The 57,384-nt window shown below is 48.4% G+C and carries 57 protein-coding genes and 1 tRNA gene (2 of these 58 running past the window's edge); 21 read left to right on the forward strand and 37 right to left on the reverse strand.

Annotated elements, in window-relative coordinates:
* A protein-coding gene (gene ftsZ / locus D082_RS14915; protein ID WP_028948325.1) for a cell division protein FtsZ crosses the window boundary here: on the reverse strand, nt 1-334 show its beginning. The gene continues 959 nt to the left of window position 1, outside the view; 334 of the gene's 1,293 nt are visible here — the first part of the coding sequence; the start codon lies at nt 332-334; the stop codon falls past the left edge of the window.
* A 249-nt stretch (nt 335-583) separates the two neighbouring features.
* Nucleotides 584-1,378: a cell division protein FtsQ/DivIB gene (locus tag D082_RS14920; protein WP_238546750.1), complete on the reverse strand. Its 795-nt coding sequence runs from the start codon at nt 1,376-1,378 to the stop codon at nt 584-586.
* A gap of 129 nt (nt 1,379-1,507) precedes the next feature.
* Between D082_RS14920 and ctpC the strand changes: the two genes are divergently transcribed.
* A complete protein-coding gene (ctpC, locus tag D082_RS14925; RefSeq protein ID WP_028948323.1) occupies nt 1,508-2,779 on the forward strand; it encodes a carboxyl-terminal processing protease CtpC in 1,272 nt (423 codons plus the stop codon).
* A gap of 41 nt (nt 2,780-2,820) precedes the next feature.
* Nucleotides 2,821-3,507, forward strand: coding sequence for a Uma2 family endonuclease (locus D082_RS14930; RefSeq protein WP_028948322.1), 687 nt, complete (start codon nt 2,821-2,823; stop codon nt 3,505-3,507).
* Nucleotides 3,508-3,606: 99 nt separating this feature from the next.
* On the opposite strand, the gene rsmH is transcribed toward D082_RS14930, so the two are convergent.
* A complete protein-coding gene (gene rsmH / locus D082_RS14935) occupies nt 3,607-4,509 on the reverse strand; it encodes a 16S rRNA (cytosine(1402)-N(4))-methyltransferase RsmH (RefSeq protein WP_051738951.1) in 903 nt (300 codons plus the stop codon).
* A 147-nt stretch (nt 4,510-4,656) separates the two neighbouring features.
* On the opposite strand from rsmH, the gene D082_RS14940 reads away from it, so the two are divergent.
* From D082_RS14940 to D082_RS14950, 3 genes are all read left to right on the forward strand, one after another.
* On the forward strand, nt 4,657-5,133 hold the full coding sequence (locus D082_RS14940; protein WP_028948320.1) for a DUF4168 domain-containing protein: 477 nt from the start codon (nt 4,657-4,659) through the stop codon (nt 5,131-5,133).
* A 51-nt stretch (nt 5,134-5,184) separates the two neighbouring features.
* Nucleotides 5,185-5,613, forward strand: a complete 429-nt coding sequence (gene ureE / locus D082_RS14945) for an urease accessory protein UreE (RefSeq protein ID WP_028948319.1) — start codon at nt 5,185-5,187, stop codon at nt 5,611-5,613.
* Between the two features lie 582 nt (nt 5,614-6,195).
* Nucleotides 6,196-7,149, forward strand: coding sequence for a PRC-barrel domain-containing protein (locus D082_RS14950; RefSeq protein WP_028948318.1), 954 nt, complete (start codon nt 6,196-6,198; stop codon nt 7,147-7,149).
* A 27-nt stretch (nt 7,150-7,176) separates the two neighbouring features.
* Here D082_RS14950 and radC read toward each other — a convergent pair whose 3' ends face one another.
* Together radC and D082_RS14960 are read right to left on the reverse strand one after the other, a co-directional pair.
* The gene (radC, locus tag D082_RS14955; protein WP_028948317.1) at nt 7,177-7,908 is read right to left on the reverse strand and encodes a DNA repair protein RadC; all 732 of its coding nucleotides are present in this window, start codon (nt 7,906-7,908) and stop codon (nt 7,177-7,179) included.
* Nucleotides 7,898-8,710 carry a rhodanese-related sulfurtransferase gene (locus D082_RS14960; protein ID WP_038531100.1) on the reverse strand — a complete coding sequence of 271 codons (813 nt, stop codon included), beginning with the start codon at nt 8,708-8,710 and terminating at the stop codon, nt 7,898-7,900. Before D082_RS14960 ends, radC begins: the two co-directional genes overlap by 11 nt.
* Before the next feature lie 91 nt (nt 8,711-8,801).
* On the opposite strand from D082_RS14960, the gene D082_RS14965 reads away from it, so the two are divergent.
* Nucleotides 8,802-8,874: transfer RNA gene (locus D082_RS14965), tRNA-Ala, on the forward strand.
* Here D082_RS14965 and urtD read toward each other — a convergent pair.
* The 5 genes from urtD to D082_RS14985 form a co-directional block, all read right to left on the reverse strand.
* Nucleotides 8,865-9,986 carry an urea ABC transporter ATP-binding protein UrtD gene (gene urtD / locus D082_RS17875; protein WP_028948316.1) on the reverse strand — a complete coding sequence of 374 codons (1,122 nt, stop codon included), beginning with the start codon at nt 9,984-9,986 and terminating at the stop codon, nt 8,865-8,867. The genes D082_RS14965 and urtD overlap by 10 nt on opposite strands.
* Before the next feature lie 192 nt (nt 9,987-10,178).
* Complete coding sequence (locus D082_RS14970) at nt 10,179-10,883, reverse strand: DUF4340 domain-containing protein (protein ID WP_238546751.1); 705 nt, start codon at nt 10,881-10,883, stop codon at nt 10,179-10,181.
* A 10-nt stretch (nt 10,884-10,893) separates the two neighbouring features.
* Entirely contained in the window at nt 10,894-11,247 is a 354-nt protein-coding gene (locus D082_RS14975) for a hypothetical protein (protein WP_238546752.1), read from the reverse strand.
* 94 nt (nt 11,248-11,341) lie between these two features.
* Nucleotides 11,342-12,226 carry an ABC transporter permease gene (locus tag D082_RS14980; protein ID WP_028948314.1) on the reverse strand — a complete coding sequence of 295 codons (885 nt, stop codon included), beginning with the start codon at nt 12,224-12,226 and terminating at the stop codon, nt 11,342-11,344.
* Nucleotides 12,227-12,381: 155 nt separating this feature from the next.
* Nucleotides 12,382-13,407, reverse strand: coding sequence for an ABC transporter ATP-binding protein (locus D082_RS14985; protein ID WP_028948313.1), 1,026 nt, complete (start codon nt 13,405-13,407; stop codon nt 12,382-12,384).
* 85 nt (nt 13,408-13,492) lie between these two features.
* On the opposite strand from D082_RS14985, the gene D082_RS14990 reads away from it, so the two are divergent.
* Nucleotides 13,493-14,104: a DUF4126 domain-containing protein gene (locus tag D082_RS14990; RefSeq protein ID WP_028948312.1), complete on the forward strand. Its 612-nt coding sequence runs from the start codon at nt 13,493-13,495 to the stop codon at nt 14,102-14,104.
* A 33-nt stretch (nt 14,105-14,137) separates the two neighbouring features.
* On the opposite strand, the gene purF is transcribed toward D082_RS14990, so the two are convergent.
* Nucleotides 14,138-15,625 (reverse strand): amidophosphoribosyltransferase, encoded by a 1,488-nt coding sequence (gene purF, locus D082_RS14995; protein WP_028948311.1) that lies wholly within the window; start codon nt 15,623-15,625, stop codon nt 14,138-14,140.
* A 242-nt stretch (nt 15,626-15,867) separates the two neighbouring features.
* On the opposite strand from purF, the gene D082_RS15000 reads away from it, so the two are divergent.
* The 8 genes from D082_RS15000 to D082_RS15035 all read left to right on the forward strand — a co-directional run bounded on the left by D082_RS15000 (nt 15,868) and on the right by D082_RS15035 (nt 22,549).
* On the forward strand, nt 15,868-15,963 hold the full coding sequence (locus D082_RS15000; protein ID WP_010873362.1) for a photosystem II reaction center protein T: 96 nt from the start codon (nt 15,868-15,870) through the stop codon (nt 15,961-15,963).
* Between the two features lie 167 nt (nt 15,964-16,130).
* Nucleotides 16,131-16,616, forward strand: coding sequence for a transcriptional regulator NrdR (gene nrdR, locus D082_RS15005; protein WP_028948310.1), 486 nt, complete (start codon nt 16,131-16,133; stop codon nt 16,614-16,616).
* Between the two features lie 267 nt (nt 16,617-16,883).
* Nucleotides 16,884-17,537, forward strand: coding sequence for an L-threonylcarbamoyladenylate synthase (locus D082_RS15010; RefSeq protein ID WP_028948309.1), 654 nt, complete (start codon nt 16,884-16,886; stop codon nt 17,535-17,537).
* 225 nt (nt 17,538-17,762) lie between these two features.
* Nucleotides 17,763-18,524, forward strand: coding sequence for a nucleotidyltransferase family protein (locus D082_RS15015; protein WP_028948308.1), 762 nt, complete (start codon nt 17,763-17,765; stop codon nt 18,522-18,524).
* 59 nt (nt 18,525-18,583) lie between these two features.
* On the forward strand, nt 18,584-19,828 hold the full coding sequence (gene ctpA, locus D082_RS15020) for a carboxyl-terminal processing protease CtpA (RefSeq protein WP_028948307.1): 1,245 nt from the start codon (nt 18,584-18,586) through the stop codon (nt 19,826-19,828).
* Between the two features lie 316 nt (nt 19,829-20,144).
* Nucleotides 20,145-21,557, forward strand: a complete 1,413-nt coding sequence (locus D082_RS15025; RefSeq protein ID WP_028948306.1) for a form I ribulose bisphosphate carboxylase large subunit — start codon at nt 20,145-20,147, stop codon at nt 21,555-21,557.
* 207 nt (nt 21,558-21,764) lie between these two features.
* Entirely contained in the window at nt 21,765-22,175 is a 411-nt protein-coding gene (locus tag D082_RS15030) for a chaperonin family protein RbcX (RefSeq protein ID WP_028948305.1), read from the forward strand.
* Between the two features lie 32 nt (nt 22,176-22,207).
* On the forward strand, nt 22,208-22,549 hold the full coding sequence (locus D082_RS15035) for a ribulose bisphosphate carboxylase small subunit (RefSeq protein WP_010873420.1): 342 nt from the start codon (nt 22,208-22,210) through the stop codon (nt 22,547-22,549).
* A gap of 19 nt (nt 22,550-22,568) precedes the next feature.
* On the opposite strand, the gene D082_RS18645 is transcribed toward D082_RS15035, so the two are convergent.
* The 13 genes from D082_RS18645 to ndhC form a co-directional block, all read right to left on the reverse strand.
* Nucleotides 22,569-22,742, reverse strand: a complete 174-nt coding sequence (locus D082_RS18645) for a hypothetical protein (protein ID WP_158506523.1) — start codon at nt 22,740-22,742, stop codon at nt 22,569-22,571.
* 342 nt (nt 22,743-23,084) lie between these two features.
* Nucleotides 23,085-23,645 carry a hypothetical protein gene (locus D082_RS15040; protein ID WP_028948304.1) on the reverse strand — a complete coding sequence of 187 codons (561 nt, stop codon included), beginning with the start codon at nt 23,643-23,645 and terminating at the stop codon, nt 23,085-23,087.
* Entirely contained in the window at nt 23,638-24,492 is an 855-nt protein-coding gene (locus D082_RS15045) for a hypothetical protein (RefSeq protein WP_158506524.1), read from the reverse strand. Before D082_RS15045 ends, D082_RS15040 begins: the two co-directional genes overlap by 8 nt.
* Nucleotides 24,493-24,948: 456 nt before the next feature.
* Nucleotides 24,949-26,583 (reverse strand): MFS transporter, encoded by a 1,635-nt coding sequence (locus D082_RS15050; RefSeq protein ID WP_028948302.1) that lies wholly within the window; start codon nt 26,581-26,583, stop codon nt 24,949-24,951.
* Between the two features lie 25 nt (nt 26,584-26,608).
* Nucleotides 26,609-26,749 (reverse strand): hypothetical protein, encoded by a 141-nt coding sequence (locus tag D082_RS18775; protein WP_020862346.1) that lies wholly within the window; start codon nt 26,747-26,749, stop codon nt 26,609-26,611.
* Between the two features lie 79 nt (nt 26,750-26,828).
* Nucleotides 26,829-26,951 (reverse strand): hypothetical protein, encoded by a 123-nt coding sequence (locus tag D082_RS19340; protein WP_255356932.1) that lies wholly within the window; start codon nt 26,949-26,951, stop codon nt 26,829-26,831.
* A 50-nt stretch (nt 26,952-27,001) separates the two neighbouring features.
* Nucleotides 27,002-27,553 (reverse strand): hypothetical protein, encoded by a 552-nt coding sequence (locus D082_RS15060; RefSeq protein WP_028948301.1) that lies wholly within the window; start codon nt 27,551-27,553, stop codon nt 27,002-27,004.
* Between the two features lie 75 nt (nt 27,554-27,628).
* On the reverse strand, nt 27,629-28,441 hold the full coding sequence (locus tag D082_RS15065; protein ID WP_028948300.1) for a DUF2232 domain-containing protein: 813 nt from the start codon (nt 28,439-28,441) through the stop codon (nt 27,629-27,631).
* Nucleotides 28,442-28,577: 136 nt separating this feature from the next.
* Nucleotides 28,578-29,276 (reverse strand): Crp/Fnr family transcriptional regulator, encoded by a 699-nt coding sequence (locus D082_RS15070; protein WP_028948299.1) that lies wholly within the window; start codon nt 29,274-29,276, stop codon nt 28,578-28,580.
* 168 nt (nt 29,277-29,444) lie between these two features.
* Nucleotides 29,445-29,942: a YqhA family protein gene (locus D082_RS17430; RefSeq protein ID WP_028948298.1), complete on the reverse strand. Its 498-nt coding sequence runs from the start codon at nt 29,940-29,942 to the stop codon at nt 29,445-29,447.
* Nucleotides 29,943-30,100: 158 nt separating this feature from the next.
* Entirely contained in the window at nt 30,101-30,640 is a 540-nt protein-coding gene (locus D082_RS15080) for an NAD(P)H-quinone oxidoreductase subunit J (RefSeq protein WP_028948297.1), read from the reverse strand.
* Nucleotides 30,633-31,379, reverse strand: coding sequence for a photosynthetic/respiratory NAD(P)H-quinone oxidoreductase subunit K (ndhK, locus tag D082_RS15085; protein WP_028948296.1), 747 nt, complete (start codon nt 31,377-31,379; stop codon nt 30,633-30,635). The genes D082_RS15080 and ndhK overlap by 8 nt, the downstream gene beginning before the upstream one ends.
* 92 nt (nt 31,380-31,471) lie before the next feature.
* The gene (gene ndhC / locus D082_RS15090; protein WP_028948295.1) at nt 31,472-31,834 is read right to left on the reverse strand and encodes a photosynthetic/respiratory NAD(P)H-quinone oxidoreductase subunit C; all 363 of its coding nucleotides are present in this window, start codon (nt 31,832-31,834) and stop codon (nt 31,472-31,474) included.
* Between the two features lie 295 nt (nt 31,835-32,129).
* Here ndhC and thrC point away from each other — a divergent pair, with 295 nt between their 5' ends.
* Nucleotides 32,130-33,278, forward strand: a complete 1,149-nt coding sequence (thrC, locus tag D082_RS15095) for a threonine synthase (protein ID WP_051738897.1) — start codon at nt 32,130-32,132, stop codon at nt 33,276-33,278.
* Between the two features lie 85 nt (nt 33,279-33,363).
* On the opposite strand, the gene tilS is transcribed toward thrC, so the two are convergent.
* The gene (gene tilS, locus D082_RS15100) at nt 33,364-34,365 is read right to left on the reverse strand and encodes a tRNA lysidine(34) synthetase TilS (RefSeq protein ID WP_028948293.1); all 1,002 of its coding nucleotides are present in this window, start codon (nt 34,363-34,365) and stop codon (nt 33,364-33,366) included.
* A gap of 49 nt (nt 34,366-34,414) precedes the next feature.
* On the opposite strand from tilS, the gene D082_RS15105 reads away from it, so the two are divergent.
* Nucleotides 34,415-35,167 carry an FkbM family methyltransferase gene (locus D082_RS15105; protein WP_028948292.1) on the forward strand — a complete coding sequence of 251 codons (753 nt, stop codon included), beginning with the start codon at nt 34,415-34,417 and terminating at the stop codon, nt 35,165-35,167.
* Between the two features lie 17 nt (nt 35,168-35,184).
* The gene (locus D082_RS15110; RefSeq protein ID WP_028948291.1) at nt 35,185-36,009 is read left to right on the forward strand and encodes an FkbM family methyltransferase; all 825 of its coding nucleotides are present in this window, start codon (nt 35,185-35,187) and stop codon (nt 36,007-36,009) included.
* An 8-nt stretch (nt 36,010-36,017) separates the two neighbouring features.
* Here D082_RS15110 and D082_RS15115 read toward each other — a convergent pair whose 3' ends face one another.
* From D082_RS15115 to D082_RS15165, 11 genes are all read right to left on the reverse strand, one after another.
* Nucleotides 36,018-38,375, reverse strand: coding sequence for a type IV pilus secretin PilQ (locus D082_RS15115; protein WP_238546753.1), 2,358 nt, complete (start codon nt 38,373-38,375; stop codon nt 36,018-36,020).
* Between the two features lie 96 nt (nt 38,376-38,471).
* The gene (locus tag D082_RS15120; RefSeq protein WP_028948289.1) at nt 38,472-39,314 is read right to left on the reverse strand and encodes a hypothetical protein; all 843 of its coding nucleotides are present in this window, start codon (nt 39,312-39,314) and stop codon (nt 38,472-38,474) included.
* Between the two features lie 51 nt (nt 39,315-39,365).
* The gene (locus D082_RS15125) at nt 39,366-40,214 is read right to left on the reverse strand and encodes a PilN domain-containing protein (RefSeq protein ID WP_028948288.1); all 849 of its coding nucleotides are present in this window, start codon (nt 40,212-40,214) and stop codon (nt 39,366-39,368) included.
* A gap of 114 nt (nt 40,215-40,328) precedes the next feature.
* Nucleotides 40,329-41,432: a type IV pilus biogenesis protein PilM gene (pilM, locus tag D082_RS15130; RefSeq protein WP_028948287.1), complete on the reverse strand. Its 1,104-nt coding sequence runs from the start codon at nt 41,430-41,432 to the stop codon at nt 40,329-40,331.
* Between the two features lie 198 nt (nt 41,433-41,630).
* A complete protein-coding gene (locus D082_RS15135) occupies nt 41,631-42,071 on the reverse strand; it encodes a hypothetical protein (protein ID WP_028948286.1) in 441 nt (146 codons plus the stop codon).
* Between the two features lie 28 nt (nt 42,072-42,099).
* Nucleotides 42,100-42,864, reverse strand: coding sequence for an iron uptake porin (locus D082_RS15140; RefSeq protein ID WP_028948285.1), 765 nt, complete (start codon nt 42,862-42,864; stop codon nt 42,100-42,102).
* A gap of 265 nt (nt 42,865-43,129) precedes the next feature.
* Complete coding sequence (locus D082_RS15145; protein WP_028948284.1) at nt 43,130-43,870, reverse strand: WecB/TagA/CpsF family glycosyltransferase; 741 nt, start codon at nt 43,868-43,870, stop codon at nt 43,130-43,132.
* 194 nt (nt 43,871-44,064) lie between these two features.
* Nucleotides 44,065-45,651, reverse strand: coding sequence for a TolC family protein (locus D082_RS15150; protein WP_028948283.1), 1,587 nt, complete (start codon nt 45,649-45,651; stop codon nt 44,065-44,067).
* Between the two features lie 98 nt (nt 45,652-45,749).
* Complete coding sequence (gene ggt, locus D082_RS15155; protein WP_028948282.1) at nt 45,750-47,318, reverse strand: gamma-glutamyltransferase; 1,569 nt, start codon at nt 47,316-47,318, stop codon at nt 45,750-45,752.
* 25 nt (nt 47,319-47,343) lie between these two features.
* Nucleotides 47,344-48,525, reverse strand: a complete 1,182-nt coding sequence (locus D082_RS15160; RefSeq protein ID WP_081857677.1) for an FtsW/RodA/SpoVE family cell cycle protein — start codon at nt 48,523-48,525, stop codon at nt 47,344-47,346.
* Between the two features lie 4 nt (nt 48,526-48,529).
* Entirely contained in the window at nt 48,530-49,087 is a 558-nt protein-coding gene (locus D082_RS15165; RefSeq protein ID WP_028948280.1) for a DUF2808 domain-containing protein, read from the reverse strand.
* A 137-nt stretch (nt 49,088-49,224) separates the two neighbouring features.
* Here D082_RS15165 and D082_RS15170 point away from each other — a divergent pair, with 137 nt between their 5' ends.
* Nucleotides 49,225-51,072, forward strand: coding sequence for a carbamoyltransferase (locus tag D082_RS15170; protein ID WP_028948279.1), 1,848 nt, complete (start codon nt 49,225-49,227; stop codon nt 51,070-51,072).
* 97 nt (nt 51,073-51,169) lie between these two features.
* On the opposite strand, the gene rpoC1 is transcribed toward D082_RS15170, so the two are convergent.
* Nucleotides 51,170-53,050, reverse strand: a complete 1,881-nt coding sequence (rpoC1, locus tag D082_RS15175; RefSeq protein ID WP_028948278.1) for a DNA-directed RNA polymerase subunit gamma — start codon at nt 53,048-53,050, stop codon at nt 51,170-51,172.
* Between the two features lie 333 nt (nt 53,051-53,383).
* Here rpoC1 and D082_RS15180 point away from each other — a divergent pair, with 333 nt between their 5' ends.
* Entirely contained in the window at nt 53,384-56,416 is a 3,033-nt protein-coding gene (locus D082_RS15180) for a peptidase domain-containing ABC transporter (protein WP_028948277.1), read from the forward strand.
* A 152-nt stretch (nt 56,417-56,568) separates the two neighbouring features.
* Nucleotides 56,569-57,384 carry the 5' end (the start) of an HlyD family efflux transporter periplasmic adaptor subunit gene (locus D082_RS15185; RefSeq protein WP_028948276.1) on the forward strand. 930 nt of this gene lie beyond the right edge of the window, so 816 of the gene's 1,746 nt are visible here — the first part of the coding sequence; it begins with the start codon at nt 56,569-56,571; its stop codon lies off the right edge, out of view.

Consider the following 57,384-nt stretch of genomic DNA (forward strand, 5'->3'; position numbering starts at 1 on the left):
CTGGGGCTGTTGTATTGGTTAACGCCTGGGAATCTGTATTAATGGCCCAAAAATCAATGCCCGTCACCCCACTGGCAATCATACGGTTGACAGCGTTGCAACCGCCTCCCCCAACACCGATGACTTTGATTTTGGCAATGTTACTAGGCACAATCTGATCCCTTTTTAGGTTTGGACTAGGGCTGGCAAAAGTGGGCGCCTCCACCACAGCCTCCAACGGGTCATTATCAACGATGGAGGACGAAAATAAATCATCTAACCCCTCCGTTCCGTCATTGAGATCACTACCGGTAAAACCTATGCTGTTTAGGGGTAAATCATTATTGAGCGTCATTGCAGGGGGGAAGTATTAGGGGATCAAAATGGGGAAGTCGTAAAGCAAAAGAGTAACAACAGGGAGAACAAAGCTTCTGGGAGAGAAGGGTATTGAGGCCCTTTGGTGACGAAAGAGATTCCCTCCCCCAAGCGCAAATCCCAGCGGTCTATCGTCCCTACACTAGGCATATTGAGCAAATTTGTCAATGTGAATGCAAGCTTTTTTACCCTACCCATGGCGAATCCATGAAAGTGGAGGGTAAGAATATTAAGGTTTGCTGACGGTTACCTTTTCCTCAGCAACTTGGGGGCGTAGTCGAATGCTGGGACTGTCGGCATTGGTGAGGTCAATAAACAGTAAACGTTCTTTGGGTACCCGACTGGGCAAATTCTGCATTTTTTCCAACACTTGCAGTTTCCGTTCAAATTGGGAGAGGTCGGAACCAAGAAAAACCAAACCCAAATCCGTTGTCAAACTAATGTTAGTAGGATTATTGCCATTAATAATGCGGATGTTGACGGGGGATTGTTGGATTCGGACCTGGTGGGTTTGCCAAAAGCTACGGTATTGGGAGCCATAGCCCAGAAATTGCGGAGTTTGGGGCAGGGCATTCCGTACCTGCTGACTATAAAGGGTGGCTGGAATGTAGTTACCATTTCCGTCTAAATAGCCTAAACCTTGGTCCGCCACGGCGATCGCCACTGGTTGTCGTTCCTGCACCGCCACATTTACTTGGGCTGGCAATAATTGTCGGGTCACTTCCACTTTCAACAGGGCTGGATTTTTGGCCAGTTCATCCCCCAAAGCTTGGGTGGAGAGTTGCCAAATTGCCTGGGGATATTCCAAGTCTAAATCTTCGTATAACGTTTCCCTAGAAACTAATTTATTGCCCAAAAACTCCACTTGGCGATTGGAGCGAATAGACCATTCCGGCCAACTCATCATCCACACCATGCCCCCCGTCAAACCGCAGACACAGACAAATTGCCAGCAGGAGCGTAGGCGCTTCCAACGCCTCTGCCACATCAGTTGTTCCCGGCGATCTTTCAGGGAGTCAGACACAACTAAATCCGTCATGGGAGTTCAATAACCATCATCTCTGAAATGTTATAACCTAGGAATCAAGGACTCTAAGCACCGCCCTAGGGTTTATTTTCTTAATCAATCTTCACCAACTGTCCGGTAAATCCCATGTTTAAACAAAAACGCAGTCTGATTTTGGGAACTACAGCTCTGTTATTAACAACGGTGGCGGTGACTGGGGTTGGGTTGCGACTTGCCCGCTCCCAGGGCTACTTACAGGATAATCCCAAGGAGTTGGTGGACGAAGTTTGGCAGATTGTCAACCGCACCTATGTAGATGGTACTTTCAACGGTGAGGATTGGGTAGCGGTTCGTCAGGACTATCTCAAGCGGGATTACAGCAACCAGGAAGAAGCCTACGCTGCCATCCGGGAAATGCTGGAGAAGTTGAATGACCCCTACACCCGCTTCATGTCCCCTGATGAATTTCAATCTATGCGTATTGATACCTCTGGGGAACTAACTGGGGTGGGCATTCAAATCACCCAAGACCAAGATACGAAGAAGATCGTTGTGGTGGCCCCCATTGAAGATACCCCCGCCTACAATGCTGGCATCCTTTCCAAAGATGTAATCACTAAAATTGACGGCAAATCCACCGATGGTATGGAAGTGGATGACGCAGTGAAGTTGATTCGGGGTAAGCCAGGCACCGATGTAGTGCTCACCATTGAGCGGGAAGGCCAGGCGATCGAATATCCTTTGACTCGGACTTTAATTGAAATCCATCCGGTGCGGGCCCAAGTCGAAGATATTAACGGGGCCAGGGTTGGTTATATCCGTCTAAATCAGTTCAGTGCCCAGGCTTCGGAAGAAATGCGCCAAGCAGTGCAGAAGTTAGAAAAAGAGAATGTGGTGGGCTACATTTTTGATCTCCGCTCTAACCCCGGTGGCCTACTTTATTCCAGTGTGGATATTGCCCGTATTTGGTTGGATGAAGGGGGCATTGTTTCCACCGTCGATCGCCGGGGAGAAGTGGAGCAACAAAGTGCGAACAAACGGCAGTTGAGTAACCGTCCCCTGGTGGTGTTGGTGGATGGTGGTTCCGCCAGTGCCAGTGAAATTGTTTCTGGAGCTTTACAGGATAATCAACGGGCGGTCATTGTGGGCACTAAAACCTTTGGTAAGGGATTAGTACAATCAGTGCGGGAACTGGGGGATGGTTCGGGGATGGCGGTGACGATCGCCAAATATCTGACCCCCAATGGTCGGGACATTAATAAACATGGCATTGACCCCGATGTGGAAGTGGAGCTCACCGACGCTCAGCGGAAGGAACTACAGCAAAATCGGGAAAAAGTAGGCACCCTTGAAGACCCCCAATTTGCCAAAGCCTATGAAGTGCTGATGCAACAGGTGAACAAAACCGCTTCCAAGTAGGTTCAACAACAAGCCCGTGAACTTCCATTTGGCAAAAGTCTATGGTCCAAACTCCCCTGCCTTCCCTTGATTTTCCTGATTTATATCCGGAATCTGACGGTAAACCCATGGCCGACAATACCCTGCAGTACCACTGGATTGTTCGTTTAGTGACTAATCTCAAACACCTATTTCAGGGAAAAGCAGTCTTTGTGGCTGGAGATTTACTCTGGTATCCCGAACAGGTGACAGCTCCCCCCGCTCCCTGTCAGGCTCCCGATGCCATGGTAATTATGGGACGACCTGATGGGGAACGACGCAGTTATAAGCAATGGGAGGAGGACAATATTGCCCCCCAAGTGGTGTTTGAAATTCTTTCTGAGAGCAACAGTGCTAGGGAAATGCTCCACAAACAAATGTTTTATCGGCGGTATGGAGTGTTGGAAATGTTCTTCTACGATCCAGAATCCCACGACTTTTGGGGTCAAGTGCGTTCCCATGCAGATGCAGAATTTGAAACTATTATCCCCCTCAACTTTCCCTGGACTTCGCCAATCTTAGGAGTTCGCTTTGAAATGTTTGCCGATGGCTTGAAACTATTTTTTCCCAATGGAGAGCCATTTAAAGATCCGGAAACCCTTTTTGAGGAAAGGGATAGAGCTCAACAAGCACTGGATCAAGCGGAGCAAGAACGGGACCGGGCCTTTGCCAAATTGCGGGAATTGGGCATTGATCCCTCTACGCTGTGAGGGAATAATTAACCAGTGTTTAAACCCTGATTGTTTCGTGGTTAGTCAAACAGGCCGTGGAGAAGATTGAGGATTTTAGTTCGACTTTCTCCAGATTACCTAGATTTTTTCAGCCCAACGTAATTTGGCGGAGCGGGCCCGGGGATTTTCCCTTTGTTCTTCTTCCCCGGCAATAATGGGCTTTTTCGTTAGCACCCGCAGATTGTCCGCTTCCCGAAAACGATGTTTGACAATGCGGTCTTCCAAGCTGTGGAAACTTATGATGCCTAACTTGCCACCGGTTTTTAACCATTTAGGGGCCTGGGCAATGAATTTTTCTAGGGAACCTAATTCATCGTTCACTGCAATGCGTAAACCTTGGAAAGTTCTGGTGGCAGGGTGGATGCGGCCATGGCGATATTTCCCCGGCACCCAACAGGCGATCGCCTCGGCCAAATCTGTGGTGGTTTGAAAGGGACGTTGTTCGACAATTTGGCGAGCAATGCGGCGGGAAAGCCGTTCTTCGCCGTATTCATAAAAAATGCGGGCTAAATCTTTTTCTGACCAGTGGTTAATAATTTCAGCGGCGGTGAGCTCTTGGCTCTGGTCCATCCGCATATCCAAGGGAGCAGTGTGGCGAAAGCTAAAGCCCCGATCGCCTTGGTCAAGCTGGGGAGAACTAACACCCAAATCCGCCATAATGCCGTCAAATTGCTCCGGCTGACCGGGAAAATCAGCAAAGTTACCATGCCAGGTATTAATGATTATTCCCCGATTGTTGGTAACTAGCGGTTCTACGCGTTGCATTGCGGCGGCGATCGCCTGGGCATCCCGGTCGATCATAGTGAGAGAAAGGGGAATACCTAATTTCAGCAATCTTTCGCTGTGGCCCCCAGCTCCCACGGTGGCATCAAGGTAATGGCCGCCAGGCTTTGACTCCAATCCCTCCACCAAGGCCGTGGGCAAAACGCTAATGTGATGAAAGTCTGCCATCGCTGTTTGTTCTAAGTTCGTTCCTTCCATGGATTTGGCTCCCATCTACGTCCCCACAAGATCCCGCTTTCCCAGGGTACCAGCCCCCACGGAACTTATCCCCGGCAAAGTAATTCAAACAGAAAATGCAAACCATCAGGATTTTGTCATCCTATTCACCCGAAAGCGACTAGGCGCATGGTTATTAGCTCACGTCCCTTAAGCGGCTTGAACGGTGTTCTGAGTCGACTTTTTATTGCCAATACTCTCGCCTTCCTCGGTTTATTTGGGGGAATGGTGCCGGAGGTGAGTTGGCACCCCACGGCCCTTGTCTTTCGCTGGTCGGCCTATTCCCAGGAATTTTCCCCCGAGAGCATCAATCACTATGCTAAAGCGGTGTTAGCCATTGAAGTAGAACGGAAAAAAGCATTTGAGGAAATTCAAACCCTCATTGGCCGGGTTCCCCCCCAACTTACCTGCACCAATCGGGACAGTATCCGCAAGTTACCCCGCAACGCCCAGGCGATCGCCGTTAATTTTTGCAATCGTTCCAAACAAATTGCCGAAGAAAGTGGCCTAAAACCAGGGGAATTTAATCGCATTACCGAAGCCGCCAGGAACAATGCTAACCTCAAAACCCAAATCCAGCGGGCCATCATTAATTTACGCCGCTAGTACTCGATAAATTTTCACCCAAACCCCTGATTTAAAATTCTTTGAACCTCTATGGTGATTTTTGATCATCGCCTAGAAACAACCTCTGAAACTGCGACTTGGCAATTACCCCTCACCGCTGAGGAACGTTCCCGCACCCGTTATCGTTTTGATAAACCTGGCTTTCCGTCCCTATTTATCCAATTGCCCAGGGGAACTTTTTTATGCCCAGGGGATTACCTGGGCTCTCCCACAGGGGAAACCCTAGCTATCCTTGCCGCAGAAGAATCCTTGTTCCACGTCACCAGTGGCGATCGCCTAACCCTGTTGCAAGCCGCCTACCATTTGGGCAATCGCCATGTGCCATTGGAAATCAACTTGGATTATTTGCGATTGGCACCGGATCCAGTCCTAGGGGAGATGCTCCGGGGTCTAGGGCTAACGGTGACGGAAATAACTGCACCTTTTTTTCCAGAACGGGGGGCATTCCACAGCCATTAGGATGGTTTTTTGCCCTTAAATAGACATTCCTAGCAACTTTGCCCAAGAAAATCAAGCCATTCGCTACAATGTTTCAATCAGAAAAATGAGTTTAACGCCCCGTCCTTTAGGGCGGCTTTGCATTAACATTGAAATACCAAGCACGAAAACCAAGTGTTTGGTATCGCACCTCGAAAACTAGGCTTAGGGGGTTCTTGCCAGAAAGGCTTGGTAAGGTAAAAAGTCTAAGCACCAAGTACCAAAAGCATTTTGCTGAAACCGTACCGTGGGACACACGGGATCGGGCCTCTGAAATGGGGCGAAAGTCTGTGGACTCTGTGTAAGGCAGTACATGGTTTTTGACTGTGGTATGCGGCGGTGAATGAAGCAGAAACTTAAATCGTGAGGTTTAGGAATTCCCTGGCTTTGGCCGGGGGAGGATGTCAAGAAGTAAAGTAAACTGACTGGCAACAACTTTGCGTTGGCCGTTCCCGACTCTGTTCCCAATGCTTTCTGTAACGTAATTAATCAAAATTAATCAAACCCCAATCCTCCCAATCTCAGTTTTAACTCCCCTCTGACCACGGCGATCGCCAAACCAAAATGACAATTGATAACATCCGTCTTAGAAACGAATTTATTAACACCGAAGTTATTACCCGCAGTAGTGGTAAAAAACTTGGGGTAGTCAAAGAAGTGCTAGTCGATGTCGATCAGCGAGAAATTGTCGCCCTGGGACTAAGGGACAACTTTTTATCTTTAACGGGGATGCCCCAATACCTTTATCTCAACAGCATTGTCCAAACTGGGGATGTGGTACTGGTGGAAAACGACGATGTGTTTGAACTCGTGGAAGTGGACCTCTATTCTCCCCTGGTTAATAGTGAAGTGGTTACGGAGACAGGGGAGCCCCTAGGCCGGGTAAGGGATTTTCAATTTGACCTCGCCACTGGCAAAGTTTCCTCTATTATCATTGCTTCCCTGGGATTACCCCAAATTCCCGAACAGTTAATTAGCACCTATGAGCTTTCCATTGACGAAGTGGTAAGCAGTGGCCCCAACCGTTTGATCGTGTTTGAAGGGGCAGAGGAAAGATTAAATCAACTTAGTGTGGGCTTACTGGAGCGTCTTGGTATTGGTCGTCCCTCCTGGGAACGTGTGGAGGAAGACTTATATTATCCCCCCACTACCCGCCCCGAAAATCAGCTAGGCAGTGGCATTCCTGTCCGTCCACCGGTGCAAGTACGTCAACCGGAACCAGTGTTGGAAGAGCGCTGGCATGAAGATGATTGGCAAGATACTCGCCCTGCGCCGCCCCCCCGTCGGGAAGTGGCCCCCTTACGCTACCCAGAGCCGGAATATGAAGATGATTATGAAGTGGATAATTGGGGGGAAGCGTCTTCCCGTTCTTCCGCCCCAGAGCCGGAATACGACTATGAAGATGAAGTGGCTGGTGATGTGTGGGATGACGATGAAGCCCCCAGCCCCTACAATCCTCCCCGGGTGAATATTCCCGAAACCCGTCGGGAAAAAATGCCTGAGTATTACGAAGAATAGCCCCAATTTCTAGCAACAAATCAGGGCTCATACTCCTTGGGGGAAACGCTCCCACAGGTTGGTACATTGCCTTAGGCTTTGGTGGTGGCCATGGCCTAGGATGAGATGGTCCAATACCGGGATTTGTAAGTATTGAGCTCCCTGGAGCAGCAATTCGGTCAGCTGGATATCTTCCGGACTAGGGTCTAGTCCACCGGAGGGATGGTTATGGGCCACAATTAACCGGGTAGCCCCTTGTTTGATCACTTCCCGAAAAATTTCCCTGGGATGGATTAGGGTTTCCGTGGCCGTACCAATGGTAATTACCTTAGTGGCCAACAAACGATTTTTCACATCCAACATGGCAATGGCAAAATGCTCTTGGATCTGCCACATTAAGTCTTGCCCCAGGGCGATCGCCGCCGCTTCGGGACTATCAAGCACCATTTTTTCCAGGGGACGACTTTGGAAGACTCGTTTGCCCAATTCCACTGCTGCTAAAACTGTTGTGGCCTTAGCGGGACCAATGCCGGGAAAGGCAATCAATTCCTGGGGATGGATATTACGCAACACATCCATGGGGTCCTGACGATTCTGTCCTAACTGTTGCAAAATATATTGCCCCAAACCCACCGCCGACAGCTTTCCTTTACCCTGGCCCGTAGCTAATAGAATGGCGATCAACTCTGCATTGCCAAGATGTTTAGCTCCGTATTTCAGTAACTTTTCCCTAGGTCGTTCATCTTCCGGTAGGTCGGCAATTCTCAGGCTATAGGTCATGGTTTTCCTTTACCTTGAAACCACATTGGGGACAATGGCGATCTTCAACGCCCAGGGGATAGCCACAGCCTTCGCAAAGGTCATGGGAACCCACAGCTAATCCTTCCTGCACCGCCACCCGTTCATCAAACACAAAACATTCCCCCTGCCACAAACTTTCCTCCGGGGTGATCGTTTCTAGGTAATGCAAAATTCCTCCCTGGAGATGATAAACCTCAGTAAATCCTTCCTCCAATAGGTAAGCCGTCGCCTTTTCACAGCGGATACCCCCGGTGCAAAACATGGCTACTTTTTTATCCTTTTGCCCTTCCAGATTATTTTTCACGTAGTCGGGAAACTGCCGAAATCTCTTCGTCCGGGGATTAATTGCCCCTTGAAATGTGCCGATCGCCACTTCGTAATCATTGCGGGTATCGATCACCATCACATCGGGGTCCTGGAGCAATTGATTCCACTGCTGGGGCAGCACATAGGTTCCCACTTGTTTTTCCGGGGTTATCTGGGGCCGGCCCAGGCTGACAATTTCCAGTTTAATTTTCACCTTCATCCGCTGGAAGGGCATAATTTCTGCCCAAGAGTGCCGTTGGGGCAACGTTGCCAACCCCAAATCCCCTGCAATGGTCTTCACCAGTTTCTCAATATCGTTGGATTCTCCGGCGATCGTGGCATTGACTCCTTCCTCTGCCAACAGAATAGTTCCCTTCAGTCCCAGGCGATCGCAGAACTCCTGCCAACGGCTTTGCTTTTCCTGCAAATCATCGAGTCGGGTGAAGTGGTAAAAAGTTGTTACCTGGTGAGCCATAGGAAAGCAGAAAAATCCTTGCTTGTTGTGAACTTCTATGGCTATAATAGCTGAGGTTTGTTGCCAAACGGCGTAACCTGCGCCAACCCAAGGGGGTTTAGCTCAGTTGGTAGAGCGCCTGCTTTGCAAGCAGGATGTCAGCGGTTCGAGTCCGCTAATCTCCATTTTCATCGACACTAATGGCTGTGATGGGCAGATTTAAACCCCTCAGTAATTCTTGGTAAGCCTGCCACTCCCAAAATGGTTCCGGCTCTTGGCGGTGCACTGCCACAATTTCTTGACTCAGGCGCAATACTAATTCACGCTCTTCTTGTTTAGGAATTTCTTCGCTCAAATTGGCAAAGTCCACCTCAACTCCTTGTAACAGATAATCCTGCAACTCCTGCCGCAAATGTTGGGGATCGGATCCTGTGTTCTCAAATACTCGGCTGAGGTTATCCAAAATAATGGCCATTTCCGTTTCCGAAATTTTGCCATCAGCGGCGGCCACGGCGGCCACAGTGCGAAGAATTTTAAGTTGCTGCGGCGAAAGGCTAGGAGTTTCCCCTAGGTAGACTTCGATGACCTTGGGATCATTCTGAATTTGATCCATATTGCCTTCACATAACACTGAACCCTGATGGAGCACTGTTACCTTGCGGGCAATTTGGCGCACAAACTCCATATCATGTTCAATCACAATAATGGAATGGCTTTCCGCCAAGGCTAACAGTAAATCCCCCACATTTTCTGTTTCCTCATCGGTTAACCCTGCCACCGGCTCGTCCACTAGCAATAAAGTGGGGGACTGGGCCACTAGCATGCCAATTTCTAAACGTTGTTTTTCTCCGTGGGAAAGTAGGGCTGCAGCTAGATGGGCTTTGGGAGTTAGGCCGATGGTTTCCAACAACCCCCCTACACTCCTTCTTTCGGCACCGGTTGGTTGTCCCATCAAAGTACCCCAAACGGATTTTTTTCGATTTACCGCTAGGTCTAAATTTTCGGCCACCGTCAGATTGAGGTAGACCCTGGGGGTCTGAAATTTACGCCCCACCCCCAGACGGGCAATGCGATATTCCGGAATTTTGCGAATGTCCTTGCCCTGGAATAAGACCCGGCCTTCCGTCGGTTGGACTTTGCCAGTGATTACATCTAAAAAAGTGGTTTTCCCTGCGCCATTGGGGCCAATAATTACCCGTAATTCCCCCGGATTCATGGAAAAAGTTAGGTGGTTAAGGGCCCGGAAGCCATCAAAGCTTACCGTCAGGTCTTGAATCTCTAAAATTTTGCTGCTCATGGGCAATGGGTAAAACCTAGGGTTTGGGCCAGGGCAAAACTGGGGTTAATATTCTCGTCTGTCAATTCAAACAAGGGACGGGGCCAAAAACTGTTTACCAGGAACGAAATTTTTGCTGTCTCCATAATCTTGTCTACATCCATCACCATCATCTATCCAAATTCTTGCTAGGCAGGAATGGCGATAACATCATTATCTTTCTGGAGGTGTTTGCAGCATTTCGTCTCCGGAGCCATTGTTATCTAGATTTCCTTCTGCCGTATTATCGGTGGTCGAATTTTGTTCATTGGATCTGAAATTAACCTGTTGCCAATCCTCTGGCGATCGCCGAGTTAATTCTTCTAAGGAGCGGGGCACTAAACTAATCCGTTGGTTTTCTGGGGGAATATCTAGGTTTTCCACCGGATCGATTAAGGCGTAGAGGTAATTTCCTTGAAAATCTGGGTTGCCCAGTTTAAGGCGGTGGGTTTTACCGTTAACCAATTGAATCATTAATTCTGTAGCCACAGATTCAAGGCCGTATTCCGCTAGCTGCGCAGTGGCAACTTCAAAGTCCCGGTTATTCTGACTGCCAAGGATAACACTCAACAAAAAATCTACCCCTGGGCCACTTACGGGCACTGGTTCCGGATTATCCATCAACCAGGCAGAGTCACCACTACTATCTTTGCCTTGCCGATAGAGTCTGACAGTTGTTGGGGTCGGTTCAAACTGAGTAATGGTGACGGATTGCACCAAATCAGCACTGAAATCAAAATGGCGGTTTGCAGAGGGACTTTGGACAGCGGTCGTTTCATCTTCAGGATTGCGACCTATTTCCCAGGCCATCACCCCCAACCCCAAGGCCAAAGCCACCGCCCAAAGTAGCCAAGTTACCCGCTTCAGTTTCAGGGTCATGGGTTAATGCCTAAGGAGCACCGGGCTCGGGGGCGATCGCCGGGTTGGCCTGTTGCTGTTGCATTTCCATGAGCCGTTGCTGTTGGAGTTGCTTGAACTGATCCGCCGCTTTGTTAATATTTCTTTGGGTATCCTCGGCAAAATCGGCCCCATTGCGACTGCGACTCAAATTAGCATTGTGAATCAACGACATGGGATCGAACCCCCCCCCCAAACCCTGCTTACTGGGATCAACGTTGTTGGAAACAAAGGGATCTTCCCCAGGGGTAGTGCCAGTGGATTGGCCCTGAACTGGGGCCAAGCTGAATAGGCCGGTGGCGAGGGCACTGAGGGCTAAACAGCGGGTTATTTGGGCTGTCTTCATGGTCATCAGGCTCCAAGTGTTTAATTGGTCTAAAACTTTACAACTCAATGTCGCCGGGGTGTGGAAGTTGGGCTAATGTTCTCAACAGCCAAAATCACAAAAAGCGACGTTTAAGCAAAGGTTGAATTAATAACAATACTAAACCATCAAACAGAACTAGTGCCCCCAGAACCTGGGCAAAATTCAAACTGAACCAAGGAGCATTTAAGACCGCACTCCCTAAACTCCAGTCACCATTGAGGTAAATGTAACGGATTGGTTCGATGGCATAGGTCAAAGGGTTCAAGCTAGCCACCACCTGTAACCAATGGGCCATAAAGTCCAAAGGAGCAAGGGCTGTACTGGCGAAGAGTAAAGGCAAATTGGTGACAAAAATGACCGCAATTAGCTCAATGTGCCCCGGCAAAGCAAAGGCTAAACCCAAGCTCAGGGCCGTTACCCCCAACACAATTAGAAAAACGATTAGGGCAATCATCCCCAAACCAAAGCCATTGGGTAAACCTGCCCCCAGCAGAGCACTGGCCCCCACAATCACCGCTGCTTGGATCAAACTTAAGCTGATGATATACACCGTGGAAGCCGCCACAATGGAGTAACGGGAAGCCAATGGAGCCACCAATAAACGGTTTAAAAAACCAAATTCCCGGTCAAACATCACCGGCAAGCCAGCATTCAGTGCTCCGGAAAAGGCAGTGAAGACAATGATCCCGGGCGCTAAAAACTGGGCATAGTTAAGGTCATTACCGAATAGACCCTGGGGTGCATTGATGAATAAAGCTCCAAATAAAACTAACCACATAAATGGTTGGATGATGCCAGCTACCAAAGTCGTGGGCCGCCGTTGCAGTTGAATAAATAAACGTTTAGTTAGGGCACTGGTTTCCTGGAAAAACTCCCCCAGTAGGCTAGGGGGATTAGGAGGGGCGGCTTGGGGCGCTAGGAGGGAAATAATTTTGGGTGGGGTAAGGGTTTGACTCATAAAAATTTGGGTTTGACGACAGTTGAATTAACTTGGTACAAACTGGGGCACGATCCGCTTTTGGATAGATTTTAGGAAAAATTTCCTGATATATCTTTCAGGGTAATGGCGATCGCCATTGACAAAGTCCCATGGAGGTTTGGGATAAATCGGAATTAACCCGTTTTCATGGCTTGTTTTTTTTCTGCTTTTAGATCCCGTTGGGCGGCGGCGGCCAGTTCTGCGTCCATCAGGGTTTTGCCCGTGGCGGCGAGGTACACATCATCTAAACTGGGGCGGGATTGGGCCAGGCTAAAAATCGGCAAGCCATTGTCCAGTAAAGCTTTTTCAATCTGACTGAGGGGATTGCTCTGGGGCGTTACCACCAGGTTAAGGGAATTACCCTGGGCTTGGTTGACAATTATCTCCTGAACGAAGGGGAGAGAACGCAAAATTCGGTCGGCTTTTGCCGCTTCCTGATCTTCAGTAAATTCCCGAATTCTCAGGGTTACCCGGTCTCCCCCAACCCGGTCTTTGAGTTCCGTCGGAGTGCCCGCCGCAATTACTATGCCCTGGTCAATAATCGCTAGGCGATCGGCCAAAGCATCAATTTCCTCCAGGTAATGGCTAGTGATGACCACAGTGGTGCCCGCCTCCCTCAGTTGCCGTAAAAATTCCCAGAGGATAAAGCGACTTTCGACGTCCAGCCCCACGGAAGGTTCATCCAATACCAACACCGCCGGTTGATGCAGTAAGCCCGCTGCTAAGTCTAAACGTTTGCGTAGCCCCCCCGAATAAGTTCCTGTTTTCTGATCTGCATAGGTCGCTAAACCGAGAATATCCAACAGTTGATCAATGCGTTTTTGACTATTAGTGCTATCAAGGTGGTAGAGGGAAGCTTGCAATTGCAACAATTCTCGACCTGTTAAGATCTTATCTATGGCTACTTCCTGGGCTACATAACCTAAACGACGGCGGGCCTGGCGGGGATCAGTTAATACGTTTACGCCATCGACCCAAAGTTCTCCTTTGTCCGGTTGGGCTAAGGTACATAGACAGCGGATAGTGGTGGTCTTCCCTGCGCCGTTGGGGCCCAGTAGTGCAAATATTTCTCCCTTAGGCACTGTAAAGGAAATATCTTTCACCGCAGGGATAGCACCGTAATTTTTTTGGAGTTGTTTGACTTGAACAGCAAAGCCCATAAGCTAACTCCTTCCTGTTTAATCTGCAATCTTTCTTAACATTATCCCCGATGTGGTCGGTTTTGCCTTCCCGCTTTGAACTTTGATGAGTACCTTGCTTGGAATTCTTGCTATTTTATCGGCGGCGGCGGCGGCGGGGATGCGTATTGCTCTACCACTATTGATCGTTGGTCTGATCCAAGGTCAGCTTTGGTCGGAAGTCCCCCTGCTCTGGCGAGTTAACCCCCAAGTGGTGGTGGCGGTGTTGACTAGTTGGTCCTTATTTGAACTGTTTGGCTCAAAAAAACTCTTGGGCCAGAGGGTATTGCAAATTGTGCAACTATTTTTCACTCCCCTGGTGGGGGCCATGATGGCCATAACGGTGGCCAAATTATTGACCGCAGAACTGGAGGTAGATTTTAAATTTCCCCCCCTCTGGGCTGTGGCGGCGATCGGTGCCCTGTTTGCCCTCGTCATACGCCTAGTGGCGATCGGTTGGTTTTTTCGTTTGCGGGGCCTACCCTTTTGGGTAACGGTTCTAGAGGATTTATTTTCCGTTGCCTTGGTACTCTTTGCCCTTAAGGCCCCAAAAAATGGGGGATTAATTGCTATTTTGCTTTTGTGGATTGCGGTGCGTAGTTCCACTGCCTGGAGAACTTGGTTTTTAGAAAACCGTGGCTCGGCAAAAGCACCAAAGTCAAAAAATCGTCAGCAATGAGTTTTGGCAAGTTTAAAACCTAATACCCAACGGTCAAGCCTTAACATTTTCCAGCATTAGCTTAGAGCGCTTAACAGCATCGGGCACTGTGATGGGGTATTGTCCATTGAAACAGGCGGAGCAAAAATGGGTTACGTTTTCGCCGGTACATAACAGCATTCCCTCTTGGGAAAGGTAAGCCAGGGAATCCACCTCGATCTGCTCAGCAATTTCCGCTATGGTTAGTCGGGCTGCAATCAACTGCTCTTGATTGTCCGTATCAATGCCGTAGAAACAGGGATGGGTAACCGGCGGTGAAGAAATACGCATATGTACTTCTGTGGCCCCAGCTTCCCGTAAAGCCCGAACAATTTTGCGACTGGTGGTACCCCGCACAATGGAATCATCGACAATGATGATCCGTTTACCCGTCAGTACGTCCCGGAGGGGATTGAGTTTCATGCGAATGCCGTGTTCTCGCATATGTTGGGTGGGTTGGATAAAGGTGCGACCCACGTAACGGTTTTTTATCAATCCCTCTGCATAGGGAATACCCGAAGCTTGGGAAAAACCGATCGCCGCTGGAATGCCCGAATCGGGTACCCCCATAACCAAGTCAGCATCAACGGCGGATTCTTTGGCTAAGTGCTTACCGATACGCATACGGTAGGTGTAGAGACTTTCATCGTTAACCACGCTGTCTGGACGGGAGAAATAAATCATCTCGAAGACACAGAGTTTACGCTCAGCACTTTCTGCCAATGGATGGGAAACCAAACCTGATTCGGTGATGTGCACCAATTCCCCTGCCTCCACTGTCCGCACATAGGTAGCGCCGATAATGTCTAGGGCGCAGGTTTCCGATGCCAACACGTAGCGGGGAATTTCTTCTTCTAATACTCCAATTACTAGAGGGCGAATGCCATGGGGGTCCCTTACGCCGATGATTCCTTCCGGTGTGCCAATAACTAGACTATAGGCTCCGGCACAAAGAGTCAGGGCCGCAATGGTGGCCTCTACCCAATCCTTACCCCCATCCACTTCGTTGGCGATCGCCACAGCAATCATTTCTGAGTCGGTGGTGGTAACAAAATCTCCACAGCCTCTTTCTATCAAAGCTTCCCTTAACTGATTTGTGTTGACCAGATTGCCATTGTGGGCCAAGGCTAGGGGTCCTAAACGGGTGGGAAGTACGGCCGGCTGGGCATTGACCCGATGGCTAGAACCGGTGGTGGAATAACGGGTGTGGCCCACAGCCAGACCACCCACCATTTCATTCAGCGTAGATTCCTGGAAAACCTGGGAAACTAGCCCCATATCCTTATGGCAATGAACCGTTTTGCCCGCAAAAGTGGCAATTCCCGCAGACTCCTGACCCCGGTGTTGTAGAGCGTAAAGCCCAAAATAGGTCAACTTAGCCACCGCCTCTTCGGGAGCATAGATGCCAAATACCCCGCAGGCTTCTTCTGGCTTATCGGCATGGTGCTCAGACAAAGGTTGACCATCGGTCAACTCAGTCAACTCATTGGAGAGAGGAAACATGGCGGCAATCTTCCTGGATCGGAGTGGGGAAAAACTGTGACAGAGACTAAGATCCTAGACTATGGGAATTGGGGGATTCCCGCCAGACAGTCAAAGGCAATCACCGATGGGGTTGACTTTCTTAATCAATCGTTAACTCATACTAGCAAAGAAGCAGTGTCTAGATTGCAGTCTAGTTGTCAGGGGGCGGGGGAATGTATAGATTAGACTGTAAGAATAAATTTTTAGGAATTTTTGAGATTATGGAAAGTGTTGCCTACATTCTGGTGCTGACCATGGCCCTGGCGGTTCTCTTCTTTGCGATCGCCTTCCGGGAACCCCCCCGCATTGAGAAATAGATTGGCCGGAGGACCGCGGGTCAAGCTCGAAAGGAATTCAGTTTGGGTCGGGCTCCTCCCTTAAAAATTCAGTTTCTATTTTTAGTTTCAACTGTGGGCTAGCTTGACTTTGACGCAGCATCATTGTATGCGTTAGGTTGGGCTAAGCTCATTTTTTTGTAGCCACCATGCAATGTCCTCACTGTCAGCACCACAATAGTCGAGTTCTCGAATCCCGTTCTAGCGAAGGTGGCCAGAGTATCCGCCGGCGGCGGGAATGTTTAGAGTGTAAGCACCGTTTCACCACCTACGAGCGCTTGGAGTTACTGCCCGTCACTGTCATTAAGCAGGATGGAGAACGTCAGGCCTTTGATCGTTCCAAATTGTTGCAGGGAATGGTGCGGGCCTGTGAAAAAACCGATATTAACTTCCAACGCCTGGAACATATTGTCGAAGAGATTGAAGCCAATTTACAACAACAGCCCAAGCGGGAAATTCACAGTGAGGCGATCGGACAGATGGTCTTGCAATACCTGCGCCAAGAAAGTGAAGTGGCATATATCCGCTTTGCCTCTGTGTACGGACGCTTCCAAGGAATTGCTGATTTTGTCGATACCCTGGAGCAACTGCAACGGGAACAACATTCTGGGCGCCAATATCTCACCATATCCTAAACAACGATTGATCAGAGGAAACTCAGAGGAAATGGGGTTAAACCGGTTTTTATTTCTAGCCAAATAAATCGCTTAAATCATTGCAAATTTGCGATTGATAAGTTTACATAATTGCAATTAAAACTATTTTAAAAAGTTTCCCAAGCCTTGCTCCCAGCCTGGATTACGTAAAAAATCAACCGTTTAGAAGCGTTTTTATACCTAGGAATTAGATTGAGTGAACTAAAAATCTCTGTTAACCTGGAGTCAGTTTCAAGGGAAAACTCAATGGTTACACTAGACAAAACTGCGACAAAAATTACCAAATTAAACTCCCAAGCAATTCCTATAATTCAAGCGGTATTAGAACAGGATGCAATGGTGTTGCTAGGATTAGCTACCACCTATGTGTTGGTGGTCAATGGTGCTAGTCCAAAGGCGGTGGCTAGGCTAAGGGATTTCAAACAATTCGACAAAGATCAACCCCTAGGCATTCTCACTAGAAGCGATCGGGCCATGGATGTGGCTAGGATTTCCCCCTCTGCAAAAAAACTGATGGGCCTTTTTCCTTTGCCCATCACCCTAATTGTTGAAGCCCTCCCCCACTTAGACCGGGGCATTACCCAGGGTTTCCGTAATCTTTTTATCGCCTGTCCCGATGCCTTTGTGTACGATTTGGTGGGGAGTGTGCCTTTCCCTTTGGTGTGTGCAACGGCCAAGGTAGGGGGAGAGCCGGTAACTAGCTTTGCAGCAGCTAGCCATTATTTTGAGGGACAAGTGCCTCTGATTGGTGATGGTGGTCGATGCCGTTACGCTCGGCGAGGAACTCTGATCGACTGCACTTTGCCGTTGCCGACCATTATGAACTTTGGCCCCATTTCCTTTGATGATCTACGGCCCCTCATACCAGAAATTATTCTGCCTTCCCATTTAATGAAATAATTTTTCCTTGCGCTGCTGGCGTGTCTGGGGTTCGGTGAATGGGTCAGACGCTTTTGTGGGACGTGAAATATTTTACCGAGAATCGCCCCGAATCCTTTGGCCTTAGCCATGGAAAATATGTTAGGACCCTAGTTTAGATAGAATTGTTGAGCTTACAAGGAATTGAATAGACAATCTGTTTTGGGCATTTTGCTTCGATTACCCTAGTCTCACTTTTTCAACTGTATGGTCCTCTCCCCCGCAGACGTTACCGTGGTCATCCTAGCCGGGGGCTTTGGCACCCGCATTAAACAACAGTTACCGGATCTGCCCAAACCCCTAGCTCCGGTGGCGGGTCGACCTTTTTTAGACTGGCAACTACGTTATCTACAACAGCAAGGTTTTCGGCGATCGTTGGTTTCAACGGGTTATTTGGCCGAAAAGATTGCTACCTATGCGGAGAAGGCTGCCATTCCTGGGATGGCGATCGCCTGTGTGGCGGAAACAGTACCGTTGGGAACGGCGGGGGGATTTCTCAATGCGGTTAATAATGATGGTTTTGACCAACCCACTCCGGCTTGGCTAGTGCTTAACGGTGACTCGTTAATTGTGACGGATTATCGAGTCCTACTGGCAGAATTAGGGGATAATAGCGTTGATGGGGTGATTTTAGGCGTTAATGTACCTGATACTTCCCGTTTTGGCTCCCTGAAGATTAATGACCGGGGAGAATTGGAACAGTTTGCCGAAAAACAGGCCGGAGCTGGCGTTATTAATAGTGGGGTTTATCTCCTTGGCGATCGCCTGTTGGCCCAATTTCCCCCCCAACGGCCCTTAAGTTTTGAGTACGACGTGTTTCCCACTTTGTTAAATCAGGGAGCAAAAATTAAAGTCCATGCGGTGGATGCACCATTTTTAGACATTGGCACCCCGGAAACGTTGGCCCAGGGGGGGGAATTTATCCAATCCCTCGGTAAGCTGAACCGAATTCAAGACCTAGACAAATAGCTTAAAATGAGAAACTAACTAAGTTTTGTAAATTTTGGCTTACGGGGGCGATCGTCACGATGGGTAAAAGGAAACGGCGGTTTTGGGCTTTAGCTTTTTCTTTGCTGATGGGAATTGTGATTTATCTGGGCAATACTCCGTCAGCCCTGGCTTTCACCGAGGAACAAAAGCTACTGTTACAATCCTGGCGTTTGGTCAATCAATCCTATCTAGATGAAACTTTTAACGACCAAAATTGGTGGCTGTTGCGGGAAAAATACATCAAACGTCCTCTGCGGGACCGGGAAGAAACCTACACGGCGATCGAGGAAATGCTCGCCACTTTGGATGAACCCTTTACCCGTTTACTACGGCCAGAACAGTACGGCAATTTGCGGGTAACTACTACGGGGGAATTATCCGGAGTCGGTCTGCAGATTAATATCAACCCAGAAACGGAACAGTTAGAAATTATGGCCCCTTTAGCTGGTTCCCCAGCGGAAGCGGCCGGTCTGCACCCCCATGACCAGATTTTGGCGATCGACGGTGTAGATACCCAAACCCTGAGCTTGGACGAAGCGGCGGCCCGGATGCGGGGCCCTAAAGATACCCAGGTTTCCCTAGAAATTTTGCCTGTGGGCACCGAAACTCCCCAACAATTGACCCTCACTCGCCAGTTAATTTCCCTCAGCCCAGTGGTGGCCCAGTTGGACAATTCCCGTCCTGGTAAATCGGTGGGTTATATCCGCCTGAGTCAATTTAGTGCCAATGCCTACGAAGAGGTGGCCCACGCTTTGGGACAACTAGAAAGCCAGGGGGCCAATGGCTACATTCTAGATTTACGCAATAACCCCGGCGGTTTGCTCCAGGCAGGCATTGACATTGCTCGGCTCTGGTTACCGGAAAGCACCATTGTTTACACCGTTAATCGGCAGGGTACCCAAGAAAGTTTTAGTGCTAATGGAGAGGCCATAACCGATCGCCCGTTGGTGGTGTTGGTGAACCAGGGCACCGCCAGTGCCAGCGAAATCCTGGCCGGAGCTTTGCAGGATAATCACCGGGCTACTTTGGTAGGGGAAAAAACCTTTGGCAAAGGCCTAATTCAATCCCTGTTTGAACTGTCCGATGGGGCCGGCATTGCCGTCACGGTGGCTAAGTATGAAACCCCAGAACACCACGACATCCATAAACTGGGCATTATGCCCGACCAAGTGGTGGAACAACCCCTGATTAGTTTTGCCGAAATTACTTCCAGCGCTGATTTGCAATACCAAGCCGCTCTGGATCTACTCACCGGAGGGGTGGCGATCGCCCATAAATCTTGACCAAATCCAATCCTGGTGGCGGATCACAAGCCCAACTAATCACCCCACAAACAAAACATCAGTAATTCTAATCAGAAAGTCCAAAAATTGTAATTTAAAAAACAGTCAATGGAGAGCATTGCCATAAGTAAAGGCATCCCCTGCGTGATAAGATTACCTTCAGAAAACAGATAGTTGCTGGGTTATCGCAGATTTTTCTCGCAACCAAATAACTGTAAATAATAACTGTCTCTGGGGCGACGGTAGGCTTTATATTGCCAAATTTCGCCCGTGGGAGAAAGCTAGGCTATTCAATGTTTATGGAGGACTGACCTAGATGGTACAAGCCAAAGCAGGGTTTAAGGCAGGGGTACAAGATTATCGCCTGACCTACTATACCCCCGACTACACCCCCAAAGATACCGACCTGCTCGCCTGCTTCCGCATGACTCCCCAACCGGGTGTTCCTGCGGAAGAAGCCGCCGCTGCGGTGGCCGCTGAGTCTTCCACCGGTACCTGGACCACCGTTTGGACCGACAACCTGACCGATTTGGACCGCTATAAAGGTCGTTGTTATGACCTGGAAGCTGTTCCCAATGAAGATAACCAATATTTTGCTTTTATTGCCTATCCTCTAGATTTATTTGAAGAAGGTTCCGTCACCAACGTTTTAACCTCCTTGGTGGGTAACGTATTTGGCTTTAAAGCTCTGCGGGCTCTCCGTTTAGAAGATATTCGTTTTCCCGTTGCCTTAATTAAAACCTTCCAAGGCCCTCCCCACGGTATTACCGTTGAGCGGGATAAATTAAATAAGTACGGTCGTCCTCTACTAGGTTGTACCATCAAACCCAAACTTGGTCTGTCCGCCAAGAACTATGGTCGCGCTGTTTACGAGTGTCTCCGGGGTGGTTTGGACTTCACCAAAGACGACGAAAACATCAACTCCCAGCCCTTCATGCGTTGGCGCGATCGCTTCCTCTTCGTTCAAGAGGCGATCGAAAAAGCCCAGGCTGAGACCAACGAAATGAAGGGTCACTACCTGAACGTCACCGCTGGCACCTGCGAAGAAATGATGAAACGGGCCGAATTCGCCAAGGAAATTGGCACCCCCATCATCATGCATGACTTCTTCACCGGTGGTTTCACCGCCAACACCACCCTAGCTCGTTGGTGTCGGGACAACGGTGTTCTGCTCCACATTCACCGGGCAATGCACGCCGTAGTCGACCGTCAGAAAAACCACGGGATTCACTTCCGGGTTCTGGCCAAGTGTCTGCGTCTATCCGGTGGCGACCACCTCCACTCCGGTACCGTAGTCGGTAAATTGGAAGGGGAACGGGGCATCACCATGGGCTTCGTTGACCTGATGCGGGAAGACTATGTTGAGGAAGATCGCTCCCGGGGTATTTTCTTCACCCAAGACTATGCCTCCATGCCCGGCACCATGCCCGTAGCCTCCGGTGGTATCCACGTATGGCACATGCCAGCGTTGGTGGAAATTTTCGGTGATGATTCTTGCCTACAGTTTGGTGGTGGTACCCTCGGTCACCCCTGGGGTAATGCCCCCGGCGCAACCGCTAACCGTGTGGCTTTGGAAGCTTGTGTTCAAGCTCGGAACGAAGGTCGTAACCTGGCTCGGGAAGGTAATGACGTTATCCGGGAAGCCTGCCGTTGGTCCCCTGAATTGGCCGCCGCCTGTGAACTCTGGAAAGAAATCAAGTTCGAGTTCGAGGCCATGGATACCCTCTAAACCGGTGCTTGGGTTGTCGTAGTTGTGCTTGTCCGTTAAGGATGAACAGTTCTTTAGGGTTGAGTCTGTTAACTAATTAGCCATTAACAGCGGCTTAACTAACAGTTAGCCATTAACAATTCCCAAAAAATTGTTAATCAGCTAAAACCCACTGCTGACTGATGTTCAACTTCGACAGCAATTTACCAATTACCGGGTAGAGTGTTCATGCAAACTAAGCACATAGCTCAGGCAACGGTGAAAGTACTGCAAAGTTATCTCACCTACCAAGCCGTTCTCAGGATCCAGAGTGAACTCAGGGAAACCAACCCTCCCCAGGCCATTTGGTTAAACCAATATTTAGCCAGTCACAGTATCCAAAATGGAGAAACGTTTTTGACGGAACTCCTGGATGAAAATAAGGAACTGGTGCTCAGGATCCTAGCGGTTAGGGAAGACATTGCCGAATCGGTGTTAGATTTTTTGCCCGGTATGACCCGGAGTAGTTTAGCGGAATCTAACATTGCCCACCGCCGCCATTTGCTTGAACGCCTGACCCGCACTGTAACCGAAGTCAATAATTGCCCTTCGGAAACCTCCAACGGGGAATCAGACAGTAAAGATTCTCCCCCGTCCTAACGTAGTCATCAGCAAGGAAAACTTTTAAATCGATGAAAACTTTACCCAAAGAGCGCCGCTACGAAACCCTTTCTTACCTGCCCCCTTTAACCGATCAACAGATTGCTAAACAAGTTGAGTTTCTTTTAGACCAGGGCTTTATTCCCGGTGTGGAATTTGAAGAAGATCCCCAACCCGAAACCCACTTCTGGACTATGTGGAAACTGCCTTTCTTCGGTGGTGCCACTGCCAATGAAGTTCTAGCCGAAGTACGGGAATGCCGTTCTGAGAACCCCAACTGCTACATTCGGGTAATTGGTTTTGACAATATCAAACAGTGTCAGACTGTAAGCTTCATTGTCCACAAACCCAACCAAAACCAAGGCCGTTACTAAGTTGCGATTTTGGTAATTGCTAAAAAACTGACTTATAGCCAATCAAAGTAAGATTGAGACGACTAAAGTCTTTACCAAAGACGCTTTTAGCTCTGGTCAGTGTCTTACTTTCAATTAAATCAACTATAAATTCAGTTTTAGCCCGCTCCGGCGGGTTTTTTGTTGCTTTTTCCTGAGTCTGGAAACTAATCATTTGGCTTTACCTTATAAGAACAATTACTAGGAGAAAATTTTAAGATTCTTCCAACGTATAGTCGTTTCTAGTAAGACTGTGGCAGTCAAATTCACCGAAAAGCTTGTCAATAAAGACTTAAGCAGTCTCGAAATTATTTGAAATGACTATAAAATACAAGGGCAAGACTTTTTATTAGGTACACATCCTAAAAAAGTTATCATCAAAGACTTCCGGCAATTCGTTTTAAAATTTACTGACTAAAATGATAGAAGGGCGATATTCTTCTTTGAATGGTGAGGAAAAGTGAGATGAGATCAACAATCAATATTTTTGCACTTATTTTGTAATCTACTCGTATATTTATTCGGTGTTTTGTGCTGCCGAACTCTTTTTGTTGGCCAAAAAAACAAAATATATATTTGTTGTATTTCTTATACTTAGCAAGACAATATTTAATAATAAAAATAGATTAACCGTATAAAAATATTTCCAAGTTTCTTTTGGCTTATCGCTAATAATATCAACAAGACAGAACATTAGATTAACAAGAAGAGTGAATATTTCAATCATTAAGACAAAAACAAAGTTTATTAAAACTAATTGATAAAGATTAATTGGTTGCTTCTCCACTTTGCGATTAGTCTGTGTTTCCTGTAATCTTTCAATATTTTTACTGTTACTTGTTACCAGTAATGTAATAGAAGTCATTGAAAATCCAATAAGTATTCCTAGTAATGTGATAATATATCCATTGAATTGCTTGATATTTTCTGTGTAGCTACCTTTGCTTAAAATAAATAGATAAATAAATAAAGCTACAATAAAAGGTACAAACCACTCAAATACAAATTCCTTTTTTTTGAGAGTCGTAAAATAATCTTTAATGGGGATTAAAAACTCAAGATAAATATATTTACTCATTGTTATATGATAGTAAAATTTGTAAAATATTAGCGATCATTTCTTGACTATCTATTTCACCAGTTAAAATATCAGTTTCAAGTTCAATATGCTGAATTTTTTTGATGATTTCTGTATCAAGAATGATTTCGTGATTATTTTCATCTAATCCATATACTCTGATTTTTTTTATATTTTCATGGCTGCCTGTTAGTTTTTTGTAAATATCTGAAACAGTATCTTGGATCGATCCCATACGACAAGCTTTAATTTCGATGTTAATTTCATCTTGTATTTCATGAATCCTGTTAGAAAAATTCAAAAATTCGCTACCCAACAATTGTTTAGATACAGAGACAATTCCAAGACGAACTCTTCTCAGTTTTTGAAGTTCCTCTAAGAAATTTTCTTTAGGAATACTTGAATGTTTAATTTTGTAATTTAGCTTATTTCCAGAAAGACGATAAAAGTCTTCTGCAAAATTTTCTAGATACATATTTATTCTACCAATGTTAATACCAGACTTGATTTCTTCAAGAATAAGAATAATTTCATCTTCATAGTAACAAATTCCTAAATGAGTTTTTTCCATATCTCCTTCTTCTAGTTCTCTAGGATTCTCACGCTCTTGGAGAGTATTACTATTAAGTAATGGAGGACGATAGCTGTGCTCTGCTCCTTTAAAAATCCATGTTTCAACATTATGATTGTTAGGGATGACATTAACATCACTTAAAAAGAAAAATTTTCTTTTCGTCGCATCCCATTTTCTATCTTCTCTAGCTAGACTAACTATGTAGTTAACAATTTCTCGTAATTTAGAGACATCAAAAACTTCACTTGCATCATTGCGACTCACGATTTGCATGGAATAGAAACCGATCTTTCTTGTTACTTTCATATTATTTTGAGTGAAGGATGTGCAGTAACTTATACCATTGATCTTAGTAGTATTTTTGATTGAATGACTAGTGTATAACAAAAATTAATATGGACTGGTTTTCTCGTCGATTCTTTTACAGCGATCACTATAACAGGCACCTCCATAATAAAATAACCCTCATTACAATATCGAGAAGGATCCTAATGTTAGCTCAACAATAAAGCTATCGCCCTCAGTAACAAAACAAAACCCAAGTCCAGAAACTATTGCCAAGATCGAACAAGTGTTTTTGCAGACGATTTCTCAAAATTCGTTGCGACTAAATCCATACTGCTTACCCCAAGGTAAAAGGCTTTACATTTAGAGAGCGATCGCCTGGTGGATAGATCGGTGACAGTAGTGATGTCTGTGGGAAAAAAATAATGTTCAATAGTGGAAAGATCAAATATGGTTATTTTGCTGGCGAGCTTGTAATTGTTGACGAATATCGGTATGGACTGCCCTGGTGATGGGGTAGAAAATAGCTAGTATCAATCCGCCCAGTAAAAAGAAAGCTGGCAGTGGAGCAACGGCAAAACGAATGGCCCAGAGAGCGCTGTCGGGTTGGACGGGAATGGGTTCTCCAGGAATGCGGGCAATGAAACCGGAGGCCTCTAGGGTTATCCCCACCAGAAATAAGCCAAGGGCTAGACCAACTTTTTGCAGTAGCACCATAAAGGCGTAAAAAACCCCTTCTCTCCGTTTGCCGGTGTTTAATTCGTCTAGATCCACCACATCGGGAATCATAGACCAGGGAATCAAATAGGCAACGGATACCCCCACTCCAGCAAAAATAGCTAGGGTGTAGAGTAGAGCGACTTGTCCTGGTTGCACTAACCAAAGCCCGGCTTCTGCCCCCATCCACACCATGGAGCCGAGAAAATAGATAACTTTTTTATCTAAAAACTGGGCCAAAGCTTGCCAAACAAATAGCATCACTAGGGCAGTGCCCTGGACAGCTAGGGCAATGGTGCCGGATTGTTGCTCCCCTAAGCCCATCCAACTAACGACAAAATAAACCAGAATTGACGCGGTGAGTTGTACGGCTAACCAGGAACAGAGATAAATACCAATGACGAATAGAAAAGCCCGGTTACTGAAAGCAATTTTTAGTTGTTTCAGGAGGGGTAAACTTTCTGCAGCTTCAGGGCTGGGGGAATTTTCAATCTTTTGTAGATGTTCTTCTACGGCGCTGTCCCGCAGGGTAAAACCAAATCCACCCCAAATTAACCCCAGCAAAATGAGGAAAAAGCTGATGTAATCAAAACCGCTACCCCCCAACAAGTTAAGGCTTCTGGCGATCGCCAAGGAGATTAAGGTAATGCCAGCGGCCATTAACAGAGGAGCTAAACGTCGGCGTAGACTGGGAGAAAGGATTGGCTCTTTACCCTTTTCTTGCAGCCGCAACGCACTCCAAAGTAGGGCTGAGATGGAGAGCACAGAAATCATCACTCCCAATTCACCAAACTGCTGCTGGGGGCGATCGGGCAAACCAGCGGCGATGAGGATGTAGAGAATGAGAGAAAGAATACTGCCGCCGATGGAAAAGGCGAAACGAAAACTATTTAGCCTAGTCCGCTCGTTGTAGTTCTGGGTCAGCTCCGGCGTTAGGGCAGTGTAGGGCAAATTAACCGTGGTGTAACACAGATTAAATGCCATGGCGACCGCCACATAGTAAATAAATAATCCCCATTGATTAGTCAGACGATCTTCGCTGAAAGAGGGAATTAACCACTGGGCAGCGTACAAAAGGGCGAAGGGGATCATCCCCCCTAACATCCAAGGCAAACGACGGCCCCACCGACTGCGGGTGCGATCACTTAACAAGCCAATGATTGGGTCATTAATGGCATCAAAAATTTTGCCAATCATCAACACACTACCCGCCAGGGCCGCCGGTATTCCCGCCACATCGGTGAGGAAAAACAGCAGGTAAAAGACCAAAATATTAGCAGTGATAGCCGGGCCAAAGTCCCCCGCTCCGTAGGCTAATTTAGTGGCAAAGTGAAGTTTTTCGGCGGAAAGGGATTGGCTCATTAAACTTGGTGGTGGCGGTAAGTTCCTAGCCCACAGCGTAGGCTACCCGTAGGGCCCAGATAATTAGGGCACCAATACCCCCCAAGATTAACATTGCCGAAACAGCGACGAGAAAAGGCTTATCTGCTCCGTCGAATTTCATGATGCCACGGTTAAGATCAGACATAAAAACCGACTCTCCAAAAGACTACATTGCAAAGGTTAGACGGACTTCCATGGTCCTAGTTTACTGTCTTGTCTGGGGTTTAACCTGTTCCCACGGACACTTTTTGGTCAGGTTTAGCAGTTTTCGGACCAATTTTTGCTCCGTTGGTGTCGATAATCCGTTGAAAAATTTCCATTTCCTCCCAACGAGGAACAAACTCCATTGGCGCATAAATAATACTTAAGATCTAAAATAAAATTCAAATGGTATCATTCACAACATTGCCCAAAGCAGGGCATTAAACACCTGTTGCCATCTTTGGCCTAATACCTCAGCAACTTGAGGGAATTGTAGAAAGACAAAATATGCTGTCAAGGAAATTCCCCCCACTAAAATGTAAATCCATTTGCCCAGATTGACTTCCACAATTAAATAATAGAGCCAGTAAAAAGCCAATGCGGCTAAAATAACGCCTGCGCTCCCCATTAATTGCAGGGTGATGGCATAAATGTCTGTTCTATCTAAAGCTGAGTTATGTACTAAGTTTGCGGCGTAGCCAGCATACCAAATTTGGATTAAAATTCCCGGAATCCAGCCAATCCACTGAAACTTGAGTGAATTAATCACACCAATAATGGTATCGGTGTAATTGGCAAACCATTGCCATTCATCATTCTTTCCTGTGATTTGATTCCACACTGCATTGGTGAATACAATCAATAACAATGCCAATACCCAGGGGACAACCAGGAGAAGCAAAAAGCCCCAGTACATAACAATGCTACCGAGGGCATAACCCATTAGTCTGAGCAACAGCAAGCCCATTATGGTGGATTGCAAAAACGATGGCATTTATCCTATCACGGAGATAATTTGCCATTTTTTATTGATCCATCAGGTCTAATAATCGTAATCCAAAATCACTTTTAGCCATTGGGGGGGCCGGGGAATAGGATTACCTAGACGATCCAAAATTAAAAGGGCGGTTAAATGCACTGCCACCATATAGATCAGACTGTTGAGAAAAATCATCGCCACCGCCAGCAGTTGCACCAAAAACACATCTGGTTGGGCCAAAATATTGAACTGCAAAAATAGCCAATCGACCAAATTGGTGATTTGTCCCATGACATATTGCCAAAGATTTTCCCCCAGTAGGAAGGAGAAGAGCCAAAAGCGGAAGAAAAAGCCGAAACTGCCAATCAAAGCCCCAGTAAAAATAGAAAATCCCCAGGATGCGTTTCTCACCCAACAAAATCCCAATTGCAAACTCATTAGCCCATAGGGAATGACAAATACCACACTCCGGGTGGGACCCATCAACACAGAAAGTAGCAGGCCTGCGGCAATCATGCCCTTAATGGCGGCCGGCGATCGCCAACGGAGATAAACCAAAGCCAGGGGGATGGGAAAAAGAATTCGTAATAGGGGGCCAATGGGGAAATAGTAATTAATCAGCCAGATAATGCTGACCATGCTGGCCAAAAAAGCACTTTCCACCATGGCCAGGGTTTCGGGAGATTTCAACACAGGCTGTTGGCGGCTCAAGGGTAATTCCTGTAGCGCATTGCTTTCCTCTGTTTCTCCGTCCCCCCCATCTACCCAATTGTCATCATCCACAATATCCGCCGCAGTTTCCCCGGGGTCATTAACAGGACTTGTAATCTCAGTTTTTATTTCAGTATTTGGCGATCGGTCAGCGGGAAAGGCCATGGAAGCAGTGGTGCAGTGTTCAACCTTTGGGAAACTTGACAGCCAACACACAGCGCCAAGCCCAATCCAATTAGTTTGACACAATTTGTTAGGGCGATCGGTTGAGGCGGTAAGTGGCCAGGGAATTATCACTGGCTCAGGAAATTAGGTCCTCTAAATCCTTGAGATTAGCGACACTGATAAAATCCAGGTCCCGGTGAATTAAGCCCCGTTTTTCTAGTTTAGTCAGGCAACGGGTGACGGTTTCCCTCGCCAGACCGCTGATACTACTCAGTTCTCGATGGGGCAAGTTGGGGATAATTACCCCCTCATCGGTGTCCCGGCCCCGACCTTCTGCCAAAAATAATAGGGTATCCACCACCCTAGTCAAACTTTCCGCCTCCCTAAGGCGCAAACGACGGTTAAGTTGCCTCAAACGACGGGCAATAATCTGGGCTAAGCGGATGCCGGCCATTGGCTCTGTTTTGAGGAAATTGTAAAACTCCGTTGCCGGAATACTACAGACCTCCGCCGAGGTTAGGGTAATGACATCGGTGGAACGAGGGGCTTCTTCGATCGCCGCCATTTCTCCCACCACTTCCCCCCTACCGACGATGTTGAGGGTCACCTCCCGACCATCCACGTTGTGGGTACGAATTTTGACCCATCCATCCATGATGAAATAGACGGAGCCACCCCAATCATGCTCTAGTAAAATAACTTGGTTGGCAGGATGGCTGCGAATGGAGATATGGGGAATGGCAATTTGCAACGCATCTATTTCAAATCCTTCAAAAAAAGGGATTTCTCGGCTTAGTCGCTCACTAAATTCCAAATTTTGGGAACTATTGCCCATAACCCTCCTCCCTAAACATTAAACATTGATGCCCCCAAGGGACTAGCTCCGTTTTTCAATTCTGCCAAACAATGGCGGAAATGATCGGACGTATTAACAGAAAGAACTTTATATCAACTCGATCGGATTTTGATTGGCCCAAAATTGATCCGGCAAATGGACACTTTTTTAGCGTTCCAGGGAAGTATTGGAGGTGCTCAATTCCTTGGAACCATGGCCAGCATGGGAAAACCAAATTAAAATAGCACAAATAATACTAGTGGCTAAGGCTTGGAAAACTAAGTCTTGGGAATCTTTCCCCTCTGCTAAATCACCAAAGAATATCACCACCATATTGAGCAAAATTATGTTGCCCAAGCTAGATTTTAAATCGTGGAAATTATTAACTTTTAAAGGCTCTGGCAAGCTCATCGGCTCAATAAACAACTCATACAGTCCAATGCCGAGAATTAAAAGGGCGATCACCGTCAAAAAGCGTTCAATTATTTCAATGAAATGAAAATCAACTTTATTAATATGCCAATGGTTCCGAAGCAAAGTCCACCAGAGTTGGGTCGTTTCAAGGGAAGCATAAATGAAAGCTAGTAGGGCTGTAATTAGTATGAAAAATACTGATAATAAAATTAAGTATCGATGCAAAAGAATAATGCCCTTGACTAAGTTCATAGGTTTAGTAAAAAGAAATTCACAGGTTATCGCCAGGGTAGCCTAATGGAAATGATATAAAAATAATAGATGCAAAAAGATTCCCCCAAAGCCATGGCACAACTGCAAACAATGGGGGAAAGAAACGATTGAATCTGTTTTGTGTACCACCAAAACACCTAATAGGCATCCTGGAGTTCGTAAAAATCGGGAGAAATATAGTCCTTGCGTAGAGGCCAACCGATCCAATCTTCGGGCATTAAAATGCGCTTTAAATTGGGATGACCTTCGTAAACGATACCGAACATATCATAGCATTCTCGCTCCTGCCAATCCGCCGCTTTCCAAATCCAGTAAACGGAGGGTACCACCGGATTTTCCCTCGGTAAAAATACCTTTAACCGTACTTCTTCTGGGTTACGGGTATCATCGGCCAACCGGACTAGATGGTAGAAACTCACCAATGATTTGCCTGGCCCTTCATCGTAGGCTCCCTGGCACTGTAAATAGTTGAAGCCATAGGCATATAAAGCCGTACAGAGGGGTAAGAGTAAATCCGCCTCCACCTGCACCATTTCCACCCCCAGATGATCCGCCGTCAAGCTTTGATGTTCAAAACCATTGGTGGTCAACCAAGTGGACACAGGGCCCACAGGGGTAATTGCCGTCTCCTCTTGGGGATTAACAGCTTCATTGGGGGGATTTACTTCTTCAGCCACGGTTTAATTGCTCCTTTTGTTGAGAAGTGGACAAAGCAGGGGGCATAGGCATTCCCATGGCCTCTTGCAACTCCCGGGGGGGAGCGGAACGGGTACCCTGTTGTAAATACTTGCCGTCTAAAATCGGTGCCACCACTTTCATTTGGTGGGAAGTGCTGTAGTAACGATGGGTTTGCTGGGTGATGGCCCGTTCTTGGATAGATTCATTGGCTACCTTTTTACGCAGTTTAATAATCGCATCAAAAATGGCCTCTGGGCGGGGAGGGCAGCCGGGAATATATACATCTACGGGAATTAGCTTATCTACCCCCCGCACCGCTGTGGTGGAATCACTGCTAAACATGCCACCGGTAATTGTGCAAGCTCCCATGGCAATGACATATTTTGGTTCTGGCATTTCTTCATAAAGACGCACCAGGGCGGGGGCCATTTTCATGGTGATGGTTCCGGCGGTGATAATCAAGTCCGCCTGCCGGGGGCTAGAACGGGGCACCAAACCAAACCGGTCAAAATCAAAGCGAGAACCGATTAAAGCCGCAAACTCAATGAAGCAACAGGCGGTGCCATAGAGCAGGGGCCACAGGCTGGAAAGTTTGGCCCAGTTGTAGAGGTCATCCACCGTAGTTAGGATGACGTTCTCGGAAAGGTCTTGGGTAACTTGGCTACGGCTGGCCGGGTTGAGAATTTTCGCCGTGGCGGCCCGTTCCAGATCAATGGGATTAGCAGGGTTGGGACTCATAGGAAATAGGAGAAGACAACAGGGGGGTCAGGCAAGGCTGGACAAAACAGTGGTCAAGATTGAGTCAAAATTGGGCAATACTTCTGAATATCCTAGGACCATTCCAAAGCTCCCTTGCGCCAGGCGTAGACCAATGCAACCACCAAAATAGCGATGAAAATCAGAGCTTCTACAAAGGCTAACAGGCCCAATTGATTAAAGGCAACGGCCCAGGGATAAAGAAACACCGTCTCCACATCGAAGACTACAAATACCAGGGCGAACATGTAATAGCGGATATTGAATTGGATCCAGGCCCCACCAATAGGCTCCATGCCGGATTCGTAGGTAGTTTGCCGCTCTGGCCCCCCATTCCTGGGACGGAGGAGTTTGGACGCAGTCAGGGCCAACACTGGTACCAGGGAGCAGATAAAGAGAAAGCCGAGAAAATATTCGTAACCGGTTAAAACAAACACAGGGCCAATGGTCTCCTCACGGCGAATGGTGGGCAGGGGGTATTCCCAGGTATATTTCACCACAAATGGTCATGCCTGGGTCAAGCTTACCGGACTTGTTGAATTTGTTGGCGATCGCCTGGGGGGCATCTTGCTAATTTTCCTGATTATAGGACTCTGACTAGGACAGACCAAGGCCTGAACTATACGTTTAACCTATACCTACCAATTGTTTCGACAATAATTGCAATTCTGAGCTGATCGGGATTTCAGTGCCCGCTGTTTTGTAGAATGGAACCTTGGGCCATGGCCCCCCATGATTTTTTGTTATCCCTTTACTATGCCTCCATCCGCCCCAAATTCGACAGTGTTGCCCAGTGCCGCCCCCGTCTGTCCCCAGAGTTCGGCCTGTCGTTGGCGTGGATTGATTGAAACCTATCGTCCCTATCTGCCGGTTTCTGACCAAACTCCGGTGGTAACTCTGCTAGAAGGCAATACTCCCCTAATTCCCGCCCCGGCGATCGCCAGCAGAATTGGCAAAAACGTGCGGGTGTTTGTTAAATATGACGGTCTCAATCCCACCGGTAGTTTTAAGGATCGGGGAATGACCATGGCCATTTCCAAGGCGAAGGAAGAGGGGGCGAAGGCGGTAATTTGTGCTAGTACGGGCAACACATCAGCGGCGGCAGCGGCCTATGCCAGAAGGGCTGGTTTGCGGGCATTTGTTATTATCCCCGATGGCTATGTAGCTTTAGGAAAACTAGGTCAGGCTTTGATCTATGGTGCGGAAGTAATTGCCATTGACGGTAATTTTGATGATGCTTTGACCACGGTGCGGCAGTTGTCGGAACATTACCCCGTTACCCTGGTTAATTCCGTTAATCCCTACCGTTTGGAAGGGCAAAAAACCGCCGCCTTTGAAATTGTTGACGTGTTGGGACAGGCCCCCGATTGGCTTTGCATCCCCGTGGGCAATGCCGGTAACATCACCGCCTACTGGATGGGCTTCTGTCAATACAAAGAACTGGGCAAAGGCGATCGCCTCCCCCGGATGATGGGCTTCCAAGCCGCTGGATCGGCCCCTTTTATTCAAGGGCAACCCATTAGTCATCCCGAAACCCTAGCCACCGCCATTCGCATTGGCAATCCTGCTAACTGGGATAAAGCCTGGGCTGCTTCTAGGGAAAGTAATGGGGAATTCCACCCCGTCACCGACGCGGAAATTTTGGAGGCTTACCGAATTCTCGCTGCTGAAGAAGGGGTTTTCTGTGAACCCGCCAGTGCCGCTTCCGTGGCTGGTTTGTTGAAGCGTAAAGACCAAGTACCCGCTGGAGCTACGGTGGTTTGTGTACTGACCGGCAATGGTTTGAAAGACCCTGACTGTGCTGTGCAAAATAGCGGCAATCAAGTTAAAGCGGGATTGAAACCAGATTTGGAAATTGTTGCCAAAGCGATGGGTTTTTAACTGCAATTTCCACCATTTTCCCCTCCATTAATTATAGTCAATCAAAGTAAAATTGAGACAGCTAAGGCCTTTACCAAAGATGCTTTTATTTTTCCCCATTAATATAATGTAAAAAATCCCCTTCTACCCTAATTATTCCTTGACTTGGTAGGGAAGAAGTTTGGGAGCCATTGGGGGCATTAATTAAAGCTACTATCTGTTCGATCTGTTCAAAATTAGGGGCTTGGGTTTGGCAAGATTGTAAAAAGCAGCGGATGATGCGACGCTGTAAAGCTAGGGGCTGTTGACTGAGGCGACGGCGATCTAAGCTTTTTTGATCAGATTGGATGAGGGTTTGATAAATTTCTCCAGTAATCTGCTCTAAATAAGCCACTTCTGCCGTTAATAATTCCACCGTTTGGGCTAATTTTTTTTCCACCTGGGGATTGAAATGTTTCCGTAAATACGGAATCAGTTCCCCCCGGATGCGGTTGCGGCGATAGGCTAATTTTTCGTTGAGCACATCTGCCCATATCGATAATTTTTGTTGCTGGCAAAAATCCCCAGTTTCTTGGCGGCTAATGTCTAAGAGAGGACGGACTAATCTAATCTTAAAATTCTCTTTTTTGGCAACATCTAAGTCGGCCAACTCCCTTATCCAGCCCATGGACTGCAAACCGTCACTACCACTGCCCCGCACTAAGTTGAACAGCAATGTTTCCGCCCGATCACTCTGGGTATGTCCTGTCATCACCACCGGAAAATTTTCTGCCCTGGCGATCGCCGTCAGGGCCTGGTAACGCCAATGGCGGGCCGCCGCTTCAGTTTGGGGTAAATCCTGGGCATCCCGTTGGAAGTAGGGTAATTTATAACCCTGGGCTAGGCGCTGTACATGGTCGGCAATACCTTCGTCGGTGGGCCAATGGTGGTCACAGTGGGCTACGGCCAAATGCCACTGCCATTGTTTGGTTAAATCATTAAGTAGATGCAGTAAACAGAGGGAGTCTTGTCCCCCCGATACTGCTACTAAGATGCGACTTGCTTTTAGTTCGGGAAATCGCCGTTGCAAGCATTGATGAAGCCGACTGTGCAGTAATGTCCAAACCATCTATTTTGTCTTTTACTTCTTTTTCTTTTACTTCAACTTTCCCAGGGTAATGCCAAATAATAACCCCAGAGCTAATACGTTACTGAGTAGTCCCTTTATTCGTCGTTGTAGTGATGGTTTTTTTAACTTTGTTGGCAATTTACTCACCCCAAGTTGGGACAGTCGACTGTTGGGGATCAGACAGTTGGACATCCGAACGATTATTGACATTGGGGCCAACAAGGGGCAATTTGCCCGAAAAATGCGCCGTTACTTCCCCCAAGCCCAAATTTTTGCCTTTGAACCATTGCCTCTGCCCTATCAACAACTCCAACAATGGGGCGATCGCCAGAAAAATTCTGTCCACACTTTTAATTTGGCCCTCGGCGATCGGATGGATCAGCTAGAAATTAACAGCCATGTGCTCTTTACCGCTTCTTCATCCCTTTTGCCAACAACGGAGCTTTGCGAAAATTTGTATCCCATGGTGCGGGAACAGGAAAAAGTTGTCGTCCGCCAATCAACCCTTGATGGGGAAATGGAACGATTCGAAGGAAAATTATTGCTGGAATTATTAGTCAAAATCGACGTACAGGGTTACGAAGACCGAGTAATTCGGGGTGGGGAAAAAGTACTAGGACAAGCCAAGGCTTGTATTTTGGAAATTTCCCTCGATGGACTCTATGAGGGGCAATGTCAATTCCGGGATATTTTTCCCCTATTGGACAATCTCGGACTGCGCTATGCTGGCAATCTGGATCAAGTGGTCGCCGCCGATGGCCATGTGCGTTATCTCAATGCTCTTTTCTTACGTCCCGATTAACATTTTTTTACCTTTCTATGCGTGTTGAACCCTGTTGCCAAGCTCTCTTAGCCCAGCTTTTACCGGAAGTTGATCCCCAGCGCCAGGGAGTTTGCATTGATGTGGGGGTGGGTACTTTTGCCTTTTATTGCCAAATTTTTGCTGAATTGAATTTTAAGAGTTTGGCGATCGAGCCTTTACCAGTCAAGGCGTTAAAAAAGTTGGCGGAACATCCCACGTTAACTCTCTTACCAGTTTGTTTATCCGATCAAGATGGGGAGCAAACCCTATATGTGGGCAAATTCGCCGGCATTTTTAATAGTAATTTTAGTTCCCTTTCCCCCCAATGGTTTGGCGCCTCTGGCCACGCTCGGCAGGCCAAAACCGTCACCTTGCAAACATTAATATACCAACAGCAAATTGAGCAAATCACCTGTCTAAAACTAGATATTGAAGGTTGGGAATGGGCTGTAATTAAACAGCTAGAAAATATAGAATCCCATTTACTTCCTGCGGTGGTAATGTTTGAATACGGGGGGGGAGTCAACCGAGGAAAAAATCAAAAGGGTTGGGCCCCAGAATTTTTTGAAAATACATTAAATATTCTTAAATTATTAAAAACTCTTGGTTACGGCTCCGGAGTTTTATTGGATTTTGCCCCGGATTGCCAAGAAATAACCTTTGATTTACATCAACTGGAAATATCCAAGTTGGATAAACTTTTTCCCCCTGAAAGTGTTTACGGCAACATTATCTTGTTTAGAGACTATCAACCGAGTGCAAGCCAGCTATCCCAGCTTTGTAAACCCTATTATCGAGTTAACTTGCTGGAACGGCTGGTCAACACCCTAGTCTCACGTTAGCAATTCAATTATGGCTGAGCCTGAACTGGGAATCCTTTTTGCCGCAGGAATTCCGCCGTCGCCGCATCGGGATTATAGCGGAAGCCGAATTGAGCCTCCGTACCATCAGGAATAATTTTGGGAGTCATGAGAATAATAACTTCCGAACGGTCTGTAGTGTCTGTGGACTGCCTAAACAATGCCCCAATCACTGGTAAATCCCCCAGAATTGGAACTTTACTTGTGGTAGAACGTTGAAGTTCCGAAATAATGCCGGACAGGATAAACGTCTGATCATCCCTCAGCCGAACTACACCGGAAGTAAGTTCTCTTTTGTTTATCAGTGTTATTTCGTTGACGGCACCGGCACCGCTGTCAAATCGTTCTGTGCCAGCAGGAGATGCAACGATGGGGTTAACCCGCAAAGTAATAAAGCCATTGTCATCAATTCGATCAACTATGACATTTAGTGTCAGCCCAACATCTTCGAGAACTGGTGTGATAGTCCTGACTGCTGTATCTCCCTGGGTATCAACTTGCGTGTCAACACTGGCAATAACAGATTCTGTTAACTTAACTTGAGCGGCCTCACCCTCCTGAACAATTAAAGTTGGATCGGTGAGAATTTTAGCATTGCCACTACGTATCTGAGCGTCAATTTGTGCCTGAAATTTTTTAGGATATTGATAAAAAGATGGCAAGCCAAACTCGGGATAAGTGACTGTTAAAACTCCCTCTTCATCAACTTCTGCAATTGGAAATTCGGTAACCCCAGTGAATAGTGGATTATTGGAAATAGCTCCCGATCCTGATGTAAAGAAATTAAGAGGAATTGTTCCTGTACCAAGGGGAGTCTCAATATTGGTTAGTCTACTAAGGTCAAAGAAAACATCTTCACCGGGAGCATTAAAAAATGGATTGACGATGGCAGGGGGGTTAGTAACTCGCCCTAAACTATTGTTAATGTCAATTTCCTGAACTGGAGCCGTGTCACCAAAACGCATTATTCCCCTGCCACTGTCTTGGACAAAGAAACTATCTCCTATGCCAAAGGAAAAACTGCTGTCATAATCCTGGATGTTATTCAGATTTATATCAATAATTTTGACGTTAACTGCCACTTGACGACGGCGGGCATCCATTTGCGTGATCATGGAGCTAGCTAACTCCACATTGCGGGGTTCCCCCACCAAAGTCACAGTGTTTAGACGAGGGTCAGTACTAACAACTAATCCTTCCAGAATTAACACTGAAGAATCGTTGGCGGGTTTTTGCACTGTCAGTGGTACCAATGTGGGCGGTTGTTTAATTACCCTTGGGGGAGCATTTTCTGCGAGTTGGACATCCTCCTGTCCTTCAAACAAAATGTTAACTTCTGCACCCTGGGAAGCCAAAGTACTCGCTACGGACTCAGCACTGGCCTGGTTCAGTCTAATGGTGCGGGTGATGATGTTCCTGGCGGAAGGCAACAAACTGGCTCCGGCAAAGATGGTATTGCCCCGACGACTGGCCTTTAAACCTGATGCCATTAGAACGTAGTTAAAGACGTCCTGAACACTTTCATTTTGAATATCCAACGTAATCGTCGACTGAGCTTGGGGAGCCGCCACTTGACCACCGGGAGGTGTACCTGGAGTGGCTGTGCCCTCAGAATTCTGATTATCCGTGAAAATTAGATTCATGCCAGCATAGCGGGTCAAGACGGCTAGCACCTCCCTGGCAGGGGCCTCCCGCAACACTAAACTCGGTACGTTAACTTGACCTCTTTGCCCAAGATCAATCATGTCGAAGGACGCATTAATATTGGAAATAGCCAAATCCCCCACCGGTGGAGGCACTGCGCGGGAACGTACTGGAGCCACAGGCACAGCGGGGGACAGAATGCTGGGATTACCGACTCTAGGGCCAGCTTGGGGAGCACCACCCTGTTGCTGAATAATGATTTCCGGATTGGGAAACATTACTTGCCCACTGCCCGCTGGGGGGGGAGGCATGGGACGACTAGGGGGAGCCATCTGAGCAACACTGGTCTGGTCTGGTTCTGGAAAGTTTAATGTTAAAGGCTCGGATAGGGCTTCCAACTCCTGCACTAGCAACCCAAGCTCAGTTAACCTTTTCTCCGGCTTAGCGAGGGATTTTGCCCGGGTCAACTCCAGTGGTGGCGACCAGGAATCAATTTTGCTTGGTTCCTTAAGGGATTTTTCTAAACTTTTCTCCCAGCTCTCCCAATCTTGAGCGGAGTTCGCGGCAATATCTTTGGCGATCGCCGTTTCTGAACCGTGGCCAAATGTGTCCGACTGGGGGAGGTTTTCCGCTTGAGCCGGTGCTAGGGCCACCAAACAACAGGCAACTATCTCCGTCGTTAACCAAAACCGAAAATTTTTCACAGAATTGCTCCTCACACACCAAATTAAAATCAATTATTGAATAATTATTCAAAAATCGTAAGACCGTTAGCGATAATTTATCAGCAAAACCGCCCATTAAGGGGCCGGAGGCGCTTCCCCTTCCGCAGGGGGCTGTCCTTCTGCGGGAGGCTGTCCTTCCGCCGGTTGTCCCTCCTGACCAGGGGGCGGGGGCGGGGGAGTCAAGGCCGCGATTTCCTCGGGAGTCAAGGGCATAAGGACCTCCAACGTCAGGTCTGTGGTCAGAGTATCCGGAGCATCAGTTCGTACCTGCACCGTGTTTCCATCCCTCACCACATTGACGGGAAACTCCGCATTGACCAGGCTAGTTCGTAAATTTTTCATCAAAATCAATGGTTGTAGCCTTTCAATGTCCCGAATTACCCCCAAAGTATCCCTAAAGCTACCGGCCATAGAAATGGTGTAGGTTTGGCGTTTAAGCTGGTTATTGACATTGGCTCCCAAACTATCATCGGAGATCACCGCTGGTTCCCCCTGGGGCAAAAAACTTAATAACTTCATGTTTCTGTTAACAAACAAAGTATTGAAGTTATATAGGATTGTATTCAAATCCTCACTATTGGCATAGAGTTCTAGCACCGTTGCCTTCCTTTGCTGTGCTTCCTGCAACTGGACCTCTGCATTGGCCAACCGGCGCATCAGGATTTCTGGGGATTGTTGGTCTACCTGGGCCTGCTTACCCTGTTCGTCCTGTTTGAGTTGCTGATACTCCCCTAAAGCCGGAAGCAAAAAATTGAGCACAACATAGACCATGGCCAATAAACCAAGAATTCCTAGGCTGATGCCGCTCACCTGGGGAGTGAATGTGATACCAAATGCCGTTGGATAATTGCCCCCCGCATCAAATTCCTCATCAATAATCGTTGTGGTTGACGAATACTCTTCGCTGTAGCTAGTCATGGCACCCCTCTAAAAACAAAGTCACTGGCGATCGATCAATTAATGGTTATCCTAGTTGGATTGCTCCGTTGGTGTTCCTTCCCCTGGGGGTTCCACAATTGGAGGAGGGGGAACATCGGGCACATCCGCCGGCCGATCCAAAACCCCCTTAAGCTCCAAAAACTTGAACCGAGCCACTAGCCCCGCCGCCCCATTTTTGATCAGGGCTGTAATCAAATCCTTATCTGGGGTATTGGTAATTTCCGTCTGGATGGTGTAGCTCACCCCCGCTGGAATTAGAACGGTGGAAGTGCCCTGCTCTGTCTCCGGTTCTTCTGTGCCACCGGTCTGCACCGTGGTCCCCTCCCCCGTGATGGGTAAAGCCGACGCATTGGCGGTCATCAATTGCGTTTTGCTAGCCTGCAAAAACTTGGAGCTCTGCAAGGTGAGCAGAAAGTCATTGAGGGAGCCGTAATTTCCAGCAAAACCGGAAAGGGTAACCACATTGCCTTCCTGTTGGATACTCTGTAGTTGAACTTCCTGGGGTAATTGGTTAGTGATTTCCTGAAACAAAGCTGACCAAGGCTTGATTTGACTAAAAACACTAATCAGTCCATCTGCTTCCTGGTGAGCGGCTGCCGTTTTCGCCTCCACTTCCTGAATTTTTTGCTGTTCCCCTTGCAACTGGGTCAACTCTGCTTCCAATTGCTGGATATTCGTTTGGGCAACATTTTTTTGCCAATTAACCAGCAAAATCCCCAATCCGGCCAGGGCTGGCAACAGGACCATCACCCCCGCCCCAATGTAAAGGGGCATTTGCTTTTGTAGATCGTCTCCCGTCAGGGTAATGGTGGTGGTTTGGGTGGACCGTACAACATCAGAGTTTCGGTCCTTGAGAAAGTTGACGTCTAGGCTATACATGGGAAGAATTCAATGGATTTGACTATGGCATCGTACATAGGGAGGGGGAGTAAGAAGGGTTTGAAACGTTTTCGAGGTGGAAAAACAGGAAATTTGGGGAAAATGTCTGGGGCGTTAGGCTTCCCGTATGCCCAAACCTAGAACCGTTGCTAGGCTAGGGCGCTCTATGTCGGAAAAGTTCTGGTCCGTATCGATCGCCAAGGCTTCAAAGGGATCAACTTTAACGGTGGGAATGCTTAGGCGTTGGGTGAAATATTCATCCAATTGGATCAGGCCACCACCGGGACCGGCCAGGAGTAATTGCACCAGTTCCAACTCCTCACTCTGGTTAAGGTAAAAGTTAATCGATCGCCGTAGCTCATCGGTCAATTCCCCCATCACCCGCATTAGGGCGTTCATGCCGGGGTTAACTGCAGTGCCCTGGGTGCTCATGGTGTCGAACTGGGTGACAGGAATGGTCATACCCTGCAAAATTTCCGGATTCCGGGATGGGGGTAAATTCATGGCCCGGGAAAGGGCATTCTGCATTTGATAAGTGCCAATGGGCACTGTGCGGGAAAACTGGGGCACCCCATCGACGATAATGGCAATTTCCGTGCTGTCAAACTCAATATCCACCAGCACCGCCGCTTCCCGGGAGCCAAATTGCCGGAGTTGTTCCCGAATAGTCCTAATCAGGGCAAAACTATTAATTTCTAGTACATCGACCTGGAGCCCCGCCTGCTGAAAGGTGTCTAGGTAGGAATCGGTCACCTCCCGACGGGTGGCCACTAACAACACCTGTACCTTTTCAATGCCGTCTTCATCTTCAAATAAACCCAGTTTTTGATAATCCAAATCCACCTCTTCCCTGGGATAGGGCAAATAGAGGGCCGCCTCATGGTTTAGCACCATATCCCGCAACTCGTTTTCGTCCAACTCCGCCGGCACTGGTAGCATACGAATTATGGCTTCCCGCATGGGCACCGCCGTGGCCACTTGCTTACTGTTAATTTTTTGTTCGCTCAACAGTTCCTGAATAATTTCCGCCAGGGCAGGGGAATCGACGATCTTTCCTTCCTCAAAAATACCCTCTGGAATGGAAGCATGGCCAAATTTTCTCAGTTTATAACTCTGACCCTGGGCCGAAAGCTGGGCCACATTGACCCTTTCGGGGGTGATTTCTAGCCCCACCCCGGAGGATTTACGACCAAATAAGCTAGTGAGACGGCTAAACATGGGGATTGCGGTAACCGCTGGCGATGATAAGACAAAATTATTAGGGAGTGAGGGTGGAAGGTGGGAAAAAAATCAGTTAGTCCATGGTACTGTGCTGGCTGGCCCTGTCAATAAATAATCGAACACAATTAACCATATCCTGCCCACGGCCAGATCTTAACTTTTTCTAACTTTAACTATGGTTAAATCGTATTTAACCTAGAGGGCCTGACCACGGATTTTGGCAGAGAATCCAGAAGCCTTAAATTGTTCTAACTGCAATGGCAAGGGCTGCTCCGCTGGGACGCTAATGCGAACCTCAAAATCGCTTTTCCCCGGGGGAATTTCCGCAATATTGCCCAGGCGGGTACGGTTTTGCATGGCTGGTTCGTGGTTAGCATCGTAAATGCGCCCAAAAACATCGGCATCGTATACCGTTTTCCCCGTCCGATTATTGGCGGTTCCCGTTACTAGAAAGCAATTAGCTGGATTACTGGAACCACTGCCGACGTTCCCTTCCGCTAGGTCGGCTGGACAGGGTTTGTAGTCAATATCCGTTAGAGGTACCTCCGTCAATGCCCAGGCCGGTAGGGCGATCGCCAGGAAGAAACAGGTTGTTACGAGGATAGTAATTAAAGACCGCAGAGCAGTTAGAAACATAGATTCAGGAAAAGCCAGGCATAAAGCCCTAAAAACTAGGAACGGTGGGAGGCAAGGTAGGATTGCCAAACCGGGTATATTGGGACCAATCTTCCAGTAGGGATTGGTTAAAAGGCTCCGGCAGATCGCGAGTGTGGATTACGGTGCCCCGGGTCTGCTGTTCTAAGGCGTCGTGATAAACGGCTTCCACCACGGCGGCATCTTCGGCGATCATGTTATCGAAGTAGGAGCCGGGCCAACTGCGCCAACCAAAAATCTTGTTAGCTTGGCCAGAAATGCTGGTCAGGTCGTAAAAGCGCCCTGTGGAATTGTAGGAAGCTCTGGTAAAGACGTTTTCTAACGTGTCCCCAGCGGCGAGGGAAGTTTCCTTTTCTTCCATGAACTGCCCTAACTGTTGCCGGGAAGTTAACATACGGGCTTCCAATTGGGTCAGACAAGCACTGAGCCCGGCGGCAAATTCATTGCGGGTCAAAGCTCGATCGCCCCGGAAAGTTCTATCGGGATAACCAACAATACAGCCATAGTTATCAACTAAGTTCCGCAGTGCTTCGTAGGCCCAGTTATTGGGGGAAACATCGCGGAATTGATTAATGCTGGTGACCTGGCCCAACAATTCCGTATAGGCTTGGTAGTTTTGGTCATAATTAGCCTGGGCCGTTTCCTTATCCGGTGCCGGGGCGGGCAGACCGGGAATCAGACTAACGGGGTTGGCGATCGCCGGGGCAGTAATTCCCCCCACCAACAATCCCCCCAGGGTCGCTAACAAATAAGATTTCATTGATCGGTTAACCATCACAGAACACTCCTCAACCAAAATGACCAACGGATTGGCAAATAAGCCGCAAAAGTTAATGAAATTTAATACTTCGTTTAAACGTATCTAAACGCGATTTTTAAGGTGTGGGCGATCGCCTACCAGTCAACACCAATCTAGACGGCGACATCTACTAAATGTAACCCAATTTCCCCCAGCCGTAACCTTTATCTACAATTTCTCCCGATTACCAACTTATCGGCAACATTTACCAACAAAAAACAATAATTTCCCCAAAAAACCATTAACGGCTGATGAGGGTACGCAAGAAAAATTTCGGCAGGGCCAACATCCGTCGCCAGCGCCAGGGTTCCTGGTAGAGCCGGTAAAACCACTCCAGATTATAACGACAGAAAAATTCCGGTGCTCTTTCTTTTGTGCCCGACCAGACATCAAAACTTCCCCCCACGCCGATCCAAATGGACTGGGGACAGAGATGGCGATGATCCCGAATCCAATACTCCTGGCGGGGTACCCCCAAACCCACCAAAATTAATGCCGGCTGCTCTTGGGCCAACTTATTTTGCCAAGCGTCCTGCTCTGCAGCGCTTAGAAAACCATGGTTGGTGAGAATTTTTAAGCCAGGATATTCCCTTTGCCAACGCTGGGCGGCTAAATCAGTAATGCCCGGTGCCCCTCCGTAAAAGGCGATCTGTTGGTTATTAGCACTTTTGCCAATGTGTCGCACCATAGCTTCCGCCAGTTCAATGCCGGGGCAACGGCTTTGTTCAATGCCGTCCAATTTCAAATAAATGGTTACCCCTGCTCCATCGGGAATGACCAATTCTGCCCCTTGGATCACCTGCTGTACTGGTGGTTCCTTCTCGGCCAGCATGACCATTTCCGAGTTGAGGGTGACCACGTGGACTCCCTGACCCCTTTTCAAACAATTTTCTAGCCAATGGCCATAGTCATCACAAAGGTGTACCTTCACTCCAAAAACCGAGGCTGTTGGCAAGCTTGGCTCAGCAAAGTTGGTGACCATAGGGAAAATAAATCGAAGTGAAGGAAGGGCGATGACCAGTTCCCCCGGAATTGTGCAGAGGCAGGGAACTTAGTCTAGTATTCTCCCAGAATTTCCGGAGTTTGAGTGGAAAGAAACAGGGCAGCAATCCCCTGTTTCCCAGAGGAAGTCCAATAAGTCCCTTTGGTCTCCCATCATCTAAATCTAAGCCAGTGTTAGGGCTGAATATCGAATAGATGATTGTTGGGCAAATTACTGATGGAGCGTTGTAGTTGGTTCAAGGACTGGTTATAGCCAATGATCGCCTGGAGGAAACGACCCCGGGCATTAGCCAAATCCCGTTGGGCGTTAATAACATCGGTTTGGGTGCCCACCCCAGCCTGAAACCGTAGTCGAGCTAAACGGAGAGCTTCTTCAAAGCGGATTACGTTGGTACGGGTACTGCCAATATTTTCTTTATTGGAAATAAGGGTGTAGTAGGATTCTTCCACTTCCAAGCGAATTTGGTTTCTTTGCTCGGAAAAAGCAGTTTTGGCAATGTCCATTTGGCGATCGGCCCGGCGAGCTTCGGCAAAGGCTCGGCCTCCATCAAAGAAGTTCCACCGCACCCTGGCGGCAAAGGAGTAACCATCCACTAACCCAGCACTGCTGTCGAAGTTGTTCTGGTAAGTGTAATTGGCCAGGAAATCCACCCGGGGCTTGATGGCCGCTAGGGCAATGTAACGATCCTGTTCACTGACTTCAATCTGGACCAACTGTTGTTCCAGCTCAGCCCGGTTCTTGTAGGCCTGGACAATGCTTTCATCTAGGGGGATGTCCCAATTCCCGGCTTCGACAATTTCGTCAGCGGCGGTTAATTCCACCCGTTGCCCCACACTTAGTAATTGGGCTAGACGGCGGCGGGCATTCCGTTGATCGGCGATCGCCCTGGTTAGAGCTTCGTTGGCGGTGGCCAAATCCCCTTCCGCCCTTAGCACGTCAAACCGAGTTCCTAACCCGGCCTGTTCTAACAAGCGGGCATCCCGTAAACTCTGGGACGCATCTTCCACGGAAGCCTGGGCGATCGCCACCTGGGCATCGGCCCCCTGGAGTGCATAGTAGCGATCGGTGGCTTCAAAGCGGGTTTGTTCCGCCACTACTTCCACCTGGAGCCGACTGTTTTGCACCAGTTGTTCTGCCTTGGCAATTTGGGCACTCCTCTCCCCACCGGCGTAAATGCTGTAGCTCAGATTAATGTTGCCCACCGCATTGGTACTAGTTTCTGAACGTAACTCGGGAGCAACGGTGGTGGTCTGACCCTGGTTGGCGATTAGGGCATTGGTAGCCTCGGCCGCCGCACTACTGTCCCGACTGAGGGTGAAATCCGTGTCCAAGCTGGGGAAAAGGGCCGCCCTAGCCGCCATCAAACCAGCTTCTTGTTGCTCCAGGGAAAGCTTAGCCTGTTGCAATTGCTCATTATTCTTGAGGGCCAGGGCAATGGCCTCGTCCAAGGTAATGGCCTGTCTTACTGTTGTATCCACCTCTTCCGGTTTGGTGGGAAACATGAGGGGATTACCGGAAGGATTCAAGCGTTCGTCGGGCACTGTATCCGGTAGTTGGGGTAGGGGAAATCCGCTGGCATCGGCGTTATTCTCTGGTTTTGTCTCCGTCGATGGTACATTTTCCGGAGGAGAAACACTTTGGGCCACGGCGATCGCCCCCTGGCCGCCACTGAAGCCGGGCAAAAATACACCGACACTGGTGCTGAGTAGCAACAACAGAGTGGAAGAAGACCAAAATTTGAGCGGATGGATTGATTTCATTGGGAATGTGACCAGACAACTCAGCCGTAATCGCAAAAAAAGGGGAAACGCTGTTCGCTAAATAACTTACCGCATTGCCCTAAAAATTGTAACCAATGTTAATCCAGACTGTAGGCCACGGCCCCCGATCGCCGGGGGTCTCCAACCCCTTCCAGGTGTCCAGCGGCATTGGTGGCAACCCCGTGGACTCCCCCAAAAAACATATTTTGTTCAGTCCAGAGGGTAGTTTGGGTGCCATCGTCAAATTGGAGCTGGGACAGGACGTCCATCATCGGGCTTGGTTCCAGGTCTAACTGTTGACATTCCCAATGGATGCGCCCTTGGGCCACAGCTTCCGATAAAGGCAATTGATAATCCAAGTGATGGCAGATTACCTGCAGAATGGCACTGCGAATCCGGTTTGATCCCCCTGACCCCAAAACCAACCGGGGTTGTTCCTGGTTTAAAAGGATGCTGGGGGCCATCATGGAAGATAATCGGTGTCCCGTCTCCCATTGGTAAAAGCCCTGGGGATTGAGATCCGCTTCTCCCAACATATTGTTGAGCATAATGCCCGTGCCGGGAATAAAATGTCCCGACCCTTCCCCATTAGAACTGGTGAGACTAGCGGCGTTACCTTCCCCGTCCAAAATGCTGATGTGGGTAGTACTGCCCAATTTATTCGAATGGTTGAACTGGGAATTTAATCGATTTTGGTAAAAACCCAGGCGATCGCCCCTGAGAAATTCGGCTTCAATGTCCTGGAGATGAAGATTACCGTCTAAATATTTCTGACGAGCCTGGTTGCTCAGGGCCATAACTCGGCTCAAAAGCTGGATTTGCTCTGCACTACCCAAAGGATATTGCCGTAGATCGTATTTTTCTAGCAACTTTAGGGCAAAAGCAATTAAAATACCACCGGCACTAGGGGGAGGATTAGTCAACAGTTGCCATTGGCGATACTGGGCCCGTAGGGGCGGACAAATTTGCACTTGATAATCAGCCCAGTCTTCAGCAGTCAAGGCACTTTCTTCTCCCAAGCACCCCAATGCCAATTGGGCTAATTCCCCCCGATAAAACCATTCCGAGCCATGGCAAGCCAGTTGTTCCAATACCTCGGCAAATTGGGGCAGATAGGCCTTTTCCCCTTGGCGGAGAATCTTCCCCTCGGGGGCATAGAACTGTCTTCCTTCTTGCTCTTGATTGAGAATAGGTTCCAAAAGACGGTAGGTAAAATCATTGAAACGGTTGAGGGTAAATCCCCGGCGAGCATATTCCACCGCTGGTTCAATTAGCACTTTGAACGGTAACCGCCCCAGTTTTCTCTGCACTGCAAATAACCCCGCCACCATCCCTGGCACGGCGATCGCCCCTTTGCCAATGTGAAAAGTTTGCCAAGCTCCACCAAAGTTGAGGGCCACGGGGTAAAAGTCCACCGCTTTTTCCCCTGGGTTAACTTGGGGCGTTTGACAAAAAAAGTCGAACAGGTAACTCTTTTTCTCCGCCGTTTGGGCCAGCAAAAAACCGCCTCCCCCCAGGGAAGTTAAACTGGACTCCACCACACAGGCCGCCAACACCGAGGCGATCGCCGCATCAAAGGCATTGCCCCCCTCTTCCAACATGCGTTTGCCCGCTTCCGCCGTTTGGGCATGGCCCGCCGCCACAACCCCAGTGGTTTTACCCGCCATACAAAGTTTCGATAAAAATTGAAAATCAAACCGCTGGAGCAGTTTTTGTTCCTAGGGGAATCACTTCCGCTTCATTGCTTTCCCTGGCCACCCGGACCAAGAGTCCTGCTAACACTAGACTTGATAAACAGGAGCTACCACCATAGCTGAAAAAGGGCAAAGGTAAACCAGTGGTGGGCAGAGCGCCACTGGCCACGCCAATGTTGAGCAGAGATTGACCAACCAAAAATATCACCACTCCCAAACCAATTAACCGTTTGACCCGATGGCGACAGCGCATGGCCACCCGCAACCCCATGGTGGTGAACAGACCTAGAAAAAGCAGAAAGACAATACAGCCTATCAGCCCAAATTCCTCTGCAAACACGGCAAAGATAAAGTCCGTCGTTTGGATGGGTAAATAAAAAAGTTTCTGTTGGGACATGCCGAAGCCTCGACCCAAAACTCCCCCAGAGGCGATCGCGTATAGACTTTGCACCAATTGGTAACCATCCCCCCGGGGATCGGCAAAGGGATTAAGAAAGGATGTCACCCTAGCCCGTTGATAATCCCGAATCGAAATGCTAGTCACAGCGGTAGTTATACCCAACAGAGCAGTGGAAACAAGATAGCCCCAGGGCAGCCCCGACGCCAGAGCGATGAGCCATAAACCCATGCCACAAAGGGCGGTGGTGCTCAAATTAGGTTGGATGAGAATCCCCCCCAGGGTAACCACAAAAATCCCCAACCAGAGAAGGCGCGACCGCCAGGGAAAACGGTGCCAATTGCCGAACAAGTTAGCGGACTGGAGCACCAAACAGGGCTTCATAAACTCCGAAGGCTGGATCAAAACTGGCCCCAAACTAATCCAGCGGCGAGCCCCATTAACTTCTACCCCTAAACCACTTTTGGTCAAGAAAATCAGCAATAGAACGACAATGAGAAACCAGGGTACTAACTTGAGGCAGACCTGGAGGGGCAAACGCACCAGGAAATTAAAAATATTGAGCCCCACCCAAAGATAGGCAATCTGTTTAAGGATAATGCTCAGCCCCATGCCGCTCGTATCAAGACTTTCCGCATAGGAAGCGGAAAATAACACCACTACCCCCATCGCCATCCAGGCAAAAAATAAAGTCCGCATCAAACGGGCTTCCCCAGACCACTGCAACACTTCAGGGTCATAGAAGGGAAAGATGAGTCGGATCAGGTTGGCGGAGGTGACCATCAGGCTAACGATTTTCGTAAAATTGTAACCGTCCCACGCCCAAATCTAAACCGACAGGGGCCGGCCCGGAGGGAAAGGCTTGTACCCTAAACTGATACACTCCTTCCACTTCTGGGTTTTGCTCCGCTAGCAGGGCAATGGTGACGGTATTGCCGGGGGCAATGGGGGGATTGAACTGCACCACAATGGTTTGGGAGTCGCCACTGATGGAAACGCTAGAACTGGGCAGGTCGTTGCCCCGCTGGGATGGCAAGCCCAAAAACACTTCTGTTTGGCTTAGGTCCAAGCTAATGGGGGAAGGACTGGGCTGTTGGTGTAGAACCACTCTGCCTAGGGGTTCAACTTCTCCGGAGGGCAAACTGACGCTGAAGAAGTATCTACTGTCGGGCATGTTAACGCCGTTGAAGCTAGCATCCACATCCGCCAAACTGGGGGGAGTGCCGGTGAAAAAAGTGGCATTGGCGGGGAATGGATCACTCTGTCCCTGGACGGCGATCGCCGAGCTAAAAACTAAACCAAACCCCACGAGGGTGCCCAATAGAGAGTTAAAATTTTTCAGCATAGTTTACAAAACCTAATAAATACCGGCTCCTTATGAAAGATCAACGGATTGGCGCTCGGTCTGGCTCCCAACCCAAGTTATTATACGAAGCGACAGTGACGGGACATTAGTGTTCCCCTTGGTCAGGATAATTTGACGTGACTTACATTCTCGGTATTTCTGCTTACTACCATGATAGTGCGGCGGCCCTGGTAAAAGATGGGGTTATTGTTGCGGCAGTGCAGGAAGAAAGATTTACCCGCAAAAAACATGACGCTTCTTTTCCTCGGCAGGGCATTAATTATTGCCTAGGGGAAGCGGGCATTGGTTTAAAGGAAGTGGATTACATTGTCTTTTACGAAAAGCCGCTGGTGACCTTTGAACGATTATTGGAAACCTATCTCGCCTTTGCCCCCAGGGGATTACGGTCTTTCATTGCCGCCATGTCCGCTTGGTTGCAGGAAAAACTTTATCTCAAAACTGTCTTAAAAAAAGCCCTAGCAGAATTGGGCGACTGTAGGACTGGAGATTTGCCTCCCCTGCTATTTAATGAACATCACCAATCCCATGCTGCCTCTGCCTTTTTTCCCAGTCCTTTCGCCGATGCGGCGGTGCTTTGTATGGACGGGGTGGGGGAATGGGCCACCACTTCTCTTTGGTCTGGCCACGGTAATCAGTTAACGCCCCATTGGGAAATCCATTTTCCCCATTCCTTGGGTCTGCTCTACTCTGCTTTCACCTACTACACCGGCTTTAAGGTTAATTCCGGCGAGTATAAACTGATGGGTTTGGCTCCCTACGGTGAACCCAAATATGTGGATTTAATTTTAGACAATTTGTTAGACCTCAAGACAGACGGAACCTTTCGTCTCAACATGGCCTATTTCAACTACGCCACTGGTCTCACCATGACCAATAAAAAGTTTGCCGACCTCTTTGGTGCGCCCCGGCGATCGCCGGAAAGTCCGTTGACCCAAAGGGAAATGGACATTGCCGCCTCTATCCAAGTGGTGACGGAGGAAGTAGTGCTTCGGTTAGGCAATACGGTGTACGAAGAATTGGGGCTGGAAAATCTTTGTTTGGCCGGGGGAGTAGCCCTAAATTGCGTGGCCAATGGTCGTCTACTACGGGAAGGCAAGTTTAAAAATATTTGGATTCAACCCGCCGCCGGAGATGCAGGGGGGGCGATCGGGGCGGCCCTATCGGTGTGGCACCAGTATTTACAGAATGAAAGAACGGAGCAAAAACCCGATGCCATGGCCGGTTCTTACCTAGGCCCTAGCTTCACCAATGAAGAAATTGAAGTTTATCTCAAAGATCCTGCTGTACAAGCGGTTTACGACCATTACTCCGACGAGGATTTATTTGGCAAAGTAGCCAATATTCTTGCCGGAGGGAACGTAGTTGGCTGGTTCCAAGGCCGAATGGAATTTGGCCCCCGGGCCCTGGGGGGGCGGTCTATCTTGGGCGATCCCCGCAACACCACCATGCAGTCGGTGATGAATTTGAAAATTAAATACCGGGAATCCTTTCGCCCCTTTGCCCCTTCAGTCTTGGCCGAAAAAGTAGGTGATTATTTTGAGCTAGACCAACCCAGCCCATATATGCTCATTGTGGCTGATGTACGGGAAGAATTACGCTTGCCATTAGCCCCTGAACAAGAACAATTATTTGGCATTGAAAAATTAAACATTCCCCGTTCCCAACTGCCCGCCATCACCCATGTGGATAATTCTGCCCGTATTCAAACCGTTCACCCGGAAACAAATCCCCGCTATTACGAATTACTGCGTCAATTTGAAGCCCTGACGGACTGTGGAGTACTGGTCAATACTTCCTTTAACGTGCGGGGAGAACCCATTGTCTGTACCCCAGAAGATGCCTACCGTTGCTTTATGCGGACGGAAATGGATTACTTGGTATTGGAAAATTTTGTTTTAGCCAAAACGGCCCAACCCCAACGACCCCGGGATCAACAATGGCAAGAGGAATTTGAGTTGGATTGATCATTGCTATTTCCTTGGCAAAAAAACAGCCGCAACTAGCAAAAGTTGAACGGCTGAATGGGTTATTTATTTGACTATTTGAGTAAACCGACAAAACCTAGAAGACCAGCGCTTCGGCGATCGTTTTGTTGTAAATAATCCGCCCCGGAGTCGTTTGAATATACTGGGTAATGATTTCCCCATCGACTCCTTCCCGAACTTTCCGTTCTCGGTAATATTTCATCACCGTGCCATCCCCTAGATCTTCAGTTTTAATCACCTCTGTGTCCGGTTTTTCGGTCACCACATCATCATCAAGGTGGCGAACCCAAATCTGAGAGTGGAGATCCACCTGGCCATGGTCGTAGGCCCGTAGGGCATCCTCAATACCGGCAAAGTAACGCCCCGCTCCCTTTTGGGCGTTGGGATTTTCCGCTGTGAGGTAATAACAGCCCAATACCATGTCCTGGGAGGGAGCCACAATGGGTTTACCGGTGGCCGGGGAAAGAACGTTATGGCAAGCAAGCATTAACAGCCGGGCTTCACACTGGGCTTCCAAAGATAGGGGCACGTGCACCGCCATCTGGTCACCGTCGAAGTCAGCGTTAAAAGCGGGACACACCAGGGGATGGAGTTGGATTGCTCGCCCTTCTACCAGAATCGGTTCAAAGGCTTGAATCCCCAAACGGTGCAGAGTAGGAGCCCGGTTGAGCATAACTGGGTGGCCGGTAATAACTTCCTCCAGCACACCCCAGATTTGTGGGTCTCCCTTGAGAATTAATTTCTTGGCCGCTTTGATGTTGTTAACAATGCCCAGTTTGATCAAACGGTGAATGACAAAAGGCTGGAAGAGCTCGATCGCCATTTCCCGGGGCAGGCCACACTGGTAAATTTTTAGGTTGGGGCCCACCACAATAACGGAACGACCGGAGTAGTCTACCCTTTTACCCAAGAGGTTTTGACGGAAACGACCCTGTTTACCTTCAATGATGTCAGAAAGGGATTTCAGGGCCCGGTTATTGGCCCCCACTACGGTGCGGCCCCGACGACCGTTGTCAATCAGAGCATCCACTGCTTCCTGGAGCATCCGTTTCTCGTTACGGACAATAATTTCTGGGGCCAGGATTTCCTGTAAACGGGCTAAACGGTTATTGCGGTTGATCACCCGCCGATACAGATCATTTAGGTCAGAGGTGGCAAAGCGTCCCCCATCTAATTGCACCATGGGGCGTAGATCCGGTGGAATGACAGGAATTACATCCAATGTCATCCATTCCGCTTGGGATTTGGTGGCGATGAAGTTGTCGATAACCCGCAGGCGTTTAATTAGCTTGGCCCGCTTTTGCCCTTTACTGGCTAGGATTTCTTCCCGTAGCTTTTCCGCCACTTCTTCCAGTTGCAATTCTGCCAAAAGCCTCTGCACTGCTTCGGCTCCAATGCCCACTTCAATGCCCTCTAGCTCCGAGTCTTCGGCATAAATCTGGTCTTCGATCTCCACCCACTGGTCTTCCGTCAACAGTTGCTTATACTGCAGATTGCTGGCGTTACCGGGGTTGAGCACCACGTAGGCGTTGAAGTAAACAATTTGCTCCACATCCCGCAGGGCCATGTCCAGAAGAATGCTGAGGTAGCTGGGAATGCCTTTGAGATACCAAACGTGGGTGACCGGGGCCGCAAGTTTGATGTAGCCCATGCGGTGGCGACGAACTCGGGATTCCGTTACTTCTACGCCGCAACGCTCGCAGACAATGCCCCGGTGCCGTACCCGTTTATATTTGCCGCACCAGCACTCCCAATCCTTGGAGGGACCAAAGATTTTTTCGCAGAACAAACCGTCCATTTCCGGTTTTAACGTCCGGTAGTTAATGGTTTCGGGTTTGGTCACTTCCCCCACCACGGTTCCATTCGGCAGGGTGCGTTCCCCCCACTGGCGGATTCTTTCGGGGGAGGCGATCGCAATTTTGACGTAATCAAACCGAGGTTCTGATTGGGCTTTCATGCTGGGCAAGGAACAAAAAATTTCAGACCCTTCATTGTACGATATTTATTACCTCCTCGATGGCCAACCAGGCCCGCCCACGCTGTTAATCTTCAGATCCAGACTTTGAATTTGGGGGATATTCTGAGATTTTTCGCTGCAAATTTCTGAGCGACACCAGGAACTAGGTCTAGTGAAAAAAGTCCGATCTGTTGTAATGTCTGGGGGGAAGTGGAGACTGGCTGAATTTTTGGCTTCCCAGACCCAGGGTAACAGCGAGAATGTTTAGAGAATTCTAGAATTATGTCTTAAGCTGTTTGCCAACCCCTTTTCCCTGTCCTTTTATTTGTCGTTATGAGTTTGACCATTGCCGATTATCAGTCTTTTTTGCAGGAGGTTGAACCCTTCTCGCAACTTCCAGCCCCGGCGATCGCCGAGATAGCGGCAAAACTAAGACCATTGCGGTTTCGCATGGGACAGATAATTTTGGCCCGGGGAAAGTTGGCTAACCATGTTTATTTTTTGATCAGTGGCCAGGCCCGGCTTTTGGGCTACGATCCCGGCACGGGCTACCCTGCCACCATGGGTTTACTTCAAAATGGTGCGGTGATTGGGGATAACAATGCCATCAGAAATGTCCCCTGTGAAACGGCGATCGCCTCCACAGAAACCATTTGCGCCAGCCTGACCAGGGACGAGTTTTTGGCCTTGGTGGATAAATACCCAGAACTAGCAAGGGTCTATCGGCACCAATGCGGTCGGGTCGAACTCTTCGATTTATTGGGGGAACAGCTACAACGCACTGCCCAAGGCAATGTGGATTTGCGCCAATTAACCCTGGAAATGTTGCCCCAGAGCCAGGTTTATGAGTTGAAACCCGGTAGTCACAGTTTGCCCAGTGATTTGCCCGAGCCCGACCAACTCTGGTTGGTGAGTAGTGGGGAATTGGAGCAATGCCCCCGGGGTAGTGCCCTGCCTTCCCCAGACTCTGCCCTTGTGCTCAAAGCCCAAACCCCCGTCCGTCTAATTGGTGTACCTCCTCTGCCCCGATTTTTCCCTGGAAATTCTGGGCGCAATAACGGCGCCACCAATGGTGGTGGGGAAGTGCCCTTGGCTAAGGTGACTACCCTTGCTCCGGAAGATTCGCCCTGGGATGACATTCCCTACGCTGATCCGAATCAGTTGGGAGAAGCATTGCCAGAGCCTACTGTGGTCAAGTCCGGCCGCAAAAACTATCCCATCGTCCGGGGCCAGAATCCCACCGATGCCGGGGTAGCTTGCTTCCAGATGATCAGTCAATATTTTGGTATGCCTTTCCGCCGGGATATCATCCAACGGATTGTTACCGAAGAAATTAAACGCAGTGAGATTCTTTCTCTGCCTATTTGCGGAGCCATTGTCGAGTTGATGGGTTTGACCAGCCAGTTAGTCCGCATCCCCAAGGGAGTTGTAGGGCAAATGCAGGTGCCCTTTCTCATCCGCTGGCAGGACAGCCTTGCCCTGGTCTACGAAGCTGGCGATCGGGAAGTGAAAATTGCTGTGCCAGAACTGGGCCTAGTCAAACGTGACACCAGCGAATTTTTAGAAACCTGGGGAGAGGAAGGGCAAGGAGAAGTGCTGATGATGTACCCCTCCAAGGATACTCCCCAACAACGGTTTGGCCTGAGTTGGTTTTGGCCGGCTTTGGTGAAGTATCGCCATATTTTACTGCTGGTTTTTGTCGCCTCCTTTTTCGTCCAGCTATTTGGTCTAGCCAATCCCCTGATGATCCAAATCATCATTGACAAGGTGATTGTGCAAAACAGCAAAGACACTCTCCAGGTGCTGGGTATCGCCCTAGTTTCCATTGCCATTTTTGAAGCCCTGTTGAGTACCCTGCGTACCTATTTGTTTGTTGATACCACCAATCGCATCGATATGAGTTTAGGGTCGGAAATCATCGACCACCTACTGCGGTTGCCCCTAAGTTATTTTGAGAACCGTCCTGTGGGGGAAATTTCCACCAGGGTTAACGAGCTGGAAAATATTCGCCAATTTTTGACTGGTACCGCCCTGACCGTGGTATTGGATTCGGTATTCTCCGTGGTCTATATCGTGGTCATGCTCATTTATAGCCCTCTGCTGACGGCGGTGGCCCTGGGGATTGTACCCATTTTTGTCATTTTGACCCTGGTGTTTTCCCCCCTCATCCGTCGGCAATTAAGGTTAAAGGCGGAAAGGAATGCCCAAACCCAGTCCTATCTGGTGGAGGTAATGTCCGGTATCCAGACTGTCAAAGCCCAAAACATCGAGTTGCGATCCCGGTGGCAATGGCAGGACAAATATTCCCGGTACGTCGGGGCAGGCTTTAACACTGTTATCACTTCTACCTTAGCTAGTTCCTCGAGCCATTTTCTCAATCAGCTATCGGGTTTGCTAGTGCTGTGGGTGGGGGCATCCCTTGTGCTGGATGGGGATTTGACCCTAGGTCAGTTAATCGCTTTCCGTATCATCGCCGGCTATGTTACCTCCCCCATTCTCCGTTTGACCCAACTCTGGCAAAACTTCCAGGAAACGGCCCTGTCCTTGGAACGGTTGGCGGATATCGTTGATACTCCCCAGGAATCGGAGCGCGATCGCCAAAATATCCCCATGCCGGAAATTGCCGGGGAAGTGAAGTTTGAAAACGTTAGTTTCCGGTTTAAAAAACAGGGGCCATTACAGTTGAATAACATCAATCTTTCCTTTGCCCCGGGTACCTTTGTGGCCTTGGTGGGACAAAGTGGTGCGGGTAAGAGTACCCTCACCAAACTGCTTTCCCGACTCTATGAACCGGAAGGAGGCAGGATTTTGGTGGATGGCCTCGACATTGGCAAAGTGGAACTCTATTCCCTTCGCCGTCAAGTGGGGGTGGTGCCGCAGGAAACCCTACTGTTTGAGGGCACAGTGCAGGAAAATATTGCCCTCACTAACCCAGACGCGACCACGGAACAGATTATTGCGGCGGCTAAAGTCGCCTCTGCCCACGAGTTTATTATGACTTTACCCAACGGTTACAACACCAGGGTAGGGGAACGGGGAGCTACCCTGTCTGGGGGACAGCGGCAACGGATTGCCATCGCCAGATCGGTGTTACAGCGGCCCAGAATTCTAGTTTTGGACGAAGCCACCAGTGCCCTGGACTATATTACCGAACAGCAGGTTTGCATTAACCTAGGAGATGCGTTTAGGGAACACACGGTTTTCTTCATTACCCATCGCCTCAGCTCCGTCCGGAGCGCCGATGTAATCGTTATGATGGATCAAGGTTCCGTTGTGGAACAAGGTAGTCACGACGAATTAATCGCCCTCAAAGGCAGATACTACTACCTCTATCAACAACAGGGGGCCGGCGGTGACGATGTCTAAGGCGTTGTCTAAACTTTGTGAATTTTTATCAACTGGTCTGGCCATTGCTTGCCATTTGTTTTACAACCTTGTCTATGTGACTAGCATTAATAAACTCCTCGCCTAATCACCTTTTCCCTTGTTCATCACCCTGGCGATCGCCTCTAGAACCTATGAATAGCCCTATCCAAGAAAATGCTACCCAACGGAACGGCCACAGCCCCAAAACCATGGATGCAGGCACCTTGGCCGACGTAAAAGAACAGGAAAAGGCTGCCAAAACTCCCGTTCCCCTCACTTCCAACTCCTCCCTATTCCAGCCAGAACAAGCCATCGTCATGCGCCAGTCCCCCATGTGGGCCCGGGGCATTGCCATTGCTATTATGGGGGTGACCGTGGTAGCGGTGACTTGGGCTTCCATTGCCACCATTGAACAAGTAATACCCGCCACTGGACAATTAAAACCCATTGAGACGGTGAAGGACATTAATGCTCCCTTAAACGGGGTGGTCAAGGAAGTATTAGTGGAAAATAACCGCAAAGTTAAAAAAGGTGAAGTGCTGGTGGTTATGGATTCCAGCAGCACCCAAGCAGAGTTGACGGCCGCCCAAAATATCCGCGCCAAAATCCTCCAGGAAAATGCCTTTTACCGCACCCTGTTACAGAACGGCCTAGAAGGTAGCGCGTTACAGAATGCAGTTACCCAACTCAACTTACCTTGGGAAGTGGTGGCTCTAGCCAATAACCGGGTGGCGTTAATCAATGAAAATGAACTATATCGCCTACAGTTGGGACTGAGGAACGGTGGAGGTAATTTAAATGCAGAACAGCTTTCCCGCCTAGAAATGGCCCGCTTTGAATTGGGCAGTCGTGTGACCGCCGCTGAACTGGAAATTCGCCAAATCGAGAAACAACTACAGCAGGCCAGTTCCCAATTAAGGTCGGAAAGAACTCAGCTTCAGGAAGACCAAAAAATCCTGACAGGTTTA

The organism is Synechocystis sp. PCC 6714 (genome assembly GCF_000478825.2).
GTDB lineage: Bacteria > Cyanobacteriota > Cyanobacteriia > Cyanobacteriales > Microcystaceae > Synechocystis.

Bases quoted from the DNA above. Each gene is read 5' to 3' on its own strand.
- D082_RS15105 (WP_028948292.1), top strand. From the start codon at position 34,415: ATGCCAAATAATAACCCCAGAGCTAATACGTTACTGAGTAGTCCCTTT.
- D082_RS17430 (WP_028948298.1), bottom strand. From the start codon at position 29,942: ATGAACTTAGTCAAGGGCATTATTCTTTTGCATCGATACTTAATTTTA.
- rsmH (WP_051738951.1), bottom strand. From the start codon at position 4,509: ATGGAAGGAACGAACTTAGAACAAACAGCGATGGCAGACTTTCATCAC.
- D082_RS15040 (WP_028948304.1), bottom strand. From the start codon at position 23,645: ATGAGTAAATATATTTATCTTGAGTTTTTAATCCCCATTAAAGATTAT.
- D082_RS19340 (WP_255356932.1), bottom strand. From the start codon at position 26,951: ATGGAGTTTGTTCCTCGTTGGGAGGAAATGGAAATTTTTCAACGGATT.
- ctpC (WP_028948323.1), top strand. From the start codon at position 1,508: ATGTTTAAACAAAAACGCAGTCTGATTTTGGGAACTACAGCTCTGTTA.
- D082_RS15135 (WP_028948286.1), bottom strand. From the start codon at position 42,071: ATGTTTCTAACTGCTCTGCGGTCTTTAATTACTATCCTCGTAACAACC.
- D082_RS15010 (WP_028948309.1), top strand. From the start codon at position 16,884: ATGGTTACACTAGACAAAACTGCGACAAAAATTACCAAATTAAACTCC.
- ndhK (WP_028948296.1), bottom strand. From the start codon at position 31,379: ATGAGTCCCAACCCTGCTAATCCCATTGATCTGGAACGGGCCGCCACG.
- D082_RS15160 (WP_081857677.1), bottom strand. From the start codon at position 48,525: ATGGTCACCTCCGCCAACCTGATCCGACTCATCTTTCCCTTCTATGAC.
- D082_RS15110 (WP_028948291.1), top strand. From the start codon at position 35,185: ATGCGTGTTGAACCCTGTTGCCAAGCTCTCTTAGCCCAGCTTTTACCG.
- D082_RS15120 (WP_028948289.1), bottom strand. From the start codon at position 39,314: ATGACTAGCTACAGCGAAGAGTATTCGTCAACCACAACGATTATTGAT.
- D082_RS15015 (WP_028948308.1), top strand. From the start codon at position 17,763: ATGGTCCTCTCCCCCGCAGACGTTACCGTGGTCATCCTAGCCGGGGGC.
- tilS (WP_028948293.1), bottom strand. From the start codon at position 34,365: ATGGTTTGGACATTACTGCACAGTCGGCTTCATCAATGCTTGCAACGG.
- D082_RS15030 (WP_028948305.1), top strand. From the start codon at position 21,765: ATGCAAACTAAGCACATAGCTCAGGCAACGGTGAAAGTACTGCAAAGT.
- D082_RS15180 (WP_028948277.1), top strand. From the start codon at position 53,384: ATGAGTTTGACCATTGCCGATTATCAGTCTTTTTTGCAGGAGGTTGAA.
- D082_RS15050 (WP_028948302.1), bottom strand. From the start codon at position 26,583: ATGAGCCAATCCCTTTCCGCCGAAAAACTTCACTTTGCCACTAAATTA.
- D082_RS15150 (WP_028948283.1), bottom strand. From the start codon at position 45,651: ATGAAATCAATCCATCCGCTCAAATTTTGGTCTTCTTCCACTCTGTTG.
- D082_RS14975 (WP_238546752.1), bottom strand. From the start codon at position 11,247: ATGAAGACAGCCCAAATAACCCGCTGTTTAGCCCTCAGTGCCCTCGCC.
- D082_RS14930 (WP_028948322.1), top strand. From the start codon at position 2,821: ATGGTCCAAACTCCCCTGCCTTCCCTTGATTTTCCTGATTTATATCCG.
- D082_RS18775 (WP_020862346.1), bottom strand. From the start codon at position 26,749: ATGTCTGATCTTAACCGTGGCATCATGAAATTCGACGGAGCAGATAAG.
- purF (WP_028948311.1), bottom strand. From the start codon at position 15,625: ATGTTTCCTCTCTCCAATGAGTTGACTGAGTTGACCGATGGTCAACCT.
- thrC (WP_051738897.1), top strand. From the start codon at position 32,130: ATGATTTTTTGTTATCCCTTTACTATGCCTCCATCCGCCCCAAATTCG.
- nrdR (WP_028948310.1), top strand. From the start codon at position 16,131: ATGCAATGTCCTCACTGTCAGCACCACAATAGTCGAGTTCTCGAATCC.
- D082_RS14960 (WP_038531100.1), bottom strand. From the start codon at position 8,710: ATGGCTCACCAGGTAACAACTTTTTACCACTTCACCCGACTCGATGAT.
- D082_RS15065 (WP_028948300.1), bottom strand. From the start codon at position 28,441: ATGGCCTTTCCCGCTGACCGATCGCCAAATACTGAAATAAAAACTGAG.
- D082_RS14985 (WP_028948313.1), bottom strand. From the start codon at position 13,407: ATGGGCTTTGCTGTTCAAGTCAAACAACTCCAAAAAAATTACGGTGCT.
- D082_RS14980 (WP_028948314.1), bottom strand. From the start codon at position 12,226: ATGAGTCAAACCCTTACCCCACCCAAAATTATTTCCCTCCTAGCGCCC.
- ggt (WP_028948282.1), bottom strand. From the start codon at position 47,318: ATGGCGGGTAAAACCACTGGGGTTGTGGCGGCGGGCCATGCCCAAACG.
- D082_RS15145 (WP_028948284.1), bottom strand. From the start codon at position 43,870: ATGGTCACCAACTTTGCTGAGCCAAGCTTGCCAACAGCCTCGGTTTTT.
- D082_RS15060 (WP_028948301.1), bottom strand. From the start codon at position 27,553: ATGGGCTTGCTGTTGCTCAGACTAATGGGTTATGCCCTCGGTAGCATT.
- ureE (WP_028948319.1), top strand. From the start codon at position 5,185: ATGGTGATTTTTGATCATCGCCTAGAAACAACCTCTGAAACTGCGACT.
- D082_RS15025 (WP_028948306.1), top strand. From the start codon at position 20,145: ATGGTACAAGCCAAAGCAGGGTTTAAGGCAGGGGTACAAGATTATCGC.
- pilM (WP_028948287.1), bottom strand. From the start codon at position 41,432: ATGTTTAGCCGTCTCACTAGCTTATTTGGTCGTAAATCCTCCGGGGTG.
- D082_RS14990 (WP_028948312.1), top strand. From the start codon at position 13,493: ATGAGTACCTTGCTTGGAATTCTTGCTATTTTATCGGCGGCGGCGGCG.
- D082_RS14950 (WP_028948318.1), top strand. From the start codon at position 6,196: ATGACAATTGATAACATCCGTCTTAGAAACGAATTTATTAACACCGAA.
- rpoC1 (WP_028948278.1), bottom strand. From the start codon at position 53,050: ATGAAAGCCCAATCAGAACCTCGGTTTGATTACGTCAAAATTGCGATC.
- D082_RS15125 (WP_028948288.1), bottom strand. From the start codon at position 40,214: ATGTATAGCCTAGACGTCAACTTTCTCAAGGACCGAAACTCTGATGTT.
- D082_RS14970 (WP_238546751.1), bottom strand. From the start codon at position 10,883: ATGACCCTGAAACTGAAGCGGGTAACTTGGCTACTTTGGGCGGTGGCT.
- D082_RS15045 (WP_158506524.1), bottom strand. From the start codon at position 24,492: ATGCAAATCGTGAGTCGCAATGATGCAAGTGAAGTTTTTGATGTCTCT.
- radC (WP_028948317.1), bottom strand. From the start codon at position 7,908: ATGACCTATAGCCTGAGAATTGCCGACCTACCGGAAGATGAACGACCT.
- D082_RS14940 (WP_028948320.1), top strand. From the start codon at position 4,657: ATGGTTATTAGCTCACGTCCCTTAAGCGGCTTGAACGGTGTTCTGAGT.
- D082_RS15140 (WP_028948285.1), bottom strand. From the start codon at position 42,864: ATGGTTAACCGATCAATGAAATCTTATTTGTTAGCGACCCTGGGGGGA.
- D082_RS15165 (WP_028948280.1), bottom strand. From the start codon at position 49,087: ATGCTGAAAAATTTTAACTCTCTATTGGGCACCCTCGTGGGGTTTGGT.
- urtD (WP_028948316.1), bottom strand. From the start codon at position 9,986: ATGAGCAGCAAAATTTTAGAGATTCAAGACCTGACGGTAAGCTTTGAT.
- D082_RS18645 (WP_158506523.1), bottom strand. From the start codon at position 22,742: ATGATTAGTTTCCAGACTCAGGAAAAAGCAACAAAAAACCCGCCGGAG.
- D082_RS15000 (WP_010873362.1), top strand. From the start codon at position 15,868: ATGGAAAGTGTTGCCTACATTCTGGTGCTGACCATGGCCCTGGCGGTT.
- ctpA (WP_028948307.1), top strand. From the start codon at position 18,584: ATGGGTAAAAGGAAACGGCGGTTTTGGGCTTTAGCTTTTTCTTTGCTG.
- D082_RS15070 (WP_028948299.1), bottom strand. From the start codon at position 29,276: ATGGGCAATAGTTCCCAAAATTTGGAATTTAGTGAGCGACTAAGCCGA.
- D082_RS15035 (WP_010873420.1), top strand. From the start codon at position 22,208: ATGAAAACTTTACCCAAAGAGCGCCGCTACGAAACCCTTTCTTACCTG.